This window comes from Cupriavidus sp. PB-02 (assembly GCF_058252315.1).
On the sequence record NZ_CM177694.1, the window covers coordinates 3,280,776 to 3,335,499 of the forward strand.

Genomic DNA, 54,724 nt, shown 5'->3' on the forward strand with positions numbered 1-54,724 from the left:
TCGGCCAACAACGCTGCCTCGCAAACGTCGTTCATCCCGCTGCTGACGCTGGGCATTCCGCCCAACGCGGTGATGGCGCTGATGGTGGGTGCCATGACCATCCACAACATCCAGCCCGGCCCGCAGGTGATGACCAGCAACCCGGCGCTGTTCTGGGGCCTGATCGCCTCGATGTGGATCGGCAACCTGATGCTGATCATCCTGAACCTGCCGCTGATCGGCATCTGGGTGAAACTGCTGAAGGTGCCCTACCGCTACCTGTACCCGGCCATCCTGACGTTCTGCTGCATCGGCGTGTACTCGGTCCAGAACACCACCTTCGACGTGTTCCAGACCGCTGCTTTCGGCGTGGTGGGCTACCTGTTCATCAAGCTCAAGTGCGAACCCGCTCCGCTGCTGCTTGGCTTCGTGCTGGGGCCGATGATGGAAGAGAACTTCCGCCGCTCGCTGCTGCTGTCGCGTGGTGACTTCAGCGTGTTCGTGACCCGTCCGCTGTCGCTGGGTCTGCTGATCGCCGCCGCAGTGCTGGTGCTGATCGTGGCGATGCCGGCGATCAAGGCCAAGCGCGAAGAAGCGTTCCAGGAAGAGTAAGCAGGGAAATACGCCGAACGCAAGACTAAGGGCACCGCGAGGTGCCCTTTTTTTACGTGACCGTTCAGGAACAAAAAGCGCCAACCGCACACTGCTGTTGTCCTGGCGTTGCGACACAACAAGAATCCGCTAGGTTGAGGTTGGCCCTGCGCGACCGCCGCCCGGTCCGCGACGACCTATATTACTGACACGTGGACAACTGTCGCGATGAGCGCGTCGGAGGTTGAGATCATGACCATGGCTACCACGCTGGCGAGATGCCTGAGCAACAAGCAGACCCAGTTCGACACCGTTCGCCACCCCTACAGCCCCAGCAGCAGCATGGCCACTGCGCAGGCTGCGAACATTCCCGGAGACAGAATGGCCAAGACGGTCCTGCTGGAAGACGGCAGCGGCTACGTCGCAGCCGTAATTCCTTCCACCCACCACCTGAAACTGTCGGAGATCTGCGAGCAGACGGGCCGAAAGCTGTCGCTGGCGCACGAGGATGGCGTGCGCGAAGTGTTCAGCGATTGCGACCACGGCGCGATCCCGCCGGTCGGCATGGCGTACGGCACGCAGACCTGGCTCGACGACAGCCTGCTGACGCATCCCGACGTCTACTTTGAAGCGGGCGACCACCAGGAACTGGTGCACATGAGCACCGATCAGTTCCTCGAACTGATGGCCGACGCGCGGCGCGGGCATTTCGCGCACCGGATGATGTAGGACAAGTTCATGCCCTGACAGGCCACGCGGCCGGCGCTTGCCGGCCGCTTGTCTTTTGCGTGGGCGATCGCTTCACCAGGCACTCACGCGCGGATGGCAAAAAGCTGCCGCCACCGGTCACGCTGACCGGCGAAAAATCTTCTTTCCCCTCGCGGACCAGGCCCCGTCAGGGGAATAACAGCCCTGACGGGACCAGGCGACCGCTTAAGCGACGTCGAACCGGTCGAGGTTCATCACCTTGACCCAGGCCGCGACGAAGTCCCGGACGAGTTTCTCCTGCGCGTCCTCGCTTGCGTAGACCTCGCAAAGCGCCCGCAACTGGGCATGCGAGCCGAACACCAGGTCGACGCGGGTGCCGGTCCACTTCTTCGCACCGGTCTTGCGGTCACGCCCTTCGAACACGTCCCGGGCTTCCGGGGACACCGGCTTCCATTCGGTGCTCATGTCGAGCAGGTTGCGGAAGAAGTCGTTGGTCAGCGTTTCCGGCCGGTCGGTGAAGACGCCATGCGCATCTTGCCCGGTATGGACGTTCAGCACGCGCAGCCCGCCGATCAGCACCGTCATCTCGGGCGCGGTCAGGGTCAGCAATTGCGCCTTGTCGATCAGCAGCGCCTCCGCAGGGATACCGTACTCCTGCTTGAGGAAGTTGCGGAAGCCGTCCGCCTTCGGCTCGAGCGCGCCGACCGACTGCACGTCGGTCTGTTCCTGCGAGGCATCCATGCGGCCCGGCGTGAATGGCACGGTCACGCGATTGCCGGCCTTCTGCGCCGCCTGCTCGATCCCGGCTCCACCGGCCAGCACGATCAGGTCCGCCAGCGAAATCTTCTTGCCGCCGGACTGCGCGCCGTTGAACTCAGCCTGGATCCCTTCGAGCACCTTCAGCACCTTGGCCAACTGCTCGGGTTCGTTGGCGGCCCAGTCCTTCTGCGGCGCCAGGCGGATGCGCGCGCCATTGGCACCACCACGCTTGTCCGAACCGCGGAAGGTGGATGCCGAGGCCCAGGCAGTCTGCACCAGTTGCGAGACCGGCAGCCCCGACGCCAGGATCTTCTGCTTGAGCGCGGCGACGTCCTGCTCGTTGACCAGCGGATGGTCGACCGCCGGGATGGGATCCTGCCAGATCAGTTCTTCTTGCGGGACTTCCGGGCCGAGGTAACGGGCACGCGGGCCCATGTCGCGGTGGGTCAGCTTGAACCAGGCGCGGGCGAAGGCATCGGCGAGCTGGTCAGGATGCGCCAGGAAGCGCCGGGAGATCTTCTCGTAAGCCGGGTCGAAACGCAGCGACAGATCCGTGGTCAGCATCGTTGGCCGCAGCTTCTTCGACGGATCGTAAGCGTGCGGGATGGTTTCGCCGCCATCCTTGGCCACCCACTGGTTGGCACCGGCGGGACTCTTGGTCAGCTCCCATTCGTGGCCGAACAGGTTCTCGAAGTAGCTATTGCCCCACTTCGTCGGCGTATTGCTCCAGGTCACCTCCAGGCCGCTGGTAATGGCGTCGGCGCCCTTGCCGGAGCCATAGGTGCTTGACCATCCCAAGCCCTGGAGTTCAAGGTCGGCGCCCTCGGGCTCGGCCCCGATGTTGTCCGCGGGACCGGCACCATGCGTCTTGCCGAAGGCATGCCCACCGGCAATCAGCGCGACGGTCTCCTCGTCGTCCATGGCCATGCGCGCGAAGGTTTCGCGGATGTCGTGCGCCGCGGCGAGCGGGTCCGGGTTGCCTTCCGGGCCTTCCGGGTTCACATAGATCAGGCCCATCTGCACGGCGGCCAGCGGGCTCTCCAGGTTGCGGCCGGGGTCGGTGCGGCTGGCCTCGGCGCCATGCAATTCCTCGTCGGCGACAATCACGCCCTCATCGTCGTACTTGCCGGCGGCACCCTTGCCGTAGCGAAAGTCACCGCCCAGCCAGGTCTTTTCATTGCCCCAGTACACATCCAGGTCCGGCTCCCAGGTGTCTTCGCGGCCACCGCCGAAGCCGAAGGTCTTGAAGCCCATGGTCTCGAGCGCGACGTTGCCGCTCAGGATCATCAGGTCGGCCCAGGAGATCTTCTGACCGTACTTTTGCTTGATCGGCCATAGCAGGCGGCGAGCCTTGTCCAGGCTGGCGTTGTCCGGCCAACTGTTGATCGGCGCGAAACGCTGCTGGCCGCGCCCGCCGCCGCCGCGGCCATCGCCGATGCGGTACGTGCCGGCACTGTGCCAGGCCATGCGGATGAGCAGCGGACCGTAGTGGCCGAAGTCCGCCGGCCACCAGTCCTGCGATTCAGTCATCAGCGCCGCCAAGTCCTTCTTCACCGCCGCCAGGTCGAGGCTCTTGAAGGCTTCCGCATAGTTGAAGTCCGCGCCCAGCGGGTTGGACTTGCTGGAATGCTGGCTGAGCAGGTCCAGGCGCAGTTGCTTTGGCCACCAGTCGCGATTCGTGGTACCGCCGCCGGCGGTATGAGTGAAGGGGCACTTTGCTTCGTTAGACATGCGTTCTCTCCTTGTGGGGACGTACTGAACACGCCTGCAGCGATGGCGCGGGGGTTCGCTGGTGTTTCGGCGATCCCCGCTCCGGCGGATCTTGCGGATCAGCGCCGGGAATCTCCTTCAAAAGCATGCCGGCTTATTACTGCCGGTGCGCGGACGCGCGTGGGCACGCCCCGACGCGGCAGGTCGGGCGCCCATGGCAATGCGGCCGCGTCAGCGGCTGTCCGCAACCCAAATATATGCACAGGTGGACGCCAGGAGAATGCGTTTCTGACTATCCTCCCGATAGACCCTGGTTATGGCGTGGACGCAACGCGTACTAGGCGCCGAACAGCTCGCTGCAAGCTGCCCGCACCGCCGCGGTCACCTGCCCGCGCCCGTGGTCGCGCCGCTCCAGCATGCCGATGTGACGCATCACCGGCTCGCCGTTGACCAGCAGCGGCAGCACGCGCAGCGCCTCGTCGTCGCGCCAGCGGGCGCGGCGCAGCAGCGGCACCACGGTCACCCCCACCTCCTGCCGCACCAGTTCGACCAGCGCCTCGATCGCGTTCAGTTCCAGGAATTCATTGACTTTCAGGTGCGCGCGCCGCAATGCGCGCTCGATCAGCACGCCGGTGCGTTGGGTCCGGTCAAAGCGCAGGTAGGGATTGCCGGCGAGTGCCTCTCGCGCATCTCGGCCGGGGCTGCCGCGCGCGGCGATGGCGACCAGCGGCTCCTGGTACAGCGGCGTCCAGCGCAGCGAGCCCGGCACGCGCGCGGTGCCCTCGACCAGGATCGCGGCGTCTAGCTCGCCCGCCTCTACCTGCGCGGCCAGCTCGATCGACTTGGCGCCGACCAGGCGCACGTCCAGCGCCGGATAGGTGCGCTTCATATGTGCCACCGCATGCGACAGCCCGCCCATCACCGACACCACCGCGCCTACCGCGACGGCGCCGGCCATGGCCTCGGCCGAGGCCAGTGGCAGGCGCATCTCTTCATACAGCGCCAGCAGCTTGCGCGCCTGCGGCAGCAGCGCGCGGCCGTCGGCATTCAGCACTGCGACGCGACCGTTGCGATCGAACAGTTCGCGGCGCAGCTCGTTCTCGAGCGCACGCATCTGCAGGCTGACGGCGGCCTGGGTCAGCGCCACCTGGCCGGCGGCGGCAGCGAAGGAGCCGTGCTCGGCCACGGCGACAAGGGTTCGGAGGAAGCGGATAATGCTCATCAGCGCACCCGTGGAGGGTAGGAATGACGATGCCGACAAGGGTGTGACACTTAAGTTTTCCTTGTGACATCGGAAAGGAATATTAGCTTTCTTTGTGACCGGCGGCGCGGAATAATGAAGGCCGGCTCATGAATCTGGGCCCGGGCGAGCGGGGCCGGCCGCCACAAGCGGCGGCCCATGGCAATACAGCCGCCTGCCCCGCAACGGTCTTCCTGCTTTTCCTTTCGCCTGACACCGGAGATGAGAATGAAATCCTGGCTGCGCCTTCTCGGCATCGGCCTCGCCTCCGGCCTGTGCCTGGCCGCCACGCCCGCACTGGCCGACAACTATCCCAGCAAGCCCATCCGCCTGATCGTGCCCTTCCCGGCCAGCGGTGCCACCGACTTGCTGGCGCGCGCGATCGCGCAGAAGGTCGGCGCCAACATGGGCCAGCAAATCGTGGTCGACAACCGGCCCGGGGCGGGCGGCGCGATCGGCTCCGACATGGCCGCCAAGGCCGCGCCCGACGGCTATACGCTGCTGATCGCCACCACCAGCACGCATTCGATCGGCCCGTATATCAATACCCGCCTGCCCTACAACACCGAGACTGATTTCACGCCGGTCGGTCAGGTGGCGATCGCCACCAACGTACTGGTGGTGCCGAACAGCCTGCCGGTGAAGAACGTGCGCGAGCTGGTCGACTACGCCAAGAAGCATCCCGGCGAACTGAACTACGCCTCCAGTGGCAACGGCACCGTGGTGCACCTGACCGCCGAAGCGTTCAAGGCGCAGGCCGGCGTGTTCATCACCCACATCCCCTACCGCGGCACCGCGCTGGCCGTGCCCGACCTGATCTCGGGCAAGGTGCAGGTGCTGTTCGACAGCATCGTGTCGGGCCTGCCGCATGTGAAGGACGGCAAGCTCAAGGCGCTGGCGGTGACCAGCGCCAAGCGCTCGCCGCTGGCGCCGGAGATTCCCACCGCCAGCGAATCGGGCCTGCCCGGCTTCGAATCCGATACCTGGTTCGGCATCTATGGCCCCAAGGGCCTGCCGCCCGATATCGTCATCCGCCTGAACGCCGAGTTCAACAAGGCGATCCAGTCGCCCGAGGTGAAGGAACGCCTGGGCAAGCTGGGCGCCGAACCGGTCGGCGGCACGCCGGCGCAGTTCGCCGCCATGGTGAAGAAGGACAGCGCCCGCTGGGGCAAGCTGATCAAGGATCGCAAGATCACGGCAGAATAAGGCACCGAGGCCACTCCTGCTGCCACCGCACCGGGTCCGGCAGCGACCCGGCCGCCCCCTCAGACGACAGACAACGCCATGCAGAACTTCAACTGGACCAACCCCTACCCCTCCGTGCGCATCCCGCTGTTTGCGCGCAACGTGGTGTCCACCTCGCACCCGCTGGCCGCGCAGGCCGGCCTGCGCATGCTGCTCAAGGGCGGCAATGCCGTCGATGCCGCCATCGCCGCGGCGGCCGCGATCACCATCGTCGAGCCGGTGTCTTGCGGCCTGGGCAGCGACGCCTTCGCCATCCTGTGGGACGGCAAGGAACTGCACGGCCTGAACTCGTCCGGCGTGGCGCCGGCCGCGTGGAACCCGGAGTATTTCAAGAACAAGTACGGCACCGACGCCAACGGCCTCGCCAACCGCCCGATCCGCGGCTGGGATTCGGTGACCGTGCCCGGCGTGATCGCCGGCTGGGCCGCGCTGCACGAGCGCTTTGGCAAGCTGCCGTTCGCCGACCTGATGGAGCCGGCGATCGAGATCGCCGAGCGCGGCTATGCCGTGCCGCCGGTGGTGGCGCACAAGTGGGCTGCCGCGGTGCCTGAGCTGAAGGACCAGCCGGGCTATGCCGAGACCTTCATGCCCAGCGGCCGCGCGCCACTGGTCGGCGAAAAGTTCACCATGAAGGCTGCCGCCGAGACGCTGCGCAAGGTCGGCGAAACACGCGGCCGAGCCTACTACGAAGGCGAGATCGCCGAGAAGATCGCGGCGTTCAGCAAGCAATGCGGCGGCGCCATGACGCTGGACGACCTGCGCAACTACCGCCCGGACTGGGTCAAGCCGATCAGCAAGTCCTACCGCGGCTACGAACTGCACGAGATCCCGCCCAACGGCCAGGGCATCGCCGCGCTGATCGCGCTGGGCATCCTCGACCAGTTCGACATGGCGTCAATCCCGGTGGATTCGGTCGATTCGCAGCACCTGCAGATCGAGGCGATGAAGCTGGCCTTTGCCGACCTCTACCGCTACGTGGCCGATCCGCGCAGCATGGAGGTCACGCCGGAGGCAATGCTCGATGACGCGTACCTGAAGTCGCGCGCGAAGCTGATCGACATGCAGCGCGCCACGCATTTCAACTTCGGCATGCCCAAGGTGGGCGGCACCATCTACCTGACCGCCGCCGACGAGAATGGCATGATGATCTCGTTCATCCAGTCGAACTACATGGGCTTCGGTTCGGGCGTGGTGGTGCCGGGCACCGGCATCAGCCTGCAGAACCGCGGCGTGGGCTTCTCGATGGACCCCAAGTCGGCCAACGTGGTGGCCGGCGGCAAGCGCCCGTTCCACACCATCATCCCGGCCTTCCTGACCAAGGGCGGCCAGCCGGTGATGAGCTTCGGCGTGATGGGCGGCGACATGCAGCCGCAGGGCCACCTGCAGACCGTGGTGCGCATGCTGGATTACAACCAGCAACCGCAGGCCGCGTGCTGCGCGCCGCGCTGGAAGGTCAACCGCGACTTCACGCTGGACGTGGAGAGCACGATGGACGCGGCGACGGTCGAGGGGCTGAAGGCGCGCGGGCACCAGCTCAAGTCGGTGGATGATCCGTATATGGATTTTGGCTCGGGGCAGTTCATCTGGCGCCTGTCGGAGGATGCCGAGCATGGTTACGTCGCCGCCAGCGACAGCCGGCGTGATGGGCAGGCGGTGGGATTCTGATCCAGCCTGACTGAAGCGCCTGCAGTACCGAGGACGCCCGGGACACCCCGGGCGTTTGTTTTTGTCCCGTCGGTCGACCGATACAACTGGCCCGCCCGCGATTGCACCAACTGTGCATGGCGTGGGCGCCCCGGCTCCGTACACTTGTGATCAACAAGCCTCCGGAGCCTCTGCGCCATGACCACCTACGCCTTCCGCCTGCTCAACGTCTTTGCCGAATCCACCTTCGGCGGCAATCCCCTGTGCGTGTTCGAGGACGCGCGCGGCCTGGACGATGCCACCATGCAGGCGCTTGCGCTGCAGTTCAACCTGTCGGAGACCACCTTCATCCTGCCGTCCGACAACGCCAGCGCCCATGTGCGCATCTTCACCCCCGGCTACGAGATGCGCTTCGCCGGCCATCCCACGCTGGGCACCGCGCACGTGGTACGCGAACTGGCCGGCACCGGCGACGCACTGACGCTGGAATTCCTCGCAGGCGTCGTGCCGGTCACCGCGCAGGGGGATGTCTGGACCTTCACCGCCCCGCACAGCGGCCAGCCCAGGACCGCACCGGCCGGCCTGCCCGACGCCGAAATGGCAAGCCTGCTCGGCCTGGAAGAACGCGACCTGCTGGTGTCGCCGATGTGGGTCGACACCGGCGCCGACCAGTTGCTGGTCGCCGTGCGCAGCACCGAGGCCGTGCGCCGTGCCAGGCCGGACAGTTCGCGCCTGGAGATCTGGCCGCAGAGCAGCCTGGGCCGCAAGACCGCCTATGTCTTTGCCTTCGATCCGGAGCAACCGGGCCGGGTGCTGTCGCGCTACTTCTTCACCAAGCAAGGCGGCGGCGTGGCCGAGGATCCGGGCACCGGCTCGGCCTGCGCCAACCTCGGCGGCTGGCTGCTGGCCACCGGCCACGCACTGCCGGCGGATTACGCGATCGACCAGGGCGAGGCCGTGGACCGCCCCTGCCGGCTGCGGCTGGCGGTCAATGCGGACGGCGCGATCCGCGTCGGCGGCCGCGTGATCGAGATCGGCCGCGGTACCGTCACCCTGTAAGCGCACCTGCGCTACATTGACGGCTTGCGCCCAATGTCCAACGCCCGAACCGCCATGACCTCGCACGCCATCACCACCCTGGCCGACCTGGAAGCGCTCTATGCGCAGCCCGCCGCCCCATCGCTGGCCAAGGAAGTCGACCACCTGCACCCGCACTACCGCGCCTTTATCGAGGCAGCCCCGTTCTGCCTGCTGTCGACCGTGGGCGAGCAATGGGCCGAATGCTCGCCGCGCGGCGACGCGCCGGGCTTCGTGCAGGTGCTGGATGAGCGCACGCTGCTGCTGCCGGACCGGCGCGGCAACAACCGCATTGACAGCCTGCGCAATATCGTCGCCGATCCGCGCGTGGGGCTGCTGTTCGTGATCCCGGGCGTCAACGAGACCATCCGCGTCAACGGCACCGCGCAGATCAGCGTCGATCCCGCGCTGATCGCGCGTTGCGTGGTCGACGGCAAGACGCCGACCACGGTGCTGGTGGTGACGGTGCAGTCGGTGTTCTTCCAGTGCGCCCGCGCGCTGATCCGCTCGCGCCTGTGGGCCGCCGATGCGCAGGTCGCGCGCCGGACGCTGCCGAGCAACGGCGAGATCCTGGCCACGCTGAGCGGGAACGCCATCGACGGCGCCGCCTACGACCGCGACCTGCCCGAACGGCAGCGCACGACCCTCTACTAGCCCCCCCCTTACCGCAAAGCGCCATGTCCACGCGGGGCGCCTGATTCCGCCTATGCGCGCGGGAGCCACTCCGGCGCGTGGGTGCCGAGCGGCTCGGACGGCAACGTCCAGCGTGCCGGCGTTTCCGACAGCCGCGCCGCGTGCCGCACCGTGGTCAGCATGCCGAAACCGGAAAGCACCGCTTCGAGCAGGTCGGCGATGTCGTCGATCTTCTGCTCGGGCGCCTTCAAGCCGTCCGCCACCCTCCCCAATCCGCGCAGCCACTGCCCGACCTGCGCCAGCGATACGCGCACATGCCAGCTTCCGCCCTCGATGGCGCGCCGGTGCAGCGCCGCCATCGCGCCGAATGCCAGCAGGTAGCCCGCGGCATGGTCCAGCACCTGTGCCGGCAGCGGCCGTGGCATATCGCTGCCGGCGACCTCGGCTTCGGCATGGTTGAAGCCGGTCGCGGTCTGCACCAGCGAATCGAAGCCGCGTTTGTGCGCCCACGGCCCCACGTGGCCATACGCGCTCAATGAGACATAAACGATGCCCGGATGCGCCCGCGCCGCGGCTTCCGGCCCCGCGCCCAGCTCGGCCAGCGCGCCGGGGCGGTAGCCCTGCACCATGACATCGGCACCGTGCAACAGCTTGTGCAGCAGGCGCTTGTCGTCGGGATCGCGCAGGTCGAGCTGGCAGCTGCGCTTGCCGCGGCCGGTGTCGATCACCAGCGGCGGGATCGACGGCAGGTGCGCGGCGGTGACCAGCAACACGTCGGCGCCGTGCGCGGCGAGGGTGCGCCCCGCCACCGGGCCGGCGATGATGCGGGTGAAGTCGAGCACGCGCACGCCCGACAGCGGCTGCGCGTCAGGTGACGCAGGCGCCGGCAGTGGCTGCGGCGGCGCGTCGCCGATGCGCTCCAGCGTCACCGGCGGCATCCCGCGCAATGCAGCAGCCTGCGCATGGCAGTCCCACTCGTCGAAGCTGCGCATCGCGGCGACCACCATGCCGGCGTCGGACGCCGCGGTCTCGAAGGCTTCCGCTTCCCACTTCTCCAGCGCGGCCTGCACCGCCGCCTTGTCGTTGGCGCAGCCCAGCAGCCGCAGCACGCCGTCGCGGTGATGCGGGAAATTGGTGTGCAGCCGGACCCAGCGGCCGTCGCCACAGCGGTAGGTGCCGGCGATCTTGTCCCACAGTTCGGGCGCGGGCCCGCCGTCGACGCGCAGGTAGCGCTCGCTGCGGAATTCGGTGATGGCATGGCGCATGTCGACGCTGACCTGCTGCCAGCGGCCGGTGCGGCTGTGCCACAGCGCGGCCGCGGCCAGCGCGGAGGCGGCCAGGCTGGCCTGTGCGGCGGTGCCGACGGCGAAGCTCGAGGGCAGCACCGGCTCGGCGCCGTCCAGGTTCAGGTGAGCCAGCGCCTCTGCCGGCAGGCCGGCGTCGCGCCACAGCGCGGCGACAACATCGGAGGGCTCGGGCGGCGTGGATGCCGCATCAGGATGGGTGGTCATGAGCGTTCCTGCAGCGATGGGTCGGAAACCGGCCGCCAGGGGCCAGCCGGCATGGGCCTTTATGCTACTCCCACGCATCACTTTCGTCGCACCGGCACGTATCGGCGCAGCGCAAACCCGGGATATGTCCGGAAATCCGCGGCGGCTCGCGGCGTGCGGCGCCGCCGGCACGGTAAAATCCCGGTATTGGCATTCCGCCACGCAATCTGACGACCCGGCCGAACCTTGGAAACCCTCTGCGGTTACACCATTCCGGCCGGCCAACCGGCGCCACCATGAGCCACGACAACAAGCCTACCGACAGCACCCCCGCCGCCTCCAACTTCCTGCGGAGCATCATCGACCAGGACCTCGCCGCCGGCACCTACGCCGGCCGCCAGGACAAGGCCGGCGAACCGCTGCCGACCGTGATTACCCGCTTCCCGCCGGAGCCCAACGGCTACCTGCATATCGGCCACGCCAAGAGCATCTGCCTGAACTTCGGGCTGGCGCGCGACTACGGCGGCCGCTGCCACCTGCGCTTTGACGACACCAACCCGGTCAAGGAAGACACCGAATACGTCGATTCGATCATCGACGCCGTGCACTGGCTGGGCTTTTCCTGGGACAGCCAGGGCAAGGACGGCGAAAAGCACCCGCACCTGTACTACGCCAGCGACTACTTCGACCAGCTCTATGCATTTGCCGAGAAGCTGATCGAACGCGGTGCCGCCTACGTCGACAGCCAGAGCGCCGAGCAGATCGCCGCCAATCGCGGCAATTTCTCCGAGCCGGGCAAGCCCTCGCCCTACCGCGAGCGCGGCGTCGAAGAAAACCTGCAACTGTTCCGCGACATGCGCGCCGGCAAGTACGCCGACGGCGAACACGTGCTGCGCGCCAAGATCGACATGACCGCGCCCAACATCGTGATGCGCGACCCGGTGATCTACCGCATCCGCCATGCGCATCACCACCGCACGGGCGACAAGTGGTGCATCTACCCGATGTACGACTTCACCCACTGCATCTCGGACGCGATCGAGAACATCACGCACTCGCTGTGCACGCTGGAGTTCGAGAACAACCGCCCGCTATACGACTGGGTACTGGAGCACCTGCGCGACTGCGGCGTGTTCCATGACCCGCTGCCGCACCAGTACGAGTTCGCGCGCCTGAACCTGACCTACGCCATCACCAGCAAGCGCAGGCTCAAGCAACTGGTCGACGAAAACCGCGTAGACGGCTGGGACGACCCCCGCATGCCTACGCTGGTCGGCGTGCGCCGCCGCGGCTTCACGCCTGAGTCGATCCAGCTGTTCTGCGACCGCGTCGGCGTGGCCAAGGCCGACAGCTGGATCGACATGAGCACGCTCGAAGGCGCGGTGCGCGACGACCTCGACGGCCGTGCCGCGCGCGGCGTGGCCGTGCTGGACCCGCTGCGCCTGGTGATCGACAACTACCCCGAAGGCCAGAGCGAAGAGTGCTCGGCACCGGTGCACCCGAAGAAGCCGGAACTTGGCCGCCGCGTGTTCCCGCTGTCGCGCGAGCTGTGGATCGAGCGCGAGGACTTCAACGAGAATCCGCCCAAGGGCTATTTCCGCCTGTTCCCGGGCAACAAGGTGCGCCTGAAATACGGCTACGTCATCGAGTGCACCGGCGTGGACAAGGACGCTGACGGCAACATCATTGCCGTGCATGCCGACTACTTGCCCGATACCAAGAGCGGCACGCCGGGCGCCGACAGCGTCAAGGTCAAGGGCGTGATCCACTGGGTCAGCGCGGCGCATGGGTATGAGGCCGAGGTACGCCTTTACGACCGCCTGTTCAACGACCCGAATCCGGATGCCGGTGGCAAGAACTTCCTGGATGCACTGAACCCGGATTCCAAGAAGGTGATCACCGCCTACCTGGAGCCGGGCCTGCGCGAGGCGCAGCCGGAAGACCGCTTCCAGTTCGAGCGTCACGGCTACTTCGTCGCCGACCGCAACGATTCGCAGCCGGGCAAGCCGGTCTTCAACCGCATCGTCGGGTTGAAGGACAGCTGGGGCAAGTGATGGCCAAATCAGGCATACAGACCATTACCTTCCCGCTCGAGGGCGAGTTCATCGCCCTCAATGACCTGCTCAAGCTGGCGGGCGTGTGCGACAGCGGCGGCGCCGGCAAGGCGCTGGTCGCCGCGGGCGAAGTGTCGGTGGACGGCGCGCCAGAATCGCGCAAGACTGCGAAGATTCGCGCCGGGCAGGTGGTGGGCCTGGCGGGCATCGAGATCCGCGTGGTCGCCGCCTGACCGCGCGGGCCGGGCCGGCCACTGCGGGCGCGCCGGCGTAGCAACCGAAAGGACTGGGACCATGCCGATCGCGTTCTGGTGCGTACTGCTGGCCGGCGTGCTGCCGCTGGCGACGGTGGCCATCGCCAAGGCCAGCGCGCCTGGCTTTGACAACCATGACCCGCGCGGTTGGCTGGACCGCCAGACCGGCCGCGCGCGCCGCGCCGACATGGCGCACCGCAACCACTTCGAGGCGTTCCCGTTCTTTGCCGTGGCCGTCCTGGCCGCCAGCTACCTGCAGGCGCCGCAGGCGCGCATCGACGAACTGTCGGTGGTCTTCATCATCGCCCGCATCCTCTACACGGTGTGCTACCTGGCCGACCGCGCCACGCTGCGCACGCTGTGCTGGACCATCGGGTACCTTTCGGTGGTGGGGATCTTCCTGCTGCCGGTCTTCTTCTACTGAACCATGGCCGTACGCACACTGGCCTTTGTCGCCGCCATGTCCTGGGCCCTGGGCGCACACGCCGCGCCGGTCGAATACACCATCGACCCGGCCCACACCACCGTCTACTTCGCCGCCAGCCATTTCGAACGCAGCTCGGTACGCGGGCGCTTCGGCAAGATCGACGGGCGCATCGTCTATGACGCCGACAGCGGTGCCGGCGCGTTCGACGTGACCGTTGACCTGGCCTCGGTCGACACCGGCAACCGCACGCTGGATGGCGTGCTGCGCTCGGCACAATTCTTCGATGTCGCCCAGCATCCGCTGGCACGGGTGCGCGCGCAGCGCTTTATCGTCGAGGGCGGCCGGCTGGTTGCGGTCGAGGGCGAACTGACCGTGCACGGGGTGACGCAGCCGTTGCGGCTGCAGGCCGAGCGCTTCCGCTGCGGCGAGGTCACGCTGTTCGGCGTCAGCCGTCAGGTCTGCGGCGGCGACTTCCGCGCCGAAGTGCCGCGCAGTGCCTTCGGCATGACCCGCTTCCTGCCCGATGTGGGTGACACCATCACGCTGCAAGTGGCGGTCGAGGCATCGCCGGCGGGCAGCCCTGCGCAATAACCCGAAGCTTCCCAGAAGCGTCACCTTCGGCACGAATTTCTCTTGTAGAATCAGCGCTTTGCCAATTCCCTGCCACGCGCGCCTGCGTGTGCGGCGACGCGAGACAGAGAACATGTTCGAGATCACATCCGGCGACATCGTGGCTGCCGCGCTGGCGGCTGCCGGCGCCTGCCTGGCCTGCAGCATCCCTGGTGACTTCCTGCGGCGTTTCCCGCTGTGGGCGGTGCGCACCTACGGCCGCGGCGCGCTGCTGATGCCGTTCCTGGTGATGATGGTCGGCACCTGGCTGTTCCGCCTCGGCATGGCCGGCCAGATGGATACCCCCGCCGGCCAAGCGCTGGTGGTGGCGGCTGCCTTCCTGGCCACGCTGCTGCTGTCGGCGCTGCTGCGCTTCTACCTGAAGGAATACCGCAAGCGCTGATACGTGCGGCGCGCGGCGGCACGCCCGCTGTGCCGCCTTGCCCACGTTCCCTGCGCCGCCATGCGCACGGCCCCACCATCGAATCGCGTATGATGCGGCCTTTTGCGTCTCCCGCGCCGCCCTCCCGCGCCGGGGCGCCTGCTGCTCACTTCACTTCATGGCGCTTAAATCCACCATCTTCAAAGCCGAACTGGCCGTGTCCGACATGGACCGGCCCTACTACGGCAGCCACAGCCTGACCATCGCCCAGCATCCGTCCGAGAACGACGCGCGCATGATGGTGCGCCTGCTGGCCTTCGCCTGCGAAGCCACCGAAACACTGGCCTTCACGCGCGGCCTGGACGAGCCGGACGAGCCCGACCTGTGGGACAAGCGCCTGACCGGCGACATCGCCAACTGGGTCGAACTGGGCCAGCCCGATGAAGCGCGCCTGAAGCGCGCCGCCGCCCGCGCCGAGCGCGTGAACGTCTACACCTACAACGGCCCGAGCGCGCGTGAATGGTGGAAGGGCATGGCGGGCAAGGCCGGCAAGCTGCGCAACGTCACCATCTACAATGTCCCGACGGAAGCGGTCGAAGCGCTGGCCGCGCTGGCGCAGCGCGCGATGCGCCTGTCGGTGACGATCCAGGACGGCGATATCTGGGTCGCCGACGACGACCACAACGTGCAACTGCGGCTTGACGTGCTCCAGCACGCCCAAGCCTGAACGCAGCCGCCGCGCTGCATTCACCCAACCACCCCGTCTTTTCCCATCGGAAGGAAATACGCCATGCAAACCACGCCCTCTGGCCTGCAATACGAAGACACCACCGTCGGCTCCGGCGCCGAAGCCACCGCCGGCAATCACGTCACCGTGCACTACACCGGCTGGCTGTACGAGAACGGCCAGGCCGGCCGCAAGTTCGACTCGAGCAAGGACCGCAACGACCCGTTCGTGTTCCCGCTTGGCGCCGGCCATGTGATCCGCGGCTGGGACGAAGGCGTGCAGGGCATGAAGGTCGGCGGCGTGCGCCGCCTGGTGATCCCGGCCGACCTGGGCTACGGTGCGCGCGGCGCCGGCGGCGTGATCCCGCCGAACGCGACGCTGCTGTTTGAAGTGGAATTGCTGGCCGTTTAAAAGCCTGGCTGTCGTCCCCGCTGGCGCGGGGACGACGAGGAAGCGAATCCTACGCTATCAGGCGCCCTCTGCGCGTCAGAACCCGATGGCGGCGTTGCCGACATCGACGCGGACCTTGTCACGGTCCAGCAGCCGCGCCGCATGGCGCGCATAGTCCTGCGCCCAGGCAGGATCCCCGGAGAAGCGCGCTTCTCCCGAGAACTTGGCGACATTCAGGATCTTGTCGATCACCAGCACCTTGCCGACGGGGCTCGACGCCTGGCAGTCCAGCTCGGTGTACTCCCGGTCGAACCAGCGCCACGCGGCATCCTCGCCGACCGCGGCCAGCTCGTCCGTGCCGATCGTAAAGTCAAATTCCTTGCCGCTGCCGAACACCACCGTAAGCGTACGCGCCATCGCAGGTTCCCCCTGGTCGGATTGAGGCTCCCATTGTAAGGACATGGCCGCCCCGCGGGCCAGCAAATCACGGCGGCCTGATCGCGGACAAGCGTGCGCCAGCCCTCGCCCACCCGCGTGTCACAGGCGGCACGCCGCGCCAAACGTTGTCAGGCGCCCACACCGCGCCGGTTGCTCAGGTAATTCTGAGAAAAACTGGCACTTATGTCATTTCCCCCACCTGCCCGTGGCGCGGCTTTGATTTATGCTTGCACCATGGCCATCACGCGACAGGACCTCGAATCCGACCGGCTGCGCACCTCGCTGTGCAGTACGCCGGTCGCGTCCTCGCTGCTGCCCGAAGACGTGCTCGAGCAGTCCCTCTGCAACACGCTGGCGTGCCGGCCCGACGATCCCGCTCTCGGCGGCGATGTCTGGGTATTCGGCTATGGCTCCCTGATCTGGAACCCGATGGTGGTGCACACCGACCGCCGGCGCGCGACGGTGCATGGCTATCACCGCGGCTTCTATCTCTACTCCCGCATCAATCGAGGCACCTGGGACAACCCCGGGCTGGTGCTCGGTCTGGACCGCGGCGGCTGCTGCCACGGCATGGTGTTCCGCATCCCCAGCCACGTGGTCGAGCAGGAGTTCCGCGTGCTGTGGCGCCGCGAGATGCTGACCGGCGCCTACCATCCCCGCTGGCTGCGCATCCGCACCGACGACGGTCCCGAGCAGCGCGCCCTCGCCTTCGTCATGAACCGGGCGCACGAGGCCTATGCCGGCCGGCTGCCGGACGCCGACGTGGTCGAACGCCTGCGCCACGCCGCCGGGCTGTACGGCCCGGCGCGCGAATACCTGCAGCAAACCCTGCTTGGCCTGGCCACCAACGGCGTCGACGATCCCTATCTCGGGCGGCTGTGGCGCCAGTTGCAGGCCGACGACGCCGCCGATGCGGAACGCTCGACGCACCCCGCAGACTGCGCCGAGGCCGAGGACGTTGCGCCGCCGCCCTTGCCCACCACGTCACGCGAAACCGTCTGAGCCCTGGAGCAGCCGCCATGACGCGCCCCGCCGCCCGCACCCGCAGACAGGCACTCAACGAGTTGCTGGGCCTGATGGGCTTGCTGGTGGGCGGTGGACTGCTGGCGGCCCAGGGCGGCCAGACCCTGGCGGCACGCCCTGCCGGCGGCGCTGCCAGCCAGCCCGGCGCGGCGCGCGCGCCGCGCAACACCACCGCGCGCGCGCCAGTGCGCAGCGACGGCATCAGCGCCCTGGACCGCAACCTGATCACGGCCGCCGGGATCGGCGACCAGGACATGGTGGCGCGCCTGCTGGCCGCGGGTGCGACGGCGCGCGCAGCTGACGAACGCGGGCGCAGCGCGCTGCTGGCGGCGGTGCAGAACCGGCATGTCGAGGTCGCGCGCATGCTGGCACTGGCCGGCGCCGATGTCAATCTCAAGGACGCCGACGCCAACAGTCCCTTCCTGCTGGCCGCCGCCACCGGGCAGCCCGATATGGTGCGGCTCGCGCTGGCGCATGGGGCCGACCTTGCCAGCACCGACCGCTACCACGGCACCGCGCTGATCGCCGCCAGCCAGCACGGGCATGTGGAGGTGGTGAAGCTGCTGCTGAAGGCTGGCGTTGCGGTGGACCATGTCAACGACCTGGGCTGGACTGCGCTGCTGGAGGCGGTGGTGCTTGGCGACGGCAGCGCGCGTTATGAGGAGACGGTGCAGTTGCTGCTGGATGCGGGTGCGGATGCCAACCTGGCTGACCGCGAGGGCGTGACGCCGACGCGCCATGCGCGGGAGCGGGGGTACAAGACGATGGTGAAGATGCTGATGCGGGTGCGCGGGCATTGAGGCTGCGCGCGTTCGCAGAAAGACAAAGGCCGGTTGACCGGCCTTTGTCTTTGCTGCAACCGTCGGAAGCGGTTTGCCAACGGCCTCAGGCCGCCGCCGGCTTCTCGCCCTCCGCACTGCGCGCATTCTCGCTTTCCTGCAGATGCCGCCACATCACCTTGCCAGTGCCCGACTTCGGCAGCGCCTCCACGAACTCCACCACGCGCGGATACTTGTACGCGGCCATATTCTCCTTGGCCCATTCAATGATCGCTTCCGGCGTGGTCTTGCCCTTTGCATGCGCGCGCAGCACCACCACCGCCTTGACGGTCTCGCCGCGATACGGGTCGCGCGTGCCGATGATGCAGGCCTCCTGCACGTCAGGGTGCTTGTACAGCAGGTTCTCCACCTCGGCCGGCCACACCTTGAAGCCCGACGCATTGATCATGCGCTTGAGGCGGTCGGTGATGAAGTAATAGCCCTCTTCATCCATCCGGCCCAGGTCGCCGGTGCGGAAGAAGGTCTTGCCCTCAAACTCGATAAAGGCGTCGCGCGTGGCGTCGTCCTTGCCCCAGTAGCCCTTGAACACCTGCGGGCCGCTGACGATGATCTCGCCGGTCTCGTTGGGCGGCAGTTCCTTGAGCGTGACCGGGTCGACCACGCGCGCGTCGGTGTTGAAGGTCGGCACGCCCAGGCATTGCAGCTTGGGCCGGTCCGACGGGTTGCCGTGCGTCGGCGCCATGGTCTCGGACAGGCCGTAGCCCTCCAGGTAGCTGAGCCCGAACTGCTCGCGCAGCCGCTCGGCAACGGCTTGCGGCATGGCCGCGCCGCCGCCGCCGATATAGCGCAGGCTCGACAGGTCGAACTGCGCCAGGTTGGGGCTGGCCAGGAAATCGATCACCATGGTCGGGATATTGGTCCAGTGCGTGACCTGGTAGCGCGAGATCAGGCGGCCGGCCACTTCGCGGTCCCAGCGCGGCAGCATCACCACGGTGGCGCCGCTGTAGATCGGACCGTTCATGCCGTACTGCATGCCGGTGACGTGGAACAGCGGCAGCACCGACAGGATCACGGACTCGGCGCCCGAGCCCGACCAGGTCGCGCCGCCGACGATGTTGTGCATCACCGAGCGATGCGTATGGATGCAGCCCTTGGGGAAGCCGGTGGTGCCGGAGGTGTAGGGCATCACCGCCATGTCATCCGGCCTGGCGGTGTGCGGGCCGGGCAGCAGGCCGGCGCCAAGCGCCTCGGTCCACGCGGTAGCGCCCGCGGGCAGCGGGTGCGGCGTGGTCAGCCAGGCCGGCGGGGCGTCTTCCGGATGCTCATGCGTGGGCGGCAGCGCGTCGGCGTACCGCGTCACCAGCAGGTGCTGCAGGCGCTCGGCCGGCGCCAGTTCGGACACGGCCTGTTCGACGCCTGCTGCAAGGTCCGCCGTGCAGATCGCCACGCGCGCCTGTGCGTCGGTGACGTAGTGCTTGAATTCCTCGGCGCGGTTCATCGGGTTGACCGGCACCACCACCGCGTCGGCACGCAGGATGGCGTAGTAGCTGACGATGAACTGCGGGCAGTTCTGCATGTACAGCAGCACCCGGTCGCCCTTCTTCACGCCGGCCTTCTGCTGCAGCCAGCCCGCCAGCGCCGTGGCCTGCGCCTCCAGCTCGCGGAAGGTGATGGCGTTGCCGAAGTAGCGGATCGCCGCCTTGTCGGCGTAGCGGTGCGCCGACACTTCCAGGTTGTACCAGAGCGACGTCTCGGGCAGCACGATGGCGGTCGGCAGGCGCTTCGGCCAGAACTGGAAATGCGGGCGGGCTGGGGTCTGCATGAAACGTCTCCTGTGCGTCGGTCTCGGGACCGGGTCTGTCGGTATGGCCAAGGACTATAACCGAACGATCGTTCTATTTTCAACCGCAGACTTTCCCGAACCCCGCCCGGCGAGTGATTGGGGCGGGGCGTTGCATTCGGCGCCTTCGCCCCCACAATAGGGGTATCGAATGCCCTCTTCCGGGCGGCCCGCATTGCTGGGCCGCTCCTGCCCCTTTTCCTCACCGGGATACCCCATGAGCGACGTCACCCTGCAGAATTTCGAAACCGAAGTGATCGACGCCTCGCGCCACGCGCCCGTACTGGTCGACTTCTGGGCGCCCTGGTGCGGGCCGTGCCGCACGCTGGGCCCGATGCTGGAACGGCTCGAAGCCGAGGCCGACGGCCAGTGGAAGCTGGTCAAGGTCAATGTCGACGAAAACCAGGACCTGGCCGCGCACTTCGGCGTGCGCAGCATCCCGCATGTGGTGGCGATCGCCGAAGGCCAGGCGGTGGACCAGTTTATCGGCGTGCTGCCGGAATCCGGCCTGCGTGAATTCCTGGGCCGGCTGATGCCCAAACCCGCCCAGCTGGCGCTGTATGAGGCGCAGGAGCTGGCCGCCGAAGGCAACCGCGCTGGCGCCGAGGCCAAATTCGCGGAAGCCATCGCGCTCGACCCGGAAGCTGCCGACACGGCACGGCTGGCCTATATCGCCTTCCTGCTGGATGGCAATGCGATCGACGAGGCCAAGGCGCAGTTCGAGGCGCTGCCGCCGCGCGCCGCGCAGTTGGACGCTTATGCCGCGCTGCGCACGCGCATGGAAGCGATGGAAAACGTGTCCGGCCTGCCCGACCAGGCCACCCTCACGCGCCGCATCACCGCCGACCCGCGCGACCTGGCGGCGCGGCTGGACCTGGCGCGGCTGCTGATCGCGCGCCAGCAGTACGAGCCGGCGCTGGAGCAGTTGCTGGCGATCGTGCGCACCGACCGCGGCTATGAGGACGATATCGGCCGCAAGACCATGCTGTCGGTATTCGAGATGCTGGCCGACCAGCCCGAGGTGGTATCGCGCTGGCGCCGCCAGCTCAGCACTTCGCTGAACTGAGCGGCAGGGCTACGTCCCTGGCGCGGTAAACTGGCGGGCTCAGACCCGCCAGTTTTTTTTACGCCCCTGCCATGCCAGCTCCCCGCCTGATCGATTTCAAGACCGACCCCGCCCCGACCCACGACCGCCCGCGCGAAGACCGGCTGGTGTCTGGCAACCCGGACCGCACCACCTGGACGCACTACAGCGCGCGGCATGGCGATTTCGATTGCGGCATCTGGGCGTGCGAGCCGGGCGCGTGGCGCATTGCCTTCCCGGCCGGCAAGGAAGAGTTCTTCCACGTAATCAGCGGCCGCATCCGCATCAGCGACGAGGCCGGCAACGCCAGCGAGTTCGGCCCGGGCGACGCCTGCGTGATCCCGGCCGGCTTTACCGGGCTGTTCCAGGTGCTGGAGCCGGTGCGCAAGTATTTCGTGGTGATCGACCGCGACGCGGCGCGGCCGCTCTGAACGCCGGCGTGCTCAGGCCGGGGTGGCCGGCCCCTCGACCAGGGTGAAGCCGTTCTCGCGCATATGTTCGACCATCATCGCATCCATCGACTTGACGTGATGGTCGAACCAGCCTGACAGCTCGGCCACCAGGCGCCGACCCAGCCCGAACTCGGCATCGGTGTGCACCTTGTCGCGCACCGCGGCGGCCACGGCCAGCACCTGCTGGTGCTCGCCCGCATGGCAATGGCGCGGGCCGAAGCCCATCGCTTCCATCCACTGTTCTTCCTGCGCGAAATGATGGCGGGTATGGTCGATCCACTCGTCCATTGCGGCCAGGAAGCCGGCGTCGTCGGCGCTGGCCACGGCCGCCAGCAGCTGCACGAACTCGGCATGGGTGGCATCGGTAACCGGCTCGCCCAGGTGGAGGTGGTCCGGCAGGCCGGCGGAGGAAAGCTGGTCTTTGGCGTCCATGGGATCGGCTGCAAACGTAGGAAAAACGGCAAGGATACCCAATCGCCGCGGCCCGGGCCTGATCTCGCGCAAGCCGGGCGGGTATGCTGTGGGCTATGCGCCCCGCCCGCCACTCCTACATGCCATGCCACGACTGATCTTCTTCTGCGGCCATGCCGGCACCGGCAAGACCACCCTCGCCCACCGTCTGATCGGCCCGCTGATGCAGGCCACCGGCGAGCCGTTCTGCCTGCTCGACAAGGACACCCTGTACGGTCGCTACAGCGCCGCCGCCATGGGCGCCATCACCGGCGACCCGAACGACCGCGACAGCCCGGCCTACCTGGACAACCTGCGCGACCCGGAATACCAGGGGCTGCTCGACACCGCGCGCGAGAACCTGATGCTGGGCATCAGCGTGCTGGTGATCGGCCCGCTGTCGCGCGAGGTCCGCGCCCATCTGCTGCACGATCCGGAATGGCTGCACGTGCCCGACGGCACCATGGTGCGCATCGTATGGGTCCACCTGCCGGAAGACGAGGCGCATGCGCGCATCATCAAGCGCGGCAATCCCAACGATGCCTACAAGCTGCAGCACTGGGAGGCCTACCGCACGCGGCGCTTCATGCCGACTGCGCAGGAATACCCGGAACTGATCGTCTTCGACAATCTCGCCCCGGGCGATGCCGAGGTCGACGGGCTGCTGCGCGCACTGAGCGCCTGAATGAGCGCCTGAATGAGCGCCTGAGCCCTTCAGCCGCGCGCGATCTCCCCGATCACGGCCGACGCCGCCACGAAGCCGAACACCGCCGTCACCGCCACCGACGAGCCGAAGCCCGCGCAGGCCAGCCCCTGCGGGCCATGGGTGGCCGGCGGCGGCGCTTCGTCGATCTCGCACGCCTGCTGCTCCGGCTCGGGGTACTGCAGCGGCTCGTCGGAATACACCGCGGCGATGCCGAACTTCTTCTTCGGGTCGCGGGTAAAGCCCCACTGCTTGCGCAGGTTGGCGCGCACCTTGGACAGCAGCGGGTCCTGGATCGTGCGCGCCAGGTCGTCGATGCGCACGCGGGTGGGATCAAGCTGGCCGCCGGCGCCGCCGCAGGTGATCACCGCCACGCCCTGGCGCCGCGCCCAGCCCAGCATCTCGGTCTTGACGCGCACCGCGTCGATGGCGTCGATCACGTAGTCATAGCCGGCGCCGAGCAACTCGGGCACGTTGTCGGGGGTGACGAAGTCATCGACCTGTGTCACCCGGCAGCGCGGGTTGATGGCGACGATGCGCTCGGCCATGGCCTCGACCTTGGCGCGCCCGTAGGCGTCGCCCAGCGCGTGGATCTGGCGGTTGGTATTGGACAGCGCGATATGGTCCAGGTCGATCAGCGTGATGCGGCCGACCGCGTTGCGCGCCAGCGCCTCGGCGGCCCAGCTGCCGACGCCGCCGATGCCGACCACGCACACATGGGCCGCCTCCAGCCGCGCCAGCCCGGCGGCGCCGTAGAGCCGCGCCACGCCGCCAAAGCGGCGGTGGTAGTCGTCATCGGCCGGGCTTTCGTGGGTCAGCGGCTCGGGTAGGCCGGCGAGGTCGTGTGCGGCATCGTTCATGCTGGAATTCGGGTCGAAGGGGCTCGCGGACGCGTCGCGCGGGCATCGCCGCCGCGACAAATCCGGCGCAAAAATCCGGCATTCTCCGGCGGCGATGTCAGCCAATCCCCGACAAAGACGGGAAGCGCGCAACTATACAATAGACGTGCAGTGGTTCGTTCGCCGCCCCGCGCTCGGGTCAGCGGCCCCGGACCTGCCCCCGCCAGACTGGAGCCCGCCTCATGCCCGTGCGCCGCAAGGTCGTTCTGTGGAGTGTCCTGACACCCATTGCGCTGATCGCGCTGCTGGTGGTTCTGATCCTGACCTTCGACTGGAACCGCCTCAAGCCCTGGCTCAACGACCGCGTCACCGAAGCCATCGGCCGCCCCTTTGCCATCAACGGCGACCTGACCGTGACCTGGCGCCGCGGCGAGGGCGAGAAAGGCTGGCATACGCTGGTGCCGTGGCCCCGGCTGTCGGCGCGCGACATCACCATCGGCAATCCCGACTGGGCCAGGCAGCCCAATCTCGCCACCGTTCGCGAGCTGATCTTCGTGCTGCGCCCGGTGCCGCTGCTGGCGCACCAGATCGCCGTGCCCACCATCGTCGTGGACAGCCCGGCGGTGTGGCTGGAGCGCCTGGCGGACAGCCGCAACAACTGGACCTTCGATACCGGCCCCAAGACCGGCACCTCCAAATGGGAGCTGGATATCGGCGAGGTCGTGCTTGCGCGTGGCAACCTGGCGCTGTCGGACCAGCTCAAGAAGATCGAGCTGCAGGCCGAGCTCGACACCATCGGCGAGAGCCCGCTCTACGACAAGGCCCGCAACGGCGCGCTGGTCGCGCCCGAAGCGTCCGCGGTGCCGCCCGGGCCGCCCGCCAGCGCGGTGGCGGCAGCTTCCGCGCCGCCGGCCTCGGCGCCTGGCGCTTCCGCTCCGGCAGCCACGGCCAAGGGTGCGAACGGCCGCTACGGGATGCGCTGGCAAGCCACCGGCCGCTACAACGACGCCACCATCAACGCCACCGGCAAGGCCGGCACGGTGCTGAGCCTGCGCAATACCAACGTGCCCTTCCCGATTCTGGCCGACGTGCGCGTCGGCACCACCCGCGCGGTGATCGAAGGCACGGTCACCAATCCCGCCCACCTGGCCGCGCTCGATGTGCACCTGACCCTGGCCGGCGACAGCATGGCCAAGCTCTATGCACTGACCGGCGTGGTGCTGCCGTCCACGCCGCCGTACCAGACCCGCGGCCGGATGATGGCGACGCTGCGCAAGGAAGGCTCGATCTACGAGTACCAGAAGTTCACCGGCCGCGTCGGCGGCAGCGACCTGTCCGGCACGCTGACCTTCACCAAGCGCGACCCGCGCCCGCTGCTGGCCGGCAACCTGGTGTCCAACCAGCTGCGCTTCGTCGACCTGGCGCCGCTGATTGGCGCCGACGCCAAGCCGGGCCGGCCGGCCAAGGACAGCCCGGTGACGCAGCCGCCCGCCAAGGCGCTGCCGGTGGCGCCGTTCCGCACCGAGCGCTGGGACGAGATCGACGCCGACGTGCATTTCACCGGGAAGCGCATCATCCGGGATGCCGAGCTGCCGATCACCGACCTGGTCACGCACCTGAAGCTGCAGGACGGCGTGCTGCTGCTGGACCCGCTCAACTTCGGCGTGGCCGGCGGCAACCTGGTGTCGACCCTGCGGCTGGACGGCAAGCGCGAGCCAATGGGAGCGATGATCGACATGACCGCGCGGCGCATGAAGCTCAAGCAGCTGTTCCCGACCGTCGACCTGATGCGCGCCAGCATCGGCGAACTCAATGGCAAGGCCAAGCTGTCGGCCACCGGCAATTCGGTGGCGGCACTGCTGGGCTCGTCCAACGGCGAGGCGCGGCTGCTGGTGGAGAACGGCACCGTCAGCAAGTTCCTGCTTGAAGCCATCGGCCTGAACGTGGGCAGCCTGGTGATTTCCAAGCTGTTCGGCGACAAGCCGGTGCAGATCAACTGCGGCGTCAGCGATTTCACGTTTACCGACGGCATCGCGCGGGCGCGCACCTTCGTGCTCGATACCGACGACGCGGTGATCGAGACCACTGGCGGCATCGACCTGCGCGATGAACGGCTGGCACTGACCATCCACCCCGACTCCAAGGGTCTGCGTGTATTCTCGCTGCGCTCGCCGCTGTACGTGGGCGGCACCTTGAAAAAGCCGACCGTGAGCCCGGACATCGGCGTACTGGCGCTGCGCGCCGGCGGCGCGCTGTCGCTGGCGCTGCTGGCGCCGGTGGCGACCGCCGTGCTGCCGCTGCTGGACATTTCTCCTGGCGGCGAGGACACCCAGTGCGCCAGGCTGCTGGCCGACCTGCGCAAGCGCCCGACCGCACCTCCGCCGGGCAAGACCTACAAGGATCCGAAGGCTGCCAGCGCGGTCGCTGGCCAGCCGGCCCCGGGCGCCACGCCGGGCACGCCGGCCGAAGCCGCGGCCCAGCCGGGCAAGCCCGCGCGTGCGGCTGACCAGCGCGCGCCGGCGCGCACTGACAGCGATGCGCTGTACAAGGGCGGTTGACCCCTGACATCCCCTGCCATCCCCCTGCGGCGTTGCGGCCAGCCGGCAGCGATGGCCGCAACACCGCAGCGGCCATGAAATGTCATCACGATTGTCTGAAGCAAATTCGCAACACCTCGCGCCGCTGCGTCATCCTGCCGCACTTTGCCGTTGTGCCCCGCCCACACCAGGCGCATAATTAAACGGCCATTTACAAGAAACTTAAGCAATGGCAAGCATCGGATGCGGTGCGGGCTCGCCCGTCTGCATCCTTCGGAAGGCGCGGCTTCGGCCGCCCTTGTTTTCCGCCTCGGCACGGCCGCCGGCCGCCACGAGCGCGGCCACACGACGCCACTCGCCCGCCCCGCCATGTCGCTGCCACACGCTGCCGTCCCGCCGATCACCTGGCTGATCGCGCTGACGGTGTGCAACCACGTGGCCTACAACGCCAGCCGCGTGGTGGTGTCGCTGTTCGCAATTTCCCTCAAGGCTTCCACCGTCACGCTCGGCGTGCTGATGTCGCTGTACGCGCTGTTGCCGATGCTGCTGGCGATCCGCGCCGGCAAGCGCATCGACGAGATCGGCCCGCGCAAGCCGATGACCGCGGGTTCGCTGATGGTGGTGACAGGCACGCTGCTGCCGGCGGTCTGGCACGACACCGGCGCGCTGTACCTGTCGTGCGCGCTGATCGGCGTGGGCTTCATGCTGGTCCAGGTGGCGATGCAGTTGCTGATCGGCCTGGTCTCCACCAATGAGACCCGGCTGCGCAACTACACCTGGCATGCGCTCGGGCTGTCGGTCTCGGGCACGCTCGGGCCGGTGGCGATGGGCTATGTGATCGAACACGCGGGCTTCCGCCCCGCTTTCCTGGTGCTGGTGGCGGTGGCGCTGGTCGGCCAGGCCGGCCTGCAATGGGTGCGCCCGCGGCTGCCGGCGCACGGCGGCAATGCCGGACGCATCGCCATCGACGACGGCAGCCGCCATTCCACGCTGGACCTGCTGCAGCATCCCGAGCTGCGCGCGGTCTTCGTCGCCAGCGCGGTGCTGTCGGCGGCGTGGGACCTGCACGCCTTCCTGATCCCGATCCAGGGTTCGCGCATCGGCCTGTCACCGTCGTCGATCGGCTGGGTGCTGGGTGCCTTTGCCATTGCCACCTTCGCCATCCGCGTGGCGATGCCGATGGTGTCGCGCCGGCTCTCGGAGTGGAAGATCATCCGCGCCGCGCTGCTGGTAGGCGCGCTGGCCTACCTGGTCTATCCGTTCGTCGCGCATTTCTGGCTGATGTGCGGGCTGGCCTTCGTGCTGGGCCTGGCACTCGGCAGCGCGCAGCCCAACGTCATGAATTTGCTGCACCGTGCCTCGCCCCATGGACGCGCCGGCGAGGCACTGGGCCTGCGCTCGGCAGTGCTCAATACCAGCCAGGTGGTGTGGCCGCTGACCTTCGGCGTGGTTGGCACGGCGCTGGGTATGCTGCCTATCTTCCTGTCGATGGCGGGGGCGATGGGCGCGGCCGGCTACTATTCGCGCCGCCAGGGGCGCAAGGCGCTGCCGCCGCCGGCCTGAGTAACGTACACCACGCGCCACGCATGCAGGGTGATGCGTGCGCCGCGCCTTGTCGCCACACAAATGCGGCCCCCGACGCATTCGCTATACTCAAATCAGCCGGACCTGCGGCCCCGCCCCCGGGCGCACCGCGCATCCCGACCGATTTCCTGATGATTGCGACATGACTCAACTCGCCGACCTTCGCCGTACCTACGTCCTGGGCTCCCTGTCCGAAACCGACGTCGCCCCCGACCCGATGAGCCAGTTCAAGCGCTGGTTCGACGAGGCGGTCACGGCCAAGCTGCCCGAACCCAATGCCATGACGCTGGCCACCGTGGACGCCACGGGCCAGCCGTCGGCGCGCATCGTGCTGCTCAAGGGTATCGACGACCGTGGCTTCACCTTCTTCACCAACTACGAAAGCCGCAAGGGCCTGGACCTGGCCGCCAACCCGCGCGCCGCGCTGTTGTTCCACTGGGTGCAGCTGGAGCGCCAGGTGCGCGTCGAAGGCTACGTCGAGAAGGTTTCCGACGACGAGAGCGATGCCTATTTCGCCTCGCGCCCGCTCGGCTCGCGCGTGGGCGCGTGGGCCTCTGAACAGAGCCGCGAAGTGCCCGGCCGCGACGTGCTGGAGCAACGCGAACTGGAATACCGCAGCAAGTTCGGCGAGAACCCGCCGCGCCCGCCGCACTGGGGCGGCTACCGCCTGGTGCCCACGGCGCTGGAGTTCTGGCAGGGACGCCCCTCGCGCCTGCACGACCGCATCGCCTACCGGGTCCACCCGGACGGTAGCTGGCAGATCGTGCGCCTGTCGCCCTGAGGCGGCTGGCGCAAGTGCCCCGGATGCGCACTAAAGGGGCTGTCCCGGGGCCTTCGGGGCAGTGCGCTGCACTGGATGCGGATTTCGACTAAAGTGAGACTGGCGTCGCTTGACTTTTTCGCGAGCGCTCGCGACGGACCTGGGCAAGGCTAGTCCAGTGAAGCAAGCAGTACCAACCAGCCTTGGCCGATGCGTCGCGCGAAGCGTGTGCCGCAACCATCGGGAGGTAAAGCGCATGTTTTTCAAGCAAGCCCTGGAAAGGCAACTCGACAACTGGATCGCTGACCTGCGTGAAAATGCCAACTTGCCGGTCAGCTTGCGCCTGTGGAACGGCACGGAATACCCGCTCGGGCATTTCGACAAGCCGGAGGTCACGCTGACGGTGCGCGAGGCCGCGGCGTTGCCGCTGCTGCTGACGCCAAGCCTGGACAACCTGGGCGAAGCATACGTGCAGGGCAAGATCGACTTCGAGGGCAGGCTGGCGGACATCATCAAGGTCGGCTACGGCTTGTCGGCCGCGGCGACGCGCCACGCCGGCGGCGCGCTGGCCAGGGTTGCGGAGCACTTCTCGCACACCAAGCAGAAGGACAAGGAGTCGATCCAGTACCACTACGACGTCTCCAACGATTTCTACAAGCTCTGGCTCGATCCCAACATGGTCTACTCCTGCGCCTACTTCGAGAACGGCGACGAGGACCTGGCGACCGCGCAGTTCAAGAAGATCGACCACATCCTGACCAAGATCCGGCTGCAGCCGGGCCAGACGCTGCTCGATATCGGCTGCGGCTGGGGCGCGCTGGTGCTACGCGCCGCGCAACAGTTTGGCGCCCGCTGCGTGGGCATCACGCTGTCGCAGAACCAGTTCGACCTGGCCACCGAGCGCGTCAGGGCCGCGGGCCTGTCGGACCGCATCGAGATCCGGCTGCAGGACTACCGCGACACCGCCGGCACCTTCGACCGCATCACCAGCGTCGGCATGTTCGAGCACGTCGGCAAGGACAACCTGACCGGGTACTTCGCGCGCATGCGCGAGCTGCTGGCCGACGACGGCTATGCGATGAACCACGGCATCACCTCGCCCGACCCGGACAACGGTGAAACGCCGATGGACGGCGCCGGGTTCATGGACCGCTACGTGTTCCCGCAGGGCGAATTGCCGCATATCGGGCTGGTGTTGACCACGCTGGAGAAAGGCGGGCTGGAAGCGTACGACGTCGAACTGCTGCGCCGCCATTACGCGCAGACGCTGCACCACTGGGCAGAGAATTTCGAAGCCCAGGGCGAGACCATCCGCAACCTGGTCGGCGAGAAGAAGTACCGGATCTGGCGCGTCTACCTGGCCGGTTGCGCGCACGCCTTCGAGACCGACAAGATGTCGATCTACCAGGTGGTCTGCCACAAGGCCAAGCTGCCCGCCGGCACGCTGCCGTGGTCGCGCCACTACATCTACGACCAACCCATCGGCCGCAATGCCTGACGGCGCCCCTCGCGATTGACCCAGTGCGCGGCAAGCCCCGCCATTCATGGTGGGGAAGGATAGCGCGGACGGCGTAGCCGTCCTTGCTGTTGGTTTTTCAGTGTGGGGTCTGCTGTTGTTCGATGTACTGGCGCACGATGGCGATCGGTGCGCCGCCACAGGATGATGCGAAGTAGGAAGGCGACCACAGCACGCCCTTCCAGTAGCGTTTCTGGATGTCGGGTCTTTCCTTGCGCAGCAGGCGGCTGGACACGCCCTTGAGGCTGTTCACCAGATTCGACACCGCGACCTTGGGCGGGTACTCCACCAGCAGGTGAACGTGATCGTCCTCGCCGTCCATCTCGATCAAGTTCGCCTCGAAGTCGGCGCATACCTTGTCGAAGATGGCGTGCAGCCGTTTGATGGCGTCGCCGTCGAACACTCTGCGGCGGTATTTCGCCACGAAGACCAAATGGACGTGCATCTTGAAAACACAGTGTCTTCCGTGTCTAATATCGTTGTCATCGCTCATAGGCCAAGAGTATGATTGAGCCATGCAGCGACTTCAAGCCTACAAGTACGAACTGATGCCGACCGGCGAGCAGCAACGCAACATGCGTCGCTTTTCTGGTTCGTGCCGGTTCGTCTTCAACAAGGCACTGGCGTTGCAGAAGGCTCGTTACGAGCAAGGCGAGAAGAAGCACGGCTACGCCGGACTGTGCAAGCTGCTCACCGAGTGGCGCAACAGCACGGAAACCGCATGGCTGGCCGATGCGCCGGTTCATCCGCTGCAACAGACGCTCAAAGATTTGGAGCGGGCCTACGGCAACTTCTTTGCCAAGCGGGCCGACTTTCCGCGCTTCAAGAAGAAGGGCCAGGGCGACAGTTTCCGCTATCCCGACCCCAAGCAAATCAAGCTCGACCAGGCCAGCAGCCGCCTGTTTTTGCCCAAGCTGGGCTGGCTGCGATACCGCAACAGCCGGAAGGTGCTGGGGGTGGTGAAGAACGTCACAGTCAGGCAGTCCTGCGGCAAGTGGTTCGTGTCGATCCAGACCGAGCGTGAGGTCGAACAGCCGGTGGCACGGGCCGCGAGCGCGGTTGGCATCGACATGGGTGTTGCCCGGTTCGCCACGCTTTCGGACGGGACGTTCTACGCCCCGCTCAATAGTTTCAAGCGGCAAGAGGCCGCGCTGCGCAAAGCGCAGCAGGCGATGAGCCGCAAACAGAAGTTCAGCAGCAACTGGAAGAAGGCGAAAGCCCGCGTCCAGCGCATCCATTCCCGCCTCGGCAATGCCCGCCGCGACTACCTCCACAAGTGCTCCACCACGATCAGCCAAAACCACGCGATGGTGTGTATCGAGGACTTGCAGGTACGGAACATGTCCAGGTCGGCGGCAGGCAGCACCGAACAGCCGGGTAAGCAGGTTCAGGCCAAGTCCGGCCTGAACAAAGCCATCCTCGATCAAGGCTGGTTCGAGTTCCGCCGCCAACTGGACTACAAGCTGGCTTGGAACGGTGGCTATCTCATCGCCGTGCCACCGCAGAACACGAGCCGCACCTGTCCATGCTGCGGCCATGTCTCGGCAGACAACCGCCAGACGCAAGCCCGGTTCGAGTGCGTGGAATGCGGTTTCGAGGAAAATGCCGATGTGGTCGGCGCGATCAATGTTCTAAGGGCGGGACACGCCCGGTTAGCCTGTGAAGTGAACGCTGCGGTAACGGCGTCAGCAGCAGGAACCCACCGAAGCGACTCAGGGGCGGCTCAATGCCGCGTCTGAGCGCCGTAGGAATCTCCGGCCTTCAGGTCGGGGAGGATGTCAATGAAGATCTGTTTGGCGGGCTGCCCCTGCCCGCCGTGCCCGCCCAGCAGGAACGGCCCGCTTCCTCCACCCCCTCCGGCAAACCCGCACGCGCCCAGAGCGTGCAGCCCACGCGCGCGGACGACGCGCTGCAGGCGCTGGCCGCGCGGCTGCCCACGAACCTGTACTTCGGCACCTCCTCCTGGGCCTACCCCGGCTGGAACGGCATGGTCTATGACGGCGAGTACGGCGACAGCCTGCTATCGCGCAAGGGACTGGCCGCGTATTCGCGCCATCCGCTGCTGCGCGCGGCCGGCATCGACCGCGGCTTCTACGGGCCGATCCCGCTGGCGGACTACCTGTCCTACGCGGCACAGGTGCCTGACGGCTTCCGCTTCCTGGTCAAGGCGCCGGCCAGCGTCTGCGATGCCTGGCTGCGCGGCTCGGACGGCGCCGGCCGGCTGGCCAATGCGGCGTTCCTGGATGCGGAGATCGCCGTGCGCGATTTCATTACGCCGGCCACCAGCGGCCTGGGCAGCAAGTGCGGGCCGCTGCTGTTCCAGCTTTCGCCGATGGGCGCCCTGGCGGACAGCGCGGTGTTCCTGGAGCGGCTCGATGCCTTCCTAGGCGCGCTGCCGCCGCTGGATCCGTCGCTCACGCCGCACGCCTGCTACACGGTGGAACTGCGCGACCCGGCGCTGCTGACGCCGCGCTATATCCGGCTGCTGCGCCGCCACGGCGTGCGCTTCTGCCTGGCGGCGCGCGACCGGCTGCCGCCGGTGCCGCGCCAGGCCGCGGCGCAGGCGCTGATGGATGAGGAGACGCCGGGCCCGCTGGTGCTGCGCTGGATGCTGCATGCGGGCCGCCCGTACGCATTTGCTGAGAAGCTCTATGCGCCCTTCGACCGCATCGTCGACGACGATCCCGACACGCGCCACGCCATCGCCGACGTGGTCGCGCGTACGCTGCGCGCCGGCCAGCCCGCCATCGTCATCGTCAGCAACAACGCCGAGGGCTGCGCCCCGATCAGCTGCGTGCGGCTGGCCGAGGCCATCGCCGCACGGCTGGAAGCCGGGTCCCGCTAGGCGCTCAGACCCGCAGCTTGGCGGCGAACTGCTTGCGGAACTTGGCCAGCTTGGGCGAGATCACGACGGCGCAGTAGCCCTGGCTCGGATGGTCCTGGAAGTAGTTCTGGTGGCCTTCCTCGGCGCGCCAGTACGGCTGCTCGGGCTCGACCTGGGTCACGATCGGCGCATCGAAGACCTTGGCCGCGGTCAGCTCGCGCATCACGTATTCGGCGGTCGCGCGCTGCGCTTCCGAATGCGTGTAGATCACCGAGCGGTACTGCGGCCCGACGTCGTTGCCCTGCCGGTCAGGCGTGGTCGGGTCGTGGATGGCGAAGAATATCTCAACGATCTCGCGGAAGTTGATCACCGACGGGTCGAAGGTCACGCGCACCACCTCGGCGTGGCCGGTATTGCCCTCGCACACCTGCTGGTAGGTCGGGTGATCCACATGGCCGCCGGTATAGCCGGACTCCACCGCCACCACGCCCTTGACCTGCTGGTAGACCGCCTCCAGGCACCAGAAGCACCCGCCGCCCAGCGTGGCGGTTTCAAGTCCATGTTCCATTTGCGCCGCTCCCTCGTGTGGTTTGGTGTGTCACGGCCTCAAGCATAAGCGCAGATCGGCACCCGTGCAGCGGATTCAGCCAGGCTGGCGCCTGGCCTCCAGCATCGCCCGCAGTTGCGGCTTGAGCACCTTGCCCAGCGCGCTGCGCGGCAGGTCGTCCAGCAGCAGCACCTCGCGCGGCAGCTTGAAGCGGGCGATGCGCGCGGCCAGCGCGTCGCGCACCGGCCCGGGCGCCAGCGTGTCGCGCGGCGCGCCCGGCGCCGGCACGATCACCGCCACCGGCACCTCGCCCCAGCGCGCGTCGGCCACGCCCACCACCGCGCATTCCTGCACGCCGGGCAGGCCGACCAGCACGTTCTCGATCTCGGCCGGGTAGATGTTCTCGCCGCCAGAGATGATCATGTCCTTGCTGCGGCCGACCACCTCGATGCAGCCGTCGACGCCGCGGTGCGCCAGGTCGCCGGAGCGGAACCAGCCGCCGGGCAGGCCATTGTCAGGCTGGCCCCAGTAGCCGGCCATCACGTTGGCGCCGCGTACCCACAGCTCGCCGACCTCGCCCGGCGGCACCTCGGCGCCGTCCGGGCCGGCGAGGCGCACTTCGGCCTCCGGCTGCGGCCAGCCGGCATAGCCCGGGCGCGCCATGGCGTCTTCCAGCTTCAGCACCACCGACACCGGGCCGGTCTCGGTCGCGCCGTAGACCTGCCCGAGCGGCACGCCGCGCGCATGGAAAGCCTCGATATACGACAGCGGGATGGTCGACGAGCCGGCCATCACGCCGCGCAGCGACGACAGATCCGAATCCGGCCAGCCGGGATGCGCCAGCACCGCGCGCAGCGTGGCAGGCACCATCAGCGCCAGGCTCGGCCGCTCCTGCGCCACCGCATCCAGCCATGCGCCCGGCGCGAAGCGCTCGTGCAGCGTGACCTGCGCGCCGGCCAGCAGCGCCGGCAGCGTCTGGATGCACAGGCCGCCGACATGGAACATCGGCAGCGCCGACAGCACGTGATCGTCCGGCGTCATGCCATGGGCCCACCAGCTGGCCCGCGCATTGGCCAGCAGGCCGGCCTGGGTGTGCACCGCACCCTTGGGCTTGCCGGTAGTGCCTGAGGTGTAGGCCAGCAGCAGCCGCGCATCGTCCGTCACGTGGGGGAAGTCGACACCAAACGGCGCGGGATGGTCGACCACGCGATCGAGATGCACCAGCTGGCAGCCGCTGCCGCAGCCCTCCTGAGCCAGTGCGGCGTGCGCGTCGTCGTGGAACAGCAGCGCCAGTTGCGCATGCGTGGCGATCGCCTGCAGCTCGGCCGCGGCGAGCCGGTAGTTCATCGGTACGAATATCGCACCCACCCGCGCGCAGGCGAACAGCAGCACCAGCTGCAACTCATGGTTCAGGCACAGCGTGCCGACGCGATCGCCCGGTCGAACGCCCCACGTCGCCACAAGATGCGCGCTGGCACGCTCGACGCGCCGCCACAGCTTGCCGTAGGAGAAGGTCCGCCCGAGGTAGTGCAGCGCGGGCCGCTGCGGCGTTGCCTCGGCACGGCCATACAGCGTGGCCGGCAGCGCGCCAAGCCCGGCCGCGCCGGGACGTGGTGTCGCGCTCATTCGTCGCGCTCGCCGGCTTCGTACAGTGTTTCGCGGCCCATGCGGTCGAGGATCAGCTCGGCGGTCCAGGGCAGCATCAGCGCGCCGCAGCGCGAGTCGCGGTAGAGCCGCTCCAGCGGCAGGTCCTTGAGCATCGACTGGCCGCCGCAGGTGCGGATCGCCAGCCGCGCGATGTCGTTGGCGCCTTCCATCACCGTGTAGTGCGCGGCGTACAGGCGCAGCCGCTCGTCCTTGGACGGGTTGGGCTTCGCTTCATGGATCGCGCGCCAGAAGAGCGAGCGCATCGATTCCAGCTGGATGCGCATCTGCGCCACCGCGATCTGCTTGGTCGGGTACATGCGGCGCTTGACCGGCGGCTGGCCCGGCACCTCCCCGCGCAGGTATTGCACGGTGAAGTCGTAGGCGGCCTGCGCCACGCCCAGGTAGGTCGGCGACAGCGTGAAGAACATCGCCGGCCAGGTCTGCGCGGCGCGGTAGTAGACGCCGCGGGGCATCAGCTGCTCGTGGTCGGGGACGAACACGTCCTTGAGCAGCAGCGTGCGCGAGACCGTGCCGCGCATGCCCATCGGGTCCCATTCGCCGGTCACGGCCAGGCCGTCCGTCTTGCCCGGTACCGCGATATAGAGCGTGTCGCGCATGTCGGGATGGTGGTCGCCGCGGTCTTCGGTGCAGAGGATGCCGTAATAGTCGGCGGCCCCCGACAGCGAGGCGAAGATCTTGCGCCCGTTCAGCACCCAGCCGCCCTCGACCTTGCGTGCGGTGGTACCGAAAGGCGCCTTGCCCGCCGCGGCGGCCGAGCCTTCGGAGAACGGCTGTGCGTAGACCGCGCCGTCGCGCACCACGCGCGCGAAATGCAGCGCGCGCCGGGCCTCGTGCTCGGCGCGCTGCGCGGGCGTCATGTCGATGCCATCGGACAGCATGCCGGTCCACATGGTCGAGCAGATATGCATGTTGTAGGTGAGCGCGGTCGCGCCGCAGAAGCGCCCGATCTCCGCGCCCACCATGCAGTAGGTGGCAAAGTCCGCGCCCTCGCCGCCGAAGGCCTCCGGCACGCACAGCGCCAGCAGCCCGGCGTCGCGCAGGTCGTCATAGTTGGCGAACGGGAAGCTGGCCTCGCGGTCCCAGGTGGACGCGCGCGCCGCGAAGCGGTCGCGGCCGAGGCGGTTGGCCAGCGCAAGCAGGCGTGCCTGGCGCGGGGTGAAGTCCGCCGTGCCGACGGCGGGGATGAAGTCAAGCTCGCCGGATGGCATGTCGCAGTCTCCTTTGCGCCGGATGCGGGGGCGGCGCGGCGTTGTTCTGGTGTTGCGGTGTTGATGCCAGACTTGCGGTGCGGCTCAGCGCACGGGGAAATGCCGGCGCAGGAAGTCGAGCACGGCGTCGTTGAAGGCCGCCGGCTTTTCCATGCACGCCAGGTGGCCGGCATCGGGCAGGCAGCGGTATTCGGCGCCCGGGATGCGCTGCGCCATGCGTTCCATCACTTCGGGCGCGGCGTTGGTGTCGTGCTGCCCGGCCAGCGCCAGCACCGGCACGGTGATGCGCGGCAGCGCGTCGCGCTGGTTGAAGCGCACCAGTGCGCCCAGCGCGGCGCGGTAGGTGGGCGCCGGCACCGCGGCCATGACCGAGGTGGCGAAGGCCACCGCATCCGGATCGGCAGCGGGTGCCACCATCGTGCGCACCAGCCCGGCGGCCATCTCCGCCATGGTCTTGCCCGCGTCCAGCGGCGCGGTGCGGGCGGCGATAAACTCGCGCTGCCACGGTCCGTCACCCTTGCCGAAGGCGGGCGAGGTGCCGGACAGCACCATGCCGTCGACCAGCGCCGGGGTGGCGGCATAGGCCTGTTGCGCGACCATGCCGCCCATGCTGTGGCCGAGCAGCACCACACGGCGGCCCGCTTCGCGCTCGGCCTGCAGCAGCGGCGCCAGGGCGCGCGCCAGCCCGTTGAAGTCATAGGGGTCGATCAACGCGCTGTCGCCGTAGCCCGGCATGTCCCACGCCACCGCGCGGTAGCCGGCCTGCGCCAGCGCCTCGCCCTGCGCGGGCCACGCGGCCTTGCCGCCGCCGATGCCGTGCAGCATCACCACCGCGACCGGGCCGTCGCCCCAGGCGAGCGTGGCGATGCCGTTGGCGTGGCGTTGCGTGGTCGGGATCGCGCTCATGCCGCCACCTCCACCAGCGTGCCGGCCTCGACCTCGTTGCGGCCGTCGAGCGACACCGTGCAGTTGCGCAGCGGCAGGTCGAAGTGCCCGAGCGTATGCCGCCCCGCCACCTCGTTGGCGCCGGTCGAGAACAGGAAATTGCCGGCAAACGCGCGCAGCTCCGTGCCATTGCAGTCGCGCTTGTCGTAGAACGTCATCGCATCCCAGCGCGCCAGCCGGTTCAGCCCCCAGCCCACGTGCGAGACCGCATACGCGTCGCGCGTGCCCTCGCGGTCGGCCCAGGCCTGGTAGTAGCCGCGCATCATGTCGGCATCCACGCCCTGCCCCTCCACGCCGACGATGTAGTCGTCCTCGATATGGCAGACCACGGTATCGCGCAGGTAAGTCTTGAAGGTCAGGTTGACGTCGCCCGGCGCCAGCACCAGCGTGCCGTTGACCTGACGGCTGGCGGGGAAGGCCAGGCACAGCCCGCCGGGCCAGTGCGAGACCTGTCCGGGCTTGTTGCAGTAGCCCCAGACGCCGCCCACGCGCGCATCGGCCAGGCCGATGCGCAGTTCCGTGCCGGCGGCCGAATGCACGCGCATCTCGCGCGCGCCGCGCAGGCGCTTCATCGCCGCGCGCACGGCGCCTTCCAGCGCGGGGTCGGGCTGGCAGCGTTCCAGGATCTCGGGGTGTTCATTGCTGACCATCAGCATCCGCGGCACGATGCCGTCGGCGCCGCGCAGGATCTGGGGCAGTTCGGGCGCATGCAGCAGGCCCTCCACCGTGCAGTCCAGCACCAGCTGGCAGCGCGACAGCGCCGCGACCACCGGCGGCAGTTCCTGCAGCGCATCGCTGGCGCCGGTGGAGCGCACCGGCGCGGGCGCGCTGAGTGCCGGCGTCGGCACCTGGATGCGCACGGGGGTGGCGCCCAGCGACTGCACCGCCAGCTCGGCCAAGGCCACGTTGACAGGGCGGGATTGCGACTCCGTTACAATTCCAACAACTTCGCCGCCCTTGAGGGCACAGAGTTCGAGGGTGCGCCGGAACGCCGCCAGCCAGCGGTGTTCGATCTGCTCGATGAGCATGTCTTGTCTCCTGCTCGTTCTTGTATGGCGGCAGGGCCCGCCTGGTTTTGTGCGCCAGCCAACGCGGCCATTGCGTCGCCGGACTTGTACTCGCTGTCCCTGGCGCGAATAATATATATGAAATTTCATGAACTCCAGTGGAGCCCCCATGGGCATGCCTGAGGCCCAGCCACGGATCGCCAGCGTCGCCGCCGCCCCCGACTTCGACACGCAGCACTTCCGCCGCACCCTGTCGCAGTTCGCGACCGGGGTCACGGTGATCACCACGCGCGCCAGCGCCCATTCCGTGGCCGCGGGCGCGCCGCCGTTCATCGGCATTACCGCCAGCTCGTTCAACTCGGTGTCGCTGGACCCGCCGCTGGTGCTGTGGAGCATGGCCACGCGCGCCAACAGCCTGCCGATGTTCCGCGACGGCACCCACTACATCATCAACGTGCTGTCGGCCTCGCAGCTGGACTTGTGCCAGCGCTTCGCCACGCTCAAGGGCGACCGCTTCGCGGGCGTGGACTACCGGCTCTCGGCCACCGGCCTGCCGATCCTGTCCAATGCGCTGGCGTGGTTCGAATGCCACAACCGCAGCCGCTACGACGAAGGCGACCACGTGATCTTCGTCGGCGAAGTGGAACGCTGCGGCGTGCTCGATTCCCCCGACGGCCCGCTGGTGTTCCAGGGCGGGCAGTTTTCCACCACCGTCACGCTCGAGCCCTGAGCCGCCCCGGCCCATCATGGCTGACCAGTCCGCGCAGGATGCCCTGCCCTTCGTCGACGGCTACCTGGCCTACCTGCTGGCCCGCGCCAGCCATCTGGTCTCGGGCGAATTCCACCGCGAGGTGGAAGCCAGCGGCCTGTCCGTGCCGGAGTGGCGCGTGCTGGCGACGCTGGCCGACCGCCCCGACTGCACCATCGGCGTGCTCGCCGAGATCACGCTGACCAAGCAGCCGACGCTGACCAAGCTGGTCGACCGCATGGCCGCCGACGGGCTGGTCAGCCGCCGCGCCGGCAAGGAAGACCGCCGCCAGGCGCTGATCTCGATCACGCCGCGCGGGCGCGCGCTGGCGCAGCCGCTGCTGGAACGCGCCGCCGAACATGAACGCGCAGTGCTCGACGACTTCGGCCCGCAGCAGGGTGCGCAGCTCAAGGAAACGCTGCGCCAGCTGATCGCGCTGCATACCCAGCGCTAGGCGTCCTCCGCGCCCGCCTTCAGGATCGCCAGCGGCGAACTGTCCACCTTGATTCGCTGCAGCACGATATTCGAGCGGATATCCATCACGCCCTTGGTGCGGTACAGCCGGTTCACGATGAAGTCCGAGTAGTGCTTCAGGTTGCGCGCCTGCACCCGCAAGATGTAATTGCTGTCGCCGGTGATAATGTACGCCGACAGCACTTCCGGCCACGACTGCACCGCGGCGATAAAGGTGTCGTGCCAGCCTTCGACGTCGTGCCGCATCGATACCTGCACGATCGCCTCCAGCTCCAGCCCGAGCTGCTCGGCATCGAACCAGGCGCGGTAGCCGCCGATCACCCCCGACTCTTCCAGCAGGCGCACGCGCCGCAGGCATGCCGAAGGCGACAGCGCCACGCGGTCGGCCAGGTCCTGGTTGCTGATGCGGCCGTTCTCCTGCAGGCACGCCAGGATGCGTAAATCGGTGGGATCGAGGGTCATTCGAATTTCCTTCGATGAATTGGTGATTCTTCGCATTTTATGCGAAAGATGGCGCCGACGACGGCCCATTTCGCAAGCCTCTTCCTGCCGATTTTGACTATGATTTCCGACATCGAGGCAGACAAGGACGGCGCTTTGCAAAGACGCCGCGCACCCAGATGACCGCCCCCAATCAAGACCCGCGCCGGCTGTGGGACATCAGCCCGCCGCTCTCCCCCGCCACCCCGGTCTGGCCCGGCGACACGCCGTTCCGGCAAGAGCCCGCGTGGCAGATGGACGAGCACTGCCCGGTGAATGTCGGCCGCATCACGCTGTCGCCGCACACCGGCGCCCATGCCGACGCGCCGCTGCACTACGCGGCCGACGGGGCGCCGATCGGCGCCGTGCCGCTGACGCCGTACCTCGGCACCTGCCGCGTGATCCACTGCATCGGCGCCTCGCCGGTGGTGGAGCCGCGCCATATCGAACACGCATTGGCCGGCCTGCCGCCGCGCGTGCTGCTGCGCACCTACGCACAGGCGCCGCTGGCGCAATGGGACCCGGGCTTCTGCGCGGTCGCCGCCGACACCATCGCGCTGCTGGCCTCGCACGGCGTGCAGCTGGTCGGCATCGACACGCCTTCGCTCGATCCGCAGGAATCCAAGACCATGGACGCGCACAACGCGGTGCGCCGGCACGGCCTCGCCATCCTGGAAGGCATCGTGCTGGATGAGGTCGCCGAAGGTGACTACGAACTGATCGCGCTGCCGCTGCGCTTTGCCGGGCTCGACGCCAGCCCGGTACGCGCGGTGCTGCGCAGCCTGGCCTGAACAACAACCCATGACAACGCATCACGACATGACGACAACTGACCGCGAGCAATGTATCCGGCTCGATCAGCAAGACCCGCTGCGCCCGCTGCGCGACCAGTTCGCACTGCCCGAGGGCGTGATCTACCTCGACGGTAACTCGCTCGGGGCCCGCCCGCGCGCCGCTGCCGCGCGCGCCGCCCAGGTGGTGGCCGAGGAATGGGGCGAAGGCCTGATCCGCAGCTGGAATACCGCCGGCTGGTTCGAACTGCCGCAGCGGCTGGGCAACAAGCTCGCCCCGCTGGTGGGCGCCGGCCAGGACGAAGTGGTGGTGACCGACACCACCTCGATCAACCTGTTCAAGGTACTGGCCGCGGCGCTGCGGGTGCAGCAGACGCGCGATCCTGCGCGCAAGGTGATCGTGTCCGAGGCCAGCAACTTCCCGACCGACCTCTATATCGCGCAGGGCCTGGCCGACCTGCTGCAGCAGGGCTATTCGCTGCGCCTGGTCAATTCGCCGGCCGAGCTCGACGCCGCGGTCGGCGCCGACACCGCCGTGCTGATGCTCACGCACGTCAACTACAAGACCGGCGAAATGCTCGACATGGCCTCGCTGACCGAGCTCGCCCACGCACGCGGCGCGCTGACGGTGTGGGACCTGTGCCACTCCGCCGGCGCGGTGCCGGTCAACCTGAAGGCGGCCGGCGCCGACTACGCCATCGGCTGCACCTACAAATACCTGAACGGCGGCCCGGGCTCGCCGGCCTTCGTCTGGGTCGCTCCCGCGCTGCGCGATGCCTTCTGGCAGCCGCTGTCGGGCTGGTGGGGCCACGCCGCGCCGTTCGCGATGGAGCCGCAATACCGCCCGGTCGACGGCGTGCGCCGCTTCCTGTGCGGCACGCAGCCGGTGACTTCGCTGGCGATGGTCGAGTGCGGCCTGGACATCTTCGCCCAGACCAATATGCAGGTGCTGCGCGCCAAGTCCCTGCTGCTGACCGACTTGTTCATCGAACTGGTGGAGGCACGCTGCGGCCACCACCCGCTGACGCTGGTCACGCCGCGCGAGCACGCGCGCCGCGGCAGCCAGGTCAGCCTGGAGCATCCGGAAGGCTATGCGCTGGTGCAGGCGCTGATCGAGCGCGGCGTGATCGGCGATTACCGCGAGCCGCGCATCGCCCGCTTCGGTTTCACGCCGCTGTACACCAGCTTCACCGAGGTGTGGGATGCTGTGGAAATCCTGCGCGATGTACTGGACAGCGGCGCCTATCGCGACGCGCGCTTCCAGACGCGCGGCCAGGTGACCTGATCGGGAGCGCATCATGAGTGAATTCAAGGGATGCCCCTTCTCCGGTGGTGCAGCAGCCCCGTCCGGCGCGCAAGCTGATGGCTGGCATGGCGCGCAGATGGATTTCGCCAAGGACATGAGCTACGGCGACTATCTCGGGCTGGACCAGATCCTGAATGCGCAGCACCCGCTGTCGCCGGACCACAACGAGATGCTGTTTATCGTGCAGCACCAGACCACCGAGTTGTGGATGAAGCTGATGCTGCACGAGCTGCGCGCGGCGCGCGAATCGGTCAAGTCCGACAGCCTGCCGCCGGCGTTCAAGATGCTGACGCGGGTGTCGCGGATCATGGACCAGCTGGTGCAGGCGTGGAACGTGCTGGCGACGATGACGCCGCCGGAATATTCCGCGATGCGGCCTTACCTGGGGATGTCGTCGGGCTTCCAGTCGTTCCAGTATCGCGAGATCGAGTTCATTCTCGGCAACAAGAACGCGGCCATGCTGAAGCCGCATGCGCACCGGCCGGAGCACCTGGCGTTGGTGGAGACTGCGCTGAAGACGCCGTCGCTCTATGACGAGGCGATCCGGCTGATGGCGCGGCGTGGTTTTGCGGTCGATGCGGATTGCGTGGAGCGGGACTGGACCCAGCCGACTGCGTACAACGCCTCAGTCGAGGCGGCGTGGCTGGAGGTCTACCGCGATCCGTCGGCGCACTGGGAGCTTTACGAGCTGGGCGAGAAGTTCGTTGACCTTGAGGATTCGTTCCGCCAATGGCGCTTCCGCCATGTGACCACGGTGGAACGCGTGATCGGCTTCAAGCGCGGCACCGGCGGCACCGAGGGCGTCAGCTATCTGCGCAAGATGCTGGACGTGGTGCTGTTCCCGGAACTGTGGAAGCTGCGCACGGACCTGTAACGCCTGCGCACGTTGGACCTGGCCATCAGCCTGCCGGGTCCGACAACCTTGCCGCCAGCGCCTGCAACGCCGGTGCCAGCGTCTGGTGGAACACCGCTTCCTCCACTGCTCCATACGAAGCACTGCAGCTCAGCATGTGCAACTCCTTCTCCCCCACCGGCCGGAACGCCACCGCACAGGCATGGATGGCCGGGTGCCAGTCACGGAACGACGCCGCATAGCCGCGCTGCTGCGCCTCGGCCAGCGCCGCGCGCGTCGGCACTTCCTGCTGCTTCCATTGCTCCGGGAAGGCCTGGCTGAACTCGGCGAGCACGCGCTCGCGCCGTGCCGCAGGCAACGCCGCCAGGTATGCCCGCCCCATCGAACTCGACACCAGCGACAGCCGCGAACCCACGCCCAGGCCCAGCATGACGCCGGCGTCATTGCGGATCGATTCCAGGTAGATCACCTCCATGCGTTCGCGCTTGCCGAGCGACACCGAGACACCGTACGACTGGGCAAACGCCAACATATGCGGCCGCGCCAGCGCCACCACGTCCGATGCGGACAGGTAGGAGTAGCCCAGCGCCAGAACGCCCGCGTCGAGTGCGTACTTACCCAGGCTTTCGTCGTAGCGCAGGTAGCCCAGCTGCACCAGCGTGCCGGCGAGCCGGCTCACCGTCGCCTTCGGGAAGCCGGTGCGGCGCACGAAGTCCTGGTTGCCCAGCATCGCCTCGCCGGTGCGGAAGCAGCGCAGCAGTTCCAGGCCGCGCGCCAGCGCAGTGACAAAATTGGGATCGCTGTCGCGCACCGCGGACGGTGGCGCGGTATCAGTAGAAAGTGACGAATTGGTCAAGGCGAGTCCTGTCAGGTCGGCGGTTGTCCGCTCATCGCACACGGCATCGGTAGCTCCGGGTTTTGCCTGTTGCACGGCAAACCCGTTGCGATATACTAATTCAACGGAACACAGTTCCGCAATGCGGAACCACAAAACCCTCCGCGAAGATCACCGAACCCGTCATGATTCCCGGAAGCGCCGGTGCGGCAAGCGATCATTCGCCCCGCCCCCGATGCTTCCCCCGCGCTACCGAAGGAGACCTGCATGGCTGCCAACGCCGAATTCCACTGGGCCGACCCCCTGTTGCTGGACCAGCAACTGACCGCCGAAGAACGCATGGTGCGCGACGCCGCCGCGGCGTACAGCCAGGACAAGCTGATGCCGCGCGTGCTTCAGTCGTTCCGCAATGAAAAGACCGACGTCGAGATCTTCCGCGAGATGGGCGAACTGGGCCTGCTCGGCCCCACCATCCCCGAGCAATACGGCGGCCCCGGCCTGAACTACGTCAGCTACGGCCTGATCGCGCGTGAAGTCGAGCGCGTCGATTCCGGCTACCGCTCGATGATGAGCGTGCAGTCGTCGCTGGTGATGGTGCCGATCCATGAATTCGGCACCGAAGCGCAGAAGCAGAAGTACCTGCCCAAGCTGGCCACCGGCGAATGGATCGGCTGCTTCGGCCTGACCGAGCCGAACCACGGCTCCGACCCGGGCTCGATGGTCACCCGCGCCAAGAAGGTCGACGGCGGCTACGAGCTGACCGGCGCCAAGATGTGGATCACCAACTCGCCGATCGCCGACGTGTTCGTGGTCTGGGCCAAGCTGCAAGAGGACAACGGCAAGGACGAGATCCGCGGCTTTATCCTGGAAAAGGGCTGGAAGGGCCTGTCGGCTCCGACCATCCACGGCAAGGTCGGCCTGCGCACGTCGATCACCGGTGAAATCGTGCTCGACCAGGTGTTCGTGCCGGAAGAGAACATCATGCCGGGCGTTAGCGGCCTGAAGGGCCCGTTCACCTGCCTGAATTCGGCCCGCTACGGCATCGCCTGGGGTGCGCTGGGCGCCGCCGAGTTCTGCTGGCACACCGCCCGCCAGTACACGCTGGACCGCAAGCAGTTCGGCCGCCCGCTGGCCGCCACGCAGCTGGTGCAGAAGAAGCTGGCCGACATGCAGACCGAGATCACGCTGGGCCTGCAAGGCTGCCTGCGCCTGGGCCGCATGAAGGACGAAGGCACCGCCGCGGTCGAGATCACCTCGATCATGAAGCGCAATTCGTGCGGCAAGTCGCTGGACATCGCCCGCGTGGCGCGCGACATGCTGGGCGGCAACGGCATCTCGGACGAGTTCGGCGTGATCCGCCACGTGGTCAACCTGGAAGTGGTGAACACCTACGAAGGCACGCACGATATCCACGCGCTGATCCTGGGCCGCGCCCAGACCGGCATCCAGGCCTTCTTCTGACCAAAACAAACGACTTGCGGACAGGCTCTCTGCCATAAAAAAGCCCGGCTGCAAAGCCGGGCCAAGCACACTACCAAGGAGACGACGAGGCTGCCCCCGTCGATAAAACACCTGTCGTTCACGCCGGCCCCGCCTTCAAGCGGGGCCGCGTTTCATTTGTTCGGTTGCGGCGTCAGCCGCAGGTACGGCCGCACCGCCTTGTAGCCCTTCGGGAATTTCTCGCGGATCACCGCTTCGTCCTTCAGCGAGGGCACGATCACCACGTCGTCGCCGTCCTGCCAGTTGCCCGGCGTGGCCACGCTGTGGCTGTCGGTCAGCTGCAGCGAGTCGATCACGCGCAGGATTTCGTTGAAGTTGCGCCCCGTGCTCGCCGGATAGGTAATGATCAGGCGCACCTTCTTCTTCGGGTCGATGATGAACAGCGAGCGCACCGTCAGGGTCTCGTTCGCGTTCGGGTGGATCATGTCGTAGAGCTGCGAGACCTTGCGATCGCCATCGGCCAGGATCGGGAAGTTGACCGTGGCCGACTGGGTCTCGTTGATGTCGCGGATCCAGCCATGGTGCGACTCCACGCCATCCACCGACAGCGCGATCGCCTTGACGCCGCGGCGCGCGAACTCACCCTTCAGCTTCGCGGTCAGGCCAAGTTCCGTGGTGCACACCGGGGTGTAGTCGGCCGGGTGCGAGAACAGCACGCCCCAGCTTTCGCCAAGCCACTCATGGAAGCGGATACGGCCTTCGCTCGAATCCTGTTCGAAGTCCGGGGCGATGTCGCCAAGACGCAATGCCATGCTCTGTTCTCCTGTTTTCGGGTGGAACCAGAGTATCCGGATTGATATCCAACCCAAACGAATATAAAGTCACTACAAAATCACTCCAAGTCATAAAGACTTTTTCTGACAATCATCGCGCGGGCGTTCCGGCATGCTGGCATCATCGGCATCGCCGATTGCTGGTTCCGGCGCGTGGCCTTGAAACCACGGCCGCTCGCCACATATGCTAAGTATCAGACCGACAATTGCCGTTAGCCTCGGAGCGAAGAAAATGTCAGAATCCGCACAAACCGAACCAACCGCCCGCAAACAGGAGAAACTGATGAGCGATGTCAAGACCGTTCTGTCCGACGCCGAAGAACTGCTTAAGCAAGCGGCTTCGACCACCGGCGAAAAGGCCGCCGAACTGCGCGAGCGCGGCATGGGTCTGCTCAAGCAAGCCAAAGAAAAGGCCCAGGACCTGCAAGATGCCGTCGTGACCAAGAGCAAGGCCGCTGCACGCGCCACCGACGACTACGTGCATGACCACCCGTGGCGCGCCGTGGGCGTGGCCGCCGGCGTGGGCCTGCTCGTCGGTCTGCTGCTGAACCGCAAGTAAGCGCTGCCAGCCAGCGTTTTGAAGTCCCGACGCGGCCCGCTGGTGCCGCGTCAGAGCGGCAACCCGGCGCGATGCGCGGGTTGCCAGTGGCCCGGGAGCCCGCACATCGGCGCCACCCGGCCCCGCCCGCAGGAAAGGCGCGCACGGCCATGCCGGCGCGCCGCTCTTTCACGCCGGAGCCGCTGAGCGAACCCATGAGCGAACCCACCCCCTCCCCCAAATTCCTGGAATCCGTGCGCAACCTCGCCAACTCGGTGGTCGCCATGGTCCAGACCCGCCTGGAACTTGCCAGCGTCGAGTTTTCCGAGGAGCGCTCGCGCCTGATGAAGGTCGCGCTGCTGGCCTGCTTCGGCCTGGTGTTCTTCGGCATCGCGCTGGTCACCTTCACCGCGCTGATCGCGATCCTGTTCTGGAATGCCTACGGCTGGCAGGCCCTGGGCGTGCTGGCTGTCCTCTACCTGCTGCTGTGCGCCGCCTGCCTGGCGTACGCACGCAACCTGGTGCGCAACGCCCCGCCGATGTTCGAGGCCACGCTCGCCGAACTCGACAAAGACCGGGAGATCCTGCGCCGATGAGCACCCTGGAACCCGAGGAAAGCGCCAGCGGGCGCAACCGCCGCGAACACCCGCGGCCTGTCCGATTCAACCACGAGGTGCGCCTGCCGCTGGAAGTGCGAAAGGAGCTGCTGCTCACGCGCGCCGCGCTGGAACGCCACGACTGCCTGCAGGCCCTGCACGAGGTGCGTGGCGGCGCCCGGCGCCTGGGCACAGTCGCCCACTGGCTGCCGCGTATCGCGCGTCCCGGCTCGTGGATGAAGGTGGTCGGCATGACCAAGGAATATCCGCTGCTGAGCACCGCGATCACGCTGGCGCTGCCGCTGATCAAGCGCACGCCGGTGCTACGCTGGACCTGGAAGCTGGGGAAGATCGGCGCCGTCGCCGGCGCGGCGTACTGGGTCTACAACACCTGGCGCGATGCCCGGCGGCAGGCCATCCCGCCCGCGATCGTGCCAACGCCTGCTGCGCCGCCTGTACCGGCACCGGCGGCCGGCAACGCGGCACCGCCCGCCACCGATACGGGCTTCCGCGACCCGCTCGTTCCCTGATCCCTTACCGCTGGCTGGCAGGCAGGTTGCCAGCTCAGCCCGCCAGCGCCACCGCCGGTTCGTCACCGACCGCCGGCCCGGCCGGTGCGAACGGCACCGGCGGCGCCAGGTGGTAGCCCTGCGCCAGGTCCACGCCCAGCTCCCGCAGCCGCTCCAGCATCGCCTCGCTCTCAACGAATTCCGCAATAGTCTTCTTGCCCATCGCATGGCCGATGCGCTGGATCACCTCCACCATCACCAGGTTAACCGGATCAGCCAGCATCTCGCGCACAAAGCTGCCGTCGATCTTCAGGTAGGCCGCCGGCAGGTGCTTCAGGTAGGTGAATGACGACATGCCGGCACCAAAGTCGTCCAGCGCGAAGCTGCAGCCCAGCTGCTGCAGCTGCTGGATAAACGATCCCGCCTGCGCCAGGTTGGCGATGGCCGCGGTCTCCGTGATCTCGAAGCAGATCCCGTCCAGCGCGATACCGAAGCGCTGCGCCTGCTCGCGCACGAACTCGGGAAAATGGAAATCCGCCAGCGACGAGCCGGACAGGTTGATCGCACAAGTGGCAATGGCCTCCTCGCCATCGCTGCCCTGCCGCCCCGCCAGCGTGGCAAACGCGGTCTCCACCACCCAGCGGTCGATCATCGGCATCAGATTGTAGCGCTCGCAGGCCGGCACGAATGCCATTGGCGGCACCAGCCGGCCGCGCTCGTCCACCAGGCGCAGCAGCAGCTCAATGTGGCGGCCGGCCTCTGCAGCGCCCGCGCCGGTCTGCACCGGCACGATCTCCTGCGCGAACAGACAGAAGCGCCCCGCCGCCAGCGCCGCATGCACGCGGCTGACCCACTCCATCTCGCCGTGGCGCGCCTGCACCACGCTGTCCAGCGGATGGTAGACCTGCACGCGGTTGCGGCCGCCCTCCTTGGCCACGTAGCAGGCCGCGTCGGCCGCGCTCAGGGCCTCGGCGACGCTGCCGGTCTGGCGGTCCAGCGTGACCAGGCCGATGCTGACGCCCAGCGCGAAGGTGCGCTGGCGATGGGCAAAGCGGAAGCACGCAATCGCGCAGCGCAGCGCCTCGGCCACGCGCTCGCCATCGGTCCCGGCGCAATGCTCCAGCAGGATGCCGAACTCGTCGCCGCCCAGCCGGGCCAGCGTATCGCTCTTGCGCAACTGGCTGCCCATGACTTCCGCCATTTGCCGGATCAGCTCGTCGCCGGCGGCATGCCCGCAGGTATCGTTGACCACCTTGAACTGGTCCAGGTCCAGGTACATCAGCGTATGGGGGGTACCTTGCGATCGCGCGCGCGCGATCGCCGCGCCCACGCGGCGCTCGAACTCGGCGCGGTTGACCAGCCCCGTCAGCGCATCGTGGCTGGCCTCGTACGCCAGCCGCGCGGCGTGTGCGCGTTCCTGGCTGACATCGTGCAGCACTACCACCACGCCGATGGCCTGCGCGCCGCGGTCGCGGATCAGCGCCACCGAAGGCTTTACCGCCACCACCGGCCCGTGCTGCCCGGACGCCGCGCGCTGCACCAGCTGCGCCGACTGGCCGTGCCAGCGCTCCCTGAGCGCCAGCGTGACGATATCGGGCAGCGGCGCGTGGCTGTCTTCGTCGCGCAGCACGCAGACCTGGGCCAGCGGCAGGCCGCGGGCATCGGCTTCGCGCCAGCCGGTCAGCGCTTCGGCCGCCGGGTTGAGCGACTGCACGCGCCCCCACACATCGGTTGTCACCACGGCGTCGCCGATGGCCTGCAGCGTGACCTGGGCGCGCTCCTTCTCGGCAAAGAGCTGCGTCTCGTAGCGCTTGTTGTCGGAGATATCCGTCAGCGATCCTGCCATGCGGGCACGCCGCCGCGCCGGCCCGCGCACCAGCCTGCCACGTGCGCGCACCCACAGGTAATGGCCGGCGCGCGTGCGCAGCCGGAACTCGGCGTCATAGGGCTCGCCGCTGCGCAGGTGGCGCGTGAGCTTGTCCTCGAAGGCGACCAGGTCGGACGGATGCAGCAGCCCCAGCACCGTCTCGCGCGCATGCGGCAGCTGGTCGGCCTGGTAGCCCAGCATCTGCGCGCAGCGCGGCGAGAAGTACAGCTCGCCGCGGCCCAGGTGCCAGTCCCATAGCCCGTCGTTGCTGCCCTCTACCGCCAGCTGCAGCTGCTCCTCGCGCTGCGCCAGTGCCTCGCGCAGCTGGCGCTCGCGCCGCAGCGGCCCATGTGACAGCAAGATCGCCGACATCAGCAGCAGGGTCGCCATCACCGCGCTGCCGGTCGTGAACAGCCGTGTCACCCGGCGCGAGGCTTGGCCGAGGTGTTCGGAGAAGGCACGCTCCAGCGGCGTCAGCCTGGCATCAATCCGGGCGATATTGCGCAGCACCGGCGCCACGCATTCGTCGCCGCATCCCGGCTGCTCAACGAGATGGCGCAACGCCAGCGCCTGCTCGTGCAAGGCAAAGATTTCCTGGTCGCCCGCCGCCCACACGCGGATCGCGGCATCGACCTCCTGGATATTGCGGAAATTGCGATAGAGCCGGACCATCCGCGGAATGTCTTCCAGGTGGTTGCCGCCGGCGAGCAACCCTTCGCGCACGCGCTCCAGGTCAGGCTCGGCGCGGTCCAGTTCCAGGCGCGCGCGATGGTCGCCGAGCGGGATGGCGATGGCCGCCAGGTAAGAGGCAAAGTCTTCGGGGTTGCGGTCCTCGCCATAGCGCAGCAGGTGCAGCACGGCGTTCTTCTGTCCCTTGGACCACTGGCTCTCCCCAGCCACGAACGCGCGCGCGGCCGATAGCAGGTCTAGGCTGGCGATGCTGAACAAGGCCAGCGCGACGACAACCGGAACGAACGGCCAGATGATGCGCAGCACGTGCCCACTGGCCGGCAAGGAAAGGCCTGCTCGCCGCATAGGGACTGGTTGGGAGTCGTTTGGGGCCGTGCCTTGCCGGCCCCTCTGTAGTACCGTGGCCGACACAGCCGCGGTTGTCCCATTGTCCTGTGCGTCCGCCCCTAAGTCTCTACCTCGAACAAGTTAAAGCGGCTGCACGCCAATGCAAAAAGGGCCTGTGACTTGCGCCACAGGCCCTTCGTAATACTGGTGGGTCGTGCGTGACTCGAACACGCGACCAACGGATTAAAAGTCCGGCCAAGAGGTCATTTCTCCGTGTTGACGCGCACTCATGTAACCCGATGAAACCAGCAACCACAAGGGATTCCGGCATAGTTGCCCGGATTTTCACGTTGCTCAATGTTGATTGTTTGCCATAAGATGTGGTTACACGGCGGTTACATGAAGCCATGTAACCCGGTCTCAAGAGGTGGCATCAATGGCAAAGGTCAATTTCACGGCGAAGCGGGTACAGGAACACACCTGCCCTGATGGCAAGGCCCAAGCCTTCCTGTGGGATGCCGCGTCCCCCGGCCTTGGCCTGCGTGCCACGGCAAACGGGGCAAAGGCCTATATCTTCCAAGGCAAGGTTCACGGGCAAACGGTCCGCCTGACCATTGGCGACCCGCGAAGCTGGCGCATCGACAAAGCCCAGGAAGAAGCCCGCAACCTGCAAACGCTCATTGACGCAGGCAAAGACCCCCGCGAAGCAAGGGCCGAAGTTCGGGCCGCTCATGAAGCCAGGCAAGCCGCCGCCCGCCGCAAGGATGTAACCCTTGGGGATGCGTGGACCGCCTACATTGCCGCCCGTCGTGGCAAATGGTCTGAACGTCACTATGTGGACCATGTTCGCCTTGCGGACCGTGGCGACCGTGAATGGAAGCGAGGCAAGACCATTGCCGCGCCGCTCGCCGCGCTACTGGATGACCGCCTTTCCGACCTGACCCGCGAGCGGATAGCCGTATGGCTAGAGAAAGAGGCGGAGAGCCGCCCCACCAGCGCCGCCCTATCCTTCCGGCTACTGCGCGCCTTCGCCCGCTGGTGCGAGGACCAGGCCGCCTACAAGGGTTTGGTATCGCTTGACGCCTTCTCGAGCCGCATATCCCGCGAGCACGTACCCAAGGCCAAGACCAAAGACGATTGCCTGCAACGCGAGCAACTGCCCGCCTGGTTCGCTGCCGTGCGCGGGATTTCAAACCCGGTCATATCGGCATACCTTCAAGGGCTGCTTATCACTGGCGCGCGCCGGGAAGAATTGGGCGGGCTGCGGTGGGACGACGTGGATTTCCAATGGGGAAGCCTGCCCATCCGGGACAAGGTGGAAGGCGAACGCACGATTCCGCTGACGCCTTACCTTGCCTCCCTGCTGCTGGCCCTGAAGCGCCGCAATGACACGCCGCCCAACGTGCACAAGCTGCGTGAAATGGAAGCACGCGGCGAGAAGTGGGAGCCGTCGCCTTGGGTATTCAGCAGTCCCACATCCGCCAATGGCAGGCTGGCAGAGCCGCGCAATGCCCACGCCAAGGCGCTAGAGATTGCTGGTTTGCCGCATGTGAGTCTGCATGGCCTGCGCCGGTCCTTCGGTACGCTGTGCGAGTGGGTAGAGATGCCGTCCGGCATTTCCGCCCAAATCATGGGGCACAAGCCGTCCGCCCTGGCGGAGAAGCACTACCGCCGCCGCCCGCTGGACCTGCTGCGGGCGTGGCACATCAAAATCGAAGCGTGGCTGCTGGAACAGGCTGGAATCAAGTTCGAGCCGAAACAGGCCAAGCCGGGCTTGAAGGCAATTACCGCCGCGTAGCAATACGGGCGCTTTTCTTACGCAGCACAAGGGAAATGTATGAAGACAAGAAGAATTGCGGCAACGCTCATCATCCTCAGTTTGGCTGCCTGCACTACGCCAAGCACCTTCACAGACAAGCCGATGACCCAGTTTGACCGCGACACCGAATACGTCGTGGAAAATACGCAAAACGGCTTTGTTATCACAATCAACTACAGCCGCTACCAGTTCATCCCTGAGTCCAGCGCCGTTGCGACAGCGTGCAAAGCCGCCCTTACAAGCGTTGCGCACGAGATAGCCGAGCGCAAAGGCCGCCGAATAGAGCCTGTGAATGAGCAGCGCATCAAGCTTTCGCTTGGTCGTAATGGATTAAGTGGCGTTACATCGTGCTCCGCTACGGCGCCCGTCGCGTGGAAGATGTAGCCGCCGCTTGCCAGTTTTGCCCCTGCCTACGCCGACGGGCGGAAAAGCCGGACACCTTCACCGGCCTGGTAGGGGCATCCAATTGAAGGCCGCACGTGAAGGAGTGCGAGAGTGGGGTACGTATCGAGTACGGTTACGTATGCTGACATCGTTCGGCAATTCAGGGTAGAGCCATCCGATATGGACGATTGGCCTGCCCCTGGCCTATGGCTTCGGAGCGATGGCATATGGGCGAAGGAGCCCGAGCACTACAAGGATTCGGGATTAACCCCCGACGAATTCGCGGCACTAGTCGACCACCCGTCCGGAGATTACTCCCAGCCCGCACTCAAACTGCCATGCACTGTCAAAGAGCTAGCAGACTTCTTGCGATGGGCCCACTGTGAGGACTACATACGCTCGGCACAACATGATTTCGTGGAGCTGCTGCTGCCTGCCTTACAGAACGCGAAGCTAACAGCGGAATATGAAGCTACGTACATTGGTCCGTGGCCTAAGGGAAGTGCGCAAGCCAGCAAAGCCAGCCAGCCGGGTGCCGAACCTGGCTTTCCCGTCGCTGGTCACACCAAGCGCGAGAGGCAGATTCAGGCAATCGAGGCAGAGGCCGATAATTTGAGATTCACGCGGACGGCTATCCCGAACGGCGGGAAGAGGAAAATCGAGGACGCATGCCGGGCGCACCATGCTGATTTGTTCGGGGTCGGGAAAGACCCGTTCAAGGAAGCGTGGCAGGAGGCGGTTAATCAGAACCGCATCCGGATGGCGAATCACCACAAGTACGCCCCTTCCTAAAAATAGGGTTCTGGAGTGGGGAAAAATTACCCCACATCCCCACTCTTGCGACCCCACTCCCTCCCCACCCCAAAGTATCAACGCCGAGACACAAAGCCGAACGCGGCGGAAGTCGTGAGGCGTTGATAGCGAATATCGGCACGTTATCAACGTCCCGCGCCCCCGCCAAGTGAGGCCGAATTGGACGTTGATTATGACCCGTGCTGCCCTGCTGACTGGCGCGCCCCTGCCCGAAGTCCTGCCGACTGACCAGGCCGCCGCCGCCATCAACCGAAAGCCACAAACCCTCCGGAAATGGGCCTGCTTGGAGAACGGCCCCATCCGCCCCGTCCGCATCAATGGCCGCCTCGCCTGGCGCGTCGCTGACCTGGCAAAGCTGCTTAACGGGGGCCAGTAATGGAAAAGGCCCAACTCCCATTGATTGCGGAATTGAGCCTCGCTGACACCGAGAATACTACCGCACAGGAAGCCCCCCGTAAATTCACTGGGACCGACAACCCGCGCCACCTGCGCGTGATTCACGCCATGCCGGTGCGCCCCCGCCGTCGCAAAGAAATCGACTGCATCGCCGGCTGCTCCAACGGGCCCGAACTCATTGCCGAATTGCGCCGCCGCGGCCTGGAGATTCCGTGCCGGCGCGTGCCCGTGGTGGACCGTGACGGGTTTGTAGTCCGCGTGGGCGTGTACAGCTTCACTCCAGATGACTTGAAGGCAATCCGCACCTGGCAGCGCAAGTGCGTGAAGGGGGCGGCATGATGAACGGGCGCGATGGACTCGAGCGTGCCCGCTCTGCCCTGTTCTCCCTGGACCCCGGATGCCCCCGCGACGAATGGACGCGGTACGGCATGGCCGCCAAGGATGCTGGCTTGGGGTTTGAGGACTTCCACGAGTGGAGCGCAAGCGCACCGAACTACCAAGGGGAGCGCGACTGCCTGAGCGCGTGGCAATCCTTCGGTGATGGCCCGGTGAAGGCCGCGACGTTGTTTCATGCTGCGCGCGATGCTGGCTGGCAGGACAGGACGCGCCAGACCGGCATACAAGCCGCCCGCACGCTGACCCCGAAGCCCAAGGCACACCCCGCGCCGAAAGCCTCTAAGAAGCCGCGCATTGACCTGTCCGCGGCATTTGAGAGCTACCCGCCCGCGGACGCCTCGCACCCCTACATCATTGCCAAGCGCGGCATGCCTGACGGTCTGCGTATGGTTCCCCAGGATGACCCACTGACCATCCGAGAACAAGCCGTGGCCGGTTCTCTGGTGGTGCCAGTCCGCTCGCTGGATGGCGAACTGCGGACGGTCCAATACATCACGGCGCCCGGT

The 54,724-nt window shown here is 67.2% G+C and carries 56 protein-coding genes and 1 tRNA gene (2 of these 57 only partly in view); 39 read left to right on the forward strand and 18 right to left on the reverse strand.

Annotation, left to right across the window (positions count from 1 at the left end; genetic code table 11):
• Positions 1–591 carry the end of a tripartite tricarboxylate transporter permease gene (locus AC10V3_RS15360; protein ID WP_022536127.1) on the forward strand. Its footprint begins 912 nt before the window's first position, so 591 of the gene's 1,503 nt are visible here — the last part of the coding sequence; its start codon lies off the left edge, out of view; the stop codon is at positions 589–591.
• A gap of 231 nt (positions 592–822) precedes the next feature.
• On the forward strand, positions 823–1,299 hold the full coding sequence (locus tag AC10V3_RS15365; RefSeq protein WP_041681553.1) for an aminoacyl-tRNA deacylase: 477 nt from the start codon (positions 823–825) through the stop codon (positions 1,297–1,299).
• A gap of 204 nt (positions 1,300–1,503) precedes the next feature.
• Here the strand turns inward: AC10V3_RS15365 and katG are convergent, their stop codons facing one another.
• Positions 1,504–3,768, reverse strand: coding sequence for a catalase/peroxidase HPI (gene katG / locus AC10V3_RS15370; RefSeq protein ID WP_022536129.1), 2,265 nt, complete (start codon positions 3,766–3,768; stop codon positions 1,504–1,506).
• A 316-nt stretch (positions 3,769–4,084) separates the two neighbouring features.
• Complete coding sequence (locus AC10V3_RS15375; protein WP_490922446.1) at positions 4,085–4,969, reverse strand: LysR family transcriptional regulator; 885 nt, start codon at positions 4,967–4,969, stop codon at positions 4,085–4,087.
• A gap of 246 nt (positions 4,970–5,215) precedes the next feature.
• On the opposite strand from AC10V3_RS15375, the gene AC10V3_RS15380 reads away from it, so the two are divergent.
• The 4 genes from AC10V3_RS15380 (at position 5,216) to AC10V3_RS15395 (ending at position 9,607) form a co-directional block, all read left to right on the forward strand.
• Positions 5,216–6,193: a Bug family tripartite tricarboxylate transporter substrate binding protein gene (locus tag AC10V3_RS15380; protein ID WP_022536131.1), complete on the forward strand. Its 978-nt coding sequence runs from the start codon at positions 5,216–5,218 to the stop codon at positions 6,191–6,193.
• 78 nt (positions 6,194–6,271) lie between these two features.
• Positions 6,272–7,897 carry a gamma-glutamyltransferase gene (gene ggt, locus AC10V3_RS15385; protein WP_022536132.1) on the forward strand — a complete coding sequence of 542 codons (1,626 nt, stop codon included), beginning with the start codon at positions 6,272–6,274 and terminating at the stop codon, positions 7,895–7,897.
• Between the two features lie 177 nt (positions 7,898–8,074).
• Positions 8,075–8,935, forward strand: coding sequence for a PhzF family phenazine biosynthesis protein (locus tag AC10V3_RS15390; RefSeq protein ID WP_022536133.1), 861 nt, complete (start codon positions 8,075–8,077; stop codon positions 8,933–8,935).
• A 54-nt stretch (positions 8,936–8,989) separates the two neighbouring features.
• Positions 8,990–9,607, forward strand: coding sequence for a pyridoxamine 5'-phosphate oxidase family protein (locus tag AC10V3_RS15395; protein ID WP_022536134.1), 618 nt, complete (start codon positions 8,990–8,992; stop codon positions 9,605–9,607).
• Between the two features lie 50 nt (positions 9,608–9,657).
• Here the strand turns inward: AC10V3_RS15395 and AC10V3_RS15400 are convergent, their stop codons facing one another.
• The gene (locus AC10V3_RS15400) at positions 9,658–11,097 is read right to left on the reverse strand and encodes a CoA transferase (protein ID WP_022536135.1); all 1,440 of its coding nucleotides are present in this window, start codon (positions 11,095–11,097) and stop codon (positions 9,658–9,660) included.
• A gap of 275 nt (positions 11,098–11,372) precedes the next feature.
• Here AC10V3_RS15400 and AC10V3_RS15405 point away from each other — a divergent pair, with 275 nt between their 5' ends.
• The 7 genes from AC10V3_RS15405 (at position 11,373) to AC10V3_RS15435 (ending at position 15,940) form a co-directional block, all read left to right on the forward strand.
• Positions 11,373–13,130, forward strand: coding sequence for a glutamine--tRNA ligase/YqeY domain fusion protein (locus AC10V3_RS15405; RefSeq protein WP_022536136.1), 1,758 nt, complete (start codon positions 11,373–11,375; stop codon positions 13,128–13,130).
• Positions 13,130–13,363, forward strand: coding sequence for an RNA-binding S4 domain-containing protein (locus AC10V3_RS15410; RefSeq protein ID WP_022536137.1), 234 nt, complete (start codon positions 13,130–13,132; stop codon positions 13,361–13,363). The genes AC10V3_RS15405 and AC10V3_RS15410 overlap by 1 nt, the downstream gene beginning before the upstream one ends.
• Before the next feature lie 61 nt (positions 13,364–13,424).
• The gene (locus AC10V3_RS15415; protein ID WP_022536138.1) at positions 13,425–13,808 is read left to right on the forward strand and encodes an MAPEG family protein; all 384 of its coding nucleotides are present in this window, start codon (positions 13,425–13,427) and stop codon (positions 13,806–13,808) included.
• 3 nt (positions 13,809–13,811) lie between these two features.
• On the forward strand, positions 13,812–14,402 hold the full coding sequence (locus AC10V3_RS15420; protein ID WP_022536139.1) for a YceI family protein: 591 nt from the start codon (positions 13,812–13,814) through the stop codon (positions 14,400–14,402).
• 112 nt (positions 14,403–14,514) lie between these two features.
• On the forward strand, positions 14,515–14,823 hold the full coding sequence (locus tag AC10V3_RS15425) for a hypothetical protein (RefSeq protein ID WP_022536140.1): 309 nt from the start codon (positions 14,515–14,517) through the stop codon (positions 14,821–14,823).
• A gap of 157 nt (positions 14,824–14,980) precedes the next feature.
• Positions 14,981–15,529 carry a YaeQ family protein gene (locus tag AC10V3_RS15430; RefSeq protein ID WP_022536141.1) on the forward strand — a complete coding sequence of 183 codons (549 nt, stop codon included), beginning with the start codon at positions 14,981–14,983 and terminating at the stop codon, positions 15,527–15,529.
• A 63-nt stretch (positions 15,530–15,592) separates the two neighbouring features.
• The gene (locus tag AC10V3_RS15435; RefSeq protein WP_022536142.1) at positions 15,593–15,940 is read left to right on the forward strand and encodes an FKBP-type peptidyl-prolyl cis-trans isomerase; all 348 of its coding nucleotides are present in this window, start codon (positions 15,593–15,595) and stop codon (positions 15,938–15,940) included.
• Positions 15,941–16,015: 75 nt separating this feature from the next.
• Here the strand turns inward: AC10V3_RS15435 and AC10V3_RS15440 are convergent, their stop codons facing one another.
• Entirely contained in the window at positions 16,016–16,336 is a 321-nt protein-coding gene (locus AC10V3_RS15440) for a hypothetical protein (RefSeq protein ID WP_490922449.1), read from the reverse strand.
• Positions 16,337–16,591: 255 nt separating this feature from the next.
• Between AC10V3_RS15440 and AC10V3_RS15445 the strand changes: the two genes are divergently transcribed.
• Both AC10V3_RS15445 and AC10V3_RS15450 read left to right on the forward strand, forming a co-directional pair.
• On the forward strand, positions 16,592–17,359 hold the full coding sequence (locus AC10V3_RS15445) for a gamma-glutamylcyclotransferase (protein ID WP_051369791.1): 768 nt from the start codon (positions 16,592–16,594) through the stop codon (positions 17,357–17,359).
• A 17-nt stretch (positions 17,360–17,376) separates the two neighbouring features.
• Positions 17,377–18,180: an ankyrin repeat domain-containing protein gene (locus AC10V3_RS15450; protein WP_022536145.1), complete on the forward strand. Its 804-nt coding sequence runs from the start codon at positions 17,377–17,379 to the stop codon at positions 18,178–18,180.
• Between the two features lie 85 nt (positions 18,181–18,265).
• On the opposite strand, the gene AC10V3_RS15455 is transcribed toward AC10V3_RS15450, so the two are convergent.
• Complete coding sequence (locus AC10V3_RS15455; RefSeq protein ID WP_022536146.1) at positions 18,266–19,981, reverse strand: long-chain fatty acid--CoA ligase; 1,716 nt, start codon at positions 19,979–19,981, stop codon at positions 18,266–18,268.
• Positions 19,982–20,216: 235 nt separating this feature from the next.
• Here AC10V3_RS15455 and trxA point away from each other — a divergent pair, with 235 nt between their 5' ends.
• Positions 20,217–21,065 (forward strand): thioredoxin, encoded by an 849-nt coding sequence (gene trxA, locus AC10V3_RS15460; RefSeq protein ID WP_022536147.1) that lies wholly within the window; start codon positions 20,217–20,219, stop codon positions 21,063–21,065.
• A 71-nt stretch (positions 21,066–21,136) separates the two neighbouring features.
• Entirely contained in the window at positions 21,137–21,514 is a 378-nt protein-coding gene (locus tag AC10V3_RS15465; RefSeq protein ID WP_022536148.1) for a cupin domain-containing protein, read from the forward strand.
• Positions 21,515–21,526: 12 nt separating this feature from the next.
• Here AC10V3_RS15465 and AC10V3_RS15470 read toward each other — a convergent pair whose 3' ends face one another.
• A complete protein-coding gene (locus AC10V3_RS15470; RefSeq protein WP_490922451.1) occupies positions 21,527–21,967 on the reverse strand; it encodes a bacteriohemerythrin in 441 nt (146 codons plus the stop codon).
• 124 nt (positions 21,968–22,091) lie between these two features.
• On the opposite strand from AC10V3_RS15470, the gene AC10V3_RS15475 reads away from it, so the two are divergent.
• Entirely contained in the window at positions 22,092–22,670 is a 579-nt protein-coding gene (locus AC10V3_RS15475) for a P-loop nucleotide/nucleoside kinase family protein (RefSeq protein ID WP_490922452.1), read from the forward strand.
• Between the two features lie 29 nt (positions 22,671–22,699).
• On the opposite strand, the gene tcdA is transcribed toward AC10V3_RS15475, so the two are convergent.
• Positions 22,700–23,548 (reverse strand): tRNA cyclic N6-threonylcarbamoyladenosine(37) synthase TcdA, encoded by an 849-nt coding sequence (gene tcdA, locus AC10V3_RS15480; protein WP_022536151.1) that lies wholly within the window; start codon positions 23,546–23,548, stop codon positions 22,700–22,702.
• A gap of 221 nt (positions 23,549–23,769) precedes the next feature.
• Between tcdA and AC10V3_RS15485 the strand changes: the two genes are divergently transcribed.
• The 4 genes from AC10V3_RS15485 to AC10V3_RS15500 all read left to right on the forward strand — a co-directional run bounded on the left by AC10V3_RS15485 (position 23,770) and on the right by AC10V3_RS15500 (position 29,906).
• Positions 23,770–26,085, forward strand: a complete 2,316-nt coding sequence (locus tag AC10V3_RS15485) for an AsmA family protein (RefSeq protein ID WP_454752257.1) — start codon at positions 23,770–23,772, stop codon at positions 26,083–26,085.
• A gap of 348 nt (positions 26,086–26,433) precedes the next feature.
• Complete coding sequence (locus AC10V3_RS15490; protein ID WP_041681556.1) at positions 26,434–27,627, forward strand: MFS transporter; 1,194 nt, start codon at positions 26,434–26,436, stop codon at positions 27,625–27,627.
• 163 nt (positions 27,628–27,790) lie between these two features.
• The gene (gene pdxH, locus AC10V3_RS15495) at positions 27,791–28,429 is read left to right on the forward strand and encodes a pyridoxamine 5'-phosphate oxidase (protein WP_022536154.1); all 639 of its coding nucleotides are present in this window, start codon (positions 27,791–27,793) and stop codon (positions 28,427–28,429) included.
• Positions 28,430–28,664: 235 nt separating this feature from the next.
• Positions 28,665–29,906: an SAM-dependent methyltransferase gene (locus AC10V3_RS15500; protein WP_022536155.1), complete on the forward strand. Its 1,242-nt coding sequence runs from the start codon at positions 28,665–28,667 to the stop codon at positions 29,904–29,906.
• A gap of 97 nt (positions 29,907–30,003) precedes the next feature.
• Here the strand turns inward: AC10V3_RS15500 and tnpA are convergent, their stop codons facing one another.
• Complete coding sequence (tnpA, locus tag AC10V3_RS15505) at positions 30,004–30,417, reverse strand: IS200/IS605 family transposase (RefSeq protein ID WP_374063612.1); 414 nt, start codon at positions 30,415–30,417, stop codon at positions 30,004–30,006.
• A 22-nt stretch (positions 30,418–30,439) separates the two neighbouring features.
• On the opposite strand from tnpA, the gene AC10V3_RS15510 reads away from it, so the two are divergent.
• The gene (locus AC10V3_RS15510) at positions 30,440–31,663 is read left to right on the forward strand and encodes an RNA-guided endonuclease InsQ/TnpB family protein (RefSeq protein WP_022533340.1); all 1,224 of its coding nucleotides are present in this window, start codon (positions 30,440–30,442) and stop codon (positions 31,661–31,663) included.
• The gene (locus AC10V3_RS15515) at positions 31,651–32,769 is read left to right on the forward strand and encodes a DUF72 domain-containing protein (RefSeq protein ID WP_490922454.1); all 1,119 of its coding nucleotides are present in this window, start codon (positions 31,651–31,653) and stop codon (positions 32,767–32,769) included. Before AC10V3_RS15510 ends, AC10V3_RS15515 begins: the two co-directional genes overlap by 13 nt.
• Before the next feature lie 4 nt (positions 32,770–32,773).
• On the opposite strand, the gene msrA is transcribed toward AC10V3_RS15515, so the two are convergent.
• The 5 genes from msrA to AC10V3_RS15540 form a co-directional block, all read right to left on the reverse strand.
• Positions 32,774–33,316, reverse strand: a complete 543-nt coding sequence (msrA, locus tag AC10V3_RS15520; RefSeq protein ID WP_022536160.1) for a peptide-methionine (S)-S-oxide reductase MsrA — start codon at positions 33,314–33,316, stop codon at positions 32,774–32,776.
• A gap of 75 nt (positions 33,317–33,391) precedes the next feature.
• On the reverse strand, positions 33,392–34,921 hold the full coding sequence (locus AC10V3_RS15525) for a class I adenylate-forming enzyme family protein (RefSeq protein ID WP_349606585.1): 1,530 nt from the start codon (positions 34,919–34,921) through the stop codon (positions 33,392–33,394).
• Positions 34,918–36,171, reverse strand: a complete 1,254-nt coding sequence (locus tag AC10V3_RS15530) for an acyl-CoA dehydrogenase family protein (protein WP_490922456.1) — start codon at positions 36,169–36,171, stop codon at positions 34,918–34,920. The genes AC10V3_RS15525 and AC10V3_RS15530 overlap by 4 nt, the downstream gene beginning before the upstream one ends.
• 84 nt (positions 36,172–36,255) lie before the next feature.
• Positions 36,256–37,077, reverse strand: a complete 822-nt coding sequence (locus tag AC10V3_RS15535) for an alpha/beta fold hydrolase (protein ID WP_349606588.1) — start codon at positions 37,075–37,077, stop codon at positions 36,256–36,258.
• Positions 37,074–38,144 (reverse strand): 2,5-dihydroxypyridine 5,6-dioxygenase NicX family protein, encoded by a 1,071-nt coding sequence (locus AC10V3_RS15540; protein ID WP_022536164.1) that lies wholly within the window; start codon positions 38,142–38,144, stop codon positions 37,074–37,076. The genes AC10V3_RS15535 and AC10V3_RS15540 overlap by 4 nt, the downstream gene beginning before the upstream one ends.
• A gap of 148 nt (positions 38,145–38,292) precedes the next feature.
• On the opposite strand from AC10V3_RS15540, the gene AC10V3_RS15545 reads away from it, so the two are divergent.
• Positions 38,293–38,853: a flavin reductase family protein gene (locus AC10V3_RS15545; RefSeq protein WP_349606612.1), complete on the forward strand. Its 561-nt coding sequence runs from the start codon at positions 38,293–38,295 to the stop codon at positions 38,851–38,853.
• Positions 38,854–38,869: 16 nt separating this feature from the next.
• Complete coding sequence (locus tag AC10V3_RS15550; protein WP_022536166.1) at positions 38,870–39,325, forward strand: MarR family winged helix-turn-helix transcriptional regulator; 456 nt, start codon at positions 38,870–38,872, stop codon at positions 39,323–39,325.
• Here the strand turns inward: AC10V3_RS15550 and AC10V3_RS15555 are convergent.
• Positions 39,322–39,807: an Lrp/AsnC family transcriptional regulator gene (locus AC10V3_RS15555; protein WP_022536167.1), complete on the reverse strand. Its 486-nt coding sequence runs from the start codon at positions 39,805–39,807 to the stop codon at positions 39,322–39,324. The two genes, AC10V3_RS15550 and AC10V3_RS15555, sit on opposite strands and share 4 nt — an antisense overlap.
• Before the next feature lie 158 nt (positions 39,808–39,965).
• Between AC10V3_RS15555 and kynB the strand changes: the two genes are divergently transcribed.
• Genes kynB through kynA form a run of 3 tightly spaced genes read left to right on the forward strand, consistent with a single transcriptional unit; the run spans position 39,966 to position 42,796 of the window.
• Positions 39,966–40,616 carry an arylformamidase gene (kynB, locus tag AC10V3_RS15560; RefSeq protein ID WP_022536168.1) on the forward strand — a complete coding sequence of 217 codons (651 nt, stop codon included), beginning with the start codon at positions 39,966–39,968 and terminating at the stop codon, positions 40,614–40,616.
• 28 nt (positions 40,617–40,644) lie between these two features.
• The gene (gene kynU / locus AC10V3_RS15565; protein ID WP_349606592.1) at positions 40,645–41,901 is read left to right on the forward strand and encodes a kynureninase; all 1,257 of its coding nucleotides are present in this window, start codon (positions 40,645–40,647) and stop codon (positions 41,899–41,901) included.
• Between the two features lie 13 nt (positions 41,902–41,914).
• Positions 41,915–42,796 carry a tryptophan 2,3-dioxygenase gene (gene kynA / locus AC10V3_RS15570; protein ID WP_022536170.1) on the forward strand — a complete coding sequence of 294 codons (882 nt, stop codon included), beginning with the start codon at positions 41,915–41,917 and terminating at the stop codon, positions 42,794–42,796.
• A 25-nt stretch (positions 42,797–42,821) separates the two neighbouring features.
• On the opposite strand, the gene AC10V3_RS15575 is transcribed toward kynA, so the two are convergent.
• Positions 42,822–43,631 (reverse strand): IclR family transcriptional regulator, encoded by an 810-nt coding sequence (locus AC10V3_RS15575; RefSeq protein ID WP_349606595.1) that lies wholly within the window; start codon positions 43,629–43,631, stop codon positions 42,822–42,824.
• Between the two features lie 246 nt (positions 43,632–43,877).
• Here AC10V3_RS15575 and AC10V3_RS15580 point away from each other — a divergent pair, with 246 nt between their 5' ends.
• A complete protein-coding gene (locus tag AC10V3_RS15580) occupies positions 43,878–45,071 on the forward strand; it encodes an acyl-CoA dehydrogenase (RefSeq protein WP_022536172.1) in 1,194 nt (397 codons plus the stop codon).
• Positions 45,072–45,223: 152 nt separating this feature from the next.
• Here AC10V3_RS15580 and AC10V3_RS15585 read toward each other — a convergent pair whose 3' ends face one another.
• On the reverse strand, positions 45,224–45,862 hold the full coding sequence (locus tag AC10V3_RS15585) for a peroxiredoxin (protein WP_349606597.1): 639 nt from the start codon (positions 45,860–45,862) through the stop codon (positions 45,224–45,226).
• A 253-nt stretch (positions 45,863–46,115) separates the two neighbouring features.
• Here AC10V3_RS15585 and AC10V3_RS15590 point away from each other — a divergent pair, with 253 nt between their 5' ends.
• The 3 genes from AC10V3_RS15590 (at position 46,116) to AC10V3_RS15600 (ending at position 47,547) form a co-directional block, all read left to right on the forward strand.
• Positions 46,116–46,442, forward strand: coding sequence for an ElaB/YgaM/YqjD family protein (locus AC10V3_RS15590; protein ID WP_022536174.1), 327 nt, complete (start codon positions 46,116–46,118; stop codon positions 46,440–46,442).
• 194 nt (positions 46,443–46,636) lie between these two features.
• Positions 46,637–47,017, forward strand: a complete 381-nt coding sequence (locus AC10V3_RS15595; RefSeq protein ID WP_041681559.1) for a phage holin family protein — start codon at positions 46,637–46,639, stop codon at positions 47,015–47,017.
• Entirely contained in the window at positions 47,014–47,547 is a 534-nt protein-coding gene (locus AC10V3_RS15600; protein WP_454752266.1) for a DUF3318 domain-containing protein, read from the forward strand. Before AC10V3_RS15595 ends, AC10V3_RS15600 begins: the two co-directional genes overlap by 4 nt.
• Before the next feature lie 34 nt (positions 47,548–47,581).
• Here the strand turns inward: AC10V3_RS15600 and AC10V3_RS15605 are convergent, their stop codons facing one another.
• Together AC10V3_RS15605 and AC10V3_RS15610 are read right to left on the reverse strand one after the other, a co-directional pair.
• Entirely contained in the window at positions 47,582–50,407 is a 2,826-nt protein-coding gene (locus AC10V3_RS15605; RefSeq protein ID WP_454752267.1) for an EAL domain-containing protein, read from the reverse strand.
• A 208-nt stretch (positions 50,408–50,615) separates the two neighbouring features.
• Positions 50,616–50,708: transfer RNA gene (locus AC10V3_RS15610), tRNA-Lys, on the reverse strand.
• Between the two features lie 138 nt (positions 50,709–50,846).
• On the opposite strand from AC10V3_RS15610, the gene AC10V3_RS15615 reads away from it, so the two are divergent.
• The 6 genes from AC10V3_RS15615 to AC10V3_RS15640 all read left to right on the forward strand — a co-directional run.
• Complete coding sequence (locus tag AC10V3_RS15615) at positions 50,847–52,208, forward strand: tyrosine-type recombinase/integrase (protein ID WP_490922459.1); 1,362 nt, start codon at positions 50,847–50,849, stop codon at positions 52,206–52,208.
• A gap of 39 nt (positions 52,209–52,247) precedes the next feature.
• The gene (locus AC10V3_RS15620) at positions 52,248–52,613 is read left to right on the forward strand and encodes a hypothetical protein (RefSeq protein ID WP_490922461.1); all 366 of its coding nucleotides are present in this window, start codon (positions 52,248–52,250) and stop codon (positions 52,611–52,613) included.
• A 417-nt stretch (positions 52,614–53,030) separates the two neighbouring features.
• Positions 53,031–53,405 carry a hypothetical protein gene (locus AC10V3_RS15625; RefSeq protein ID WP_490922462.1) on the forward strand — a complete coding sequence of 125 codons (375 nt, stop codon included), beginning with the start codon at positions 53,031–53,033 and terminating at the stop codon, positions 53,403–53,405.
• 193 nt (positions 53,406–53,598) lie between these two features.
• Complete coding sequence (locus AC10V3_RS15630; protein WP_490922463.1) at positions 53,599–53,802, forward strand: DNA-binding protein; 204 nt, start codon at positions 53,599–53,601, stop codon at positions 53,800–53,802.
• Positions 53,802–54,161, forward strand: coding sequence for a hypothetical protein (locus tag AC10V3_RS15635; protein WP_490922464.1), 360 nt, complete (start codon positions 53,802–53,804; stop codon positions 54,159–54,161). The genes AC10V3_RS15630 and AC10V3_RS15635 overlap by 1 nt, the downstream gene beginning before the upstream one ends.
• Positions 54,161–54,724, forward strand: the beginning of a protein-coding gene (locus AC10V3_RS15640) for an AAA family ATPase (protein ID WP_490923680.1). The gene runs 1,425 nt beyond the window's last position; 564 of the gene's 1,989 nt are visible here — the first part of the coding sequence; its start codon is at positions 54,161–54,163; its stop codon lies off the right edge, out of view. Before AC10V3_RS15635 ends, AC10V3_RS15640 begins: the two co-directional genes overlap by 1 nt.

Excerpts from the sequence above, each read along its gene's own strand:
- AC10V3_RS15365 (WP_041681553.1), top strand. The coding sequence starts at position 823 with ATGACCATGGCTACCACGCTGGCGAGATGCCTGAGCAACAAGCAGACC.
- katG (WP_022536129.1), bottom strand. The coding sequence starts at position 3,768 with ATGTCTAACGAAGCAAAGTGCCCCTTCACTCATACCGCCGGCGGCGGT.
- AC10V3_RS15375 (WP_490922446.1), bottom strand. The coding sequence starts at position 4,969 with ATGAGCATTATCCGCTTCCTCCGAACCCTTGTCGCCGTGGCCGAGCAC.
- AC10V3_RS15380 (WP_022536131.1), top strand. The coding sequence starts at position 5,216 with ATGAAATCCTGGCTGCGCCTTCTCGGCATCGGCCTCGCCTCCGGCCTG.
- ggt (WP_022536132.1), top strand. The coding sequence starts at position 6,272 with ATGCAGAACTTCAACTGGACCAACCCCTACCCCTCCGTGCGCATCCCG.
- AC10V3_RS15390 (WP_022536133.1), top strand. The coding sequence starts at position 8,075 with ATGACCACCTACGCCTTCCGCCTGCTCAACGTCTTTGCCGAATCCACC.
- AC10V3_RS15395 (WP_022536134.1), top strand. The coding sequence starts at position 8,990 with ATGACCTCGCACGCCATCACCACCCTGGCCGACCTGGAAGCGCTCTAT.
- AC10V3_RS15400 (WP_022536135.1), bottom strand. The coding sequence starts at position 11,097 with ATGACCACCCATCCTGATGCGGCATCCACGCCGCCCGAGCCCTCCGAT.
- AC10V3_RS15405 (WP_022536136.1), top strand. The coding sequence starts at position 11,373 with ATGAGCCACGACAACAAGCCTACCGACAGCACCCCCGCCGCCTCCAAC.
- AC10V3_RS15410 (WP_022536137.1), top strand. The coding sequence starts at position 13,130 with ATGGCCAAATCAGGCATACAGACCATTACCTTCCCGCTCGAGGGCGAG.
- AC10V3_RS15415 (WP_022536138.1), top strand. The coding sequence starts at position 13,425 with ATGCCGATCGCGTTCTGGTGCGTACTGCTGGCCGGCGTGCTGCCGCTG.
- AC10V3_RS15420 (WP_022536139.1), top strand. The coding sequence starts at position 13,812 with ATGGCCGTACGCACACTGGCCTTTGTCGCCGCCATGTCCTGGGCCCTG.
- AC10V3_RS15425 (WP_022536140.1), top strand. The coding sequence starts at position 14,515 with ATGTTCGAGATCACATCCGGCGACATCGTGGCTGCCGCGCTGGCGGCT.
- AC10V3_RS15430 (WP_022536141.1), top strand. The coding sequence starts at position 14,981 with ATGGCGCTTAAATCCACCATCTTCAAAGCCGAACTGGCCGTGTCCGAC.
- AC10V3_RS15435 (WP_022536142.1), top strand. The coding sequence starts at position 15,593 with ATGCAAACCACGCCCTCTGGCCTGCAATACGAAGACACCACCGTCGGC.
- AC10V3_RS15440 (WP_490922449.1), bottom strand. The coding sequence starts at position 16,336 with ATGGCGCGTACGCTTACGGTGGTGTTCGGCAGCGGCAAGGAATTTGAC.
- AC10V3_RS15445 (WP_051369791.1), top strand. The coding sequence starts at position 16,592 with ATGGCCATCACGCGACAGGACCTCGAATCCGACCGGCTGCGCACCTCG.
- AC10V3_RS15450 (WP_022536145.1), top strand. The coding sequence starts at position 17,377 with ATGACGCGCCCCGCCGCCCGCACCCGCAGACAGGCACTCAACGAGTTG.
- AC10V3_RS15455 (WP_022536146.1), bottom strand. The coding sequence starts at position 19,981 with ATGCAGACCCCAGCCCGCCCGCATTTCCAGTTCTGGCCGAAGCGCCTG.
- trxA (WP_022536147.1), top strand. The coding sequence starts at position 20,217 with ATGAGCGACGTCACCCTGCAGAATTTCGAAACCGAAGTGATCGACGCC.
- AC10V3_RS15465 (WP_022536148.1), top strand. The coding sequence starts at position 21,137 with ATGCCAGCTCCCCGCCTGATCGATTTCAAGACCGACCCCGCCCCGACC.
- AC10V3_RS15470 (WP_490922451.1), bottom strand. The coding sequence starts at position 21,967 with ATGGACGCCAAAGACCAGCTTTCCTCCGCCGGCCTGCCGGACCACCTC.
- AC10V3_RS15475 (WP_490922452.1), top strand. The coding sequence starts at position 22,092 with ATGCCACGACTGATCTTCTTCTGCGGCCATGCCGGCACCGGCAAGACC.
- tcdA (WP_022536151.1), bottom strand. The coding sequence starts at position 23,548 with ATGAACGATGCCGCACACGACCTCGCCGGCCTACCCGAGCCGCTGACC.
- AC10V3_RS15485 (WP_454752257.1), top strand. The coding sequence starts at position 23,770 with ATGCCCGTGCGCCGCAAGGTCGTTCTGTGGAGTGTCCTGACACCCATT.
- AC10V3_RS15490 (WP_041681556.1), top strand. The coding sequence starts at position 26,434 with ATGTCGCTGCCACACGCTGCCGTCCCGCCGATCACCTGGCTGATCGCG.
- pdxH (WP_022536154.1), top strand. The coding sequence starts at position 27,791 with ATGACTCAACTCGCCGACCTTCGCCGTACCTACGTCCTGGGCTCCCTG.
- AC10V3_RS15500 (WP_022536155.1), top strand. The coding sequence starts at position 28,665 with ATGTTTTTCAAGCAAGCCCTGGAAAGGCAACTCGACAACTGGATCGCT.
- tnpA (WP_374063612.1), bottom strand. The coding sequence starts at position 30,417 with ATGAGCGATGACAACGATATTAGACACGGAAGACACTGTGTTTTCAAG.
- AC10V3_RS15510 (WP_022533340.1), top strand. The coding sequence starts at position 30,440 with ATGCAGCGACTTCAAGCCTACAAGTACGAACTGATGCCGACCGGCGAG.
- AC10V3_RS15515 (WP_490922454.1), top strand. The coding sequence starts at position 31,651 with ATGCCGCGTCTGAGCGCCGTAGGAATCTCCGGCCTTCAGGTCGGGGAG.
- msrA (WP_022536160.1), bottom strand. The coding sequence starts at position 33,316 with ATGGAACATGGACTTGAAACCGCCACGCTGGGCGGCGGGTGCTTCTGG.
- AC10V3_RS15525 (WP_349606585.1), bottom strand. The coding sequence starts at position 34,921 with ATGAGCGCGACACCACGTCCCGGCGCGGCCGGGCTTGGCGCGCTGCCG.
- AC10V3_RS15530 (WP_490922456.1), bottom strand. The coding sequence starts at position 36,171 with ATGCCATCCGGCGAGCTTGACTTCATCCCCGCCGTCGGCACGGCGGAC.
- AC10V3_RS15535 (WP_349606588.1), bottom strand. The coding sequence starts at position 37,077 with ATGAGCGCGATCCCGACCACGCAACGCCACGCCAACGGCATCGCCACG.
- AC10V3_RS15540 (WP_022536164.1), bottom strand. The coding sequence starts at position 38,144 with ATGCTCATCGAGCAGATCGAACACCGCTGGCTGGCGGCGTTCCGGCGC.
- AC10V3_RS15545 (WP_349606612.1), top strand. The coding sequence starts at position 38,293 with ATGGGCATGCCTGAGGCCCAGCCACGGATCGCCAGCGTCGCCGCCGCC.
- AC10V3_RS15550 (WP_022536166.1), top strand. The coding sequence starts at position 38,870 with ATGGCTGACCAGTCCGCGCAGGATGCCCTGCCCTTCGTCGACGGCTAC.
- AC10V3_RS15555 (WP_022536167.1), bottom strand. The coding sequence starts at position 39,807 with ATGACCCTCGATCCCACCGATTTACGCATCCTGGCGTGCCTGCAGGAG.
- kynB (WP_022536168.1), top strand. The coding sequence starts at position 39,966 with ATGACCGCCCCCAATCAAGACCCGCGCCGGCTGTGGGACATCAGCCCG.
- kynU (WP_349606592.1), top strand. The coding sequence starts at position 40,645 with ATGACGACAACTGACCGCGAGCAATGTATCCGGCTCGATCAGCAAGAC.
- kynA (WP_022536170.1), top strand. The coding sequence starts at position 41,915 with ATGAGTGAATTCAAGGGATGCCCCTTCTCCGGTGGTGCAGCAGCCCCG.
- AC10V3_RS15580 (WP_022536172.1), top strand. The coding sequence starts at position 43,878 with ATGGCTGCCAACGCCGAATTCCACTGGGCCGACCCCCTGTTGCTGGAC.
- AC10V3_RS15585 (WP_349606597.1), bottom strand. The coding sequence starts at position 45,862 with ATGGCATTGCGTCTTGGCGACATCGCCCCGGACTTCGAACAGGATTCG.
- AC10V3_RS15590 (WP_022536174.1), top strand. The coding sequence starts at position 46,116 with ATGTCAGAATCCGCACAAACCGAACCAACCGCCCGCAAACAGGAGAAA.
- AC10V3_RS15595 (WP_041681559.1), top strand. The coding sequence starts at position 46,637 with ATGAGCGAACCCACCCCCTCCCCCAAATTCCTGGAATCCGTGCGCAAC.
- AC10V3_RS15600 (WP_454752266.1), top strand. The coding sequence starts at position 47,014 with ATGAGCACCCTGGAACCCGAGGAAAGCGCCAGCGGGCGCAACCGCCGC.
- AC10V3_RS15615 (WP_490922459.1), top strand. The coding sequence starts at position 50,847 with ATGGCAAAGGTCAATTTCACGGCGAAGCGGGTACAGGAACACACCTGC.
- AC10V3_RS15620 (WP_490922461.1), top strand. The coding sequence starts at position 52,248 with ATGAAGACAAGAAGAATTGCGGCAACGCTCATCATCCTCAGTTTGGCT.
- AC10V3_RS15630 (WP_490922463.1), top strand. The coding sequence starts at position 53,599 with ATGACCCGTGCTGCCCTGCTGACTGGCGCGCCCCTGCCCGAAGTCCTG.
- AC10V3_RS15635 (WP_490922464.1), top strand. The coding sequence starts at position 53,802 with ATGGAAAAGGCCCAACTCCCATTGATTGCGGAATTGAGCCTCGCTGAC.